The organism is Acinetobacter sp. 809848 (genome assembly GCF_000581275.1).
In the GTDB taxonomy this organism is placed as follows: domain Bacteria; phylum Pseudomonadota; class Gammaproteobacteria; order Pseudomonadales; family Moraxellaceae; genus Acinetobacter; species Acinetobacter pittii.
Map to the genome: position 1 here is coordinate 1 of NZ_JEXG01000027.1, position 52977 is coordinate 52977.

The following is a 52977-nucleotide window of genomic DNA, read 5'->3' on the forward strand; positions in this document are numbered from 1 at the left end:
TCACCGACTGCACCGACTGCACCGACTGCACCGACTGCACCGACTGCACCGACTGCACCGACTGCACCGACTGCACCGACTGCACCGACTGCACCGCAAAAAGTCCAAAATACTCAGCCTACTTCAGCAAATAGTCATGAATTAAAAACACCTATTGAAAATGTAAAACTTCAGACGGCATCTAATGATGAATGGCAGAAACAATTACTTTTAATTCCACCTCCGATCAAAAGTACTTCACAGGCTTCCCCTGAGCCAAATTCTTCACAAGATAAGTCTAAATTTACTACTATTGATGGCATAGAATATGTAAATAGTGAATATCTTGAAGACCAAGAGTTTAATTTAGAAGGAAAAAAACGTTTTTATATCGTGCCAGATGGTTTAGGCAGAACTGAGTCAATAGAACGTAAAAAAGGTCTAAGTCGATCAACGTTGGATCAGCTTTTTAATCGACATACTCAAGATACAGAGTCGGCAGTGGTATTAGCGCCGACGTATATACGTTTATCTTCTCAAGATTTAGAAGCAACTTTTGAACAAGATAAGTGTTTTATTAAAAATTATAATAAATCAATTAAAAAGCTCAGTATAAGTAAAGAAGTAAATTTGTGGCCAAGAAAACCTCTTAAAGAAAAGTTTGAGTATGAGTTGATAAAGCTTGATCCTTCAATTCAACATTTAAAACTTATGTCATTCGCTGCTAGTAATGAAAGACCTTTATATTATTGGCCTTTAGTTATTTTTTTAGATGATAAAGGGTGTATTTTAGAGGGGGTGAGCGGTTTCAAGAGTAAATCGTATCCTTCTACTCTATTACAACACGCATCAATCCAAGGTGTTTTAAAATTACCACCCTTAGCACATTACATGATGTTGACGCCATTATCCTCTGCCGTAGATGTGGCAGAAAATGAGTTAACGAATCAGGGACAAATTCAAATTTCAGTATTACGTTAAAAATAAGTAGGATATCTAATGAATAAAAAAGTTTTATGGCCTTTTGCACTTACCACATTGGCACTGATGCTAAACGGTTGTGGTGGTGGTAGTTCCACAATAAATGAGAATCCTACAAATGGATCAGGAGGAGCTACTGCTAATGGAAGTTGTTCCGTAACAAACAGTGATTGTCTACAATTCTCTTTAGATTACCCAATAGCGGGTATTAATTTTACCTGTAGTAGTGCAGCGAATCTAAGTTTTGTTACTAAGGCTTCTGGAAATAGTGTTATCGGATCTTGTAAAGCAGGCGATACTGCTAGTTTTTATTTGCAAGATACCAAAGCTACAAGAAAAATTGAACTAGGCTCTGTTAAGTTAGACACTGTTTCAAAAATTCAGATGACTGTTCCGCCACGTTTGAAAGTCATGGATATGGCGATTGGATTAACTGGGCAAACACCAACCTCACTTAACCAGAATGATCCTACAGTGCGGGTTGCAATGGCATTGGTAAAACTTTTTCAAAGCGTTGGCTTAGAGAGGGGAGATCATGTTGCTGGTGATTTGCAGCCAACCCAATTTACCGATGAGAAGAAAAATACTTTAAATATTTTAGTTCAAAATATTACAGCTACAGAATGGAAAAATGGTGCTTATGCCAATATTTTGAAACCATGGTTAGATGTAAGTCCAGTATCAGATACGCAAGCTTTTGAATTGGTAACGCAGTTGGCACACTTAAGTTTAGTAGGGTTATATCAATCAGATTATATTACTTTGGCTGAGCCTAATTTAATATCTGAAAATTTTTATGGATGTAATTTAACTAATTTAGCAGATTGCCCAAAAAATAGCGCTAATACCCAACATATGTTTGGTAATTTATTCTTACTATCTGATCGTCGGGGATATACATTTGGTTATGGTTTACAATGGAAAGGAACGAGTACAATTACAAGCCAGTTAGCAATTAGTGCAGTATTAAATGTCTTGACGAAATCTAAGCCAACTCAAATGGTTGCAGACTCGCAAACTACTTGGCTTGATCCAATACAGACAGAAATTAAATCAACACAACCATTCCGTTTAAAAACTTCTAGCAATACAAATGAAGATTTAGTGATTTATCAAGGCAAATTATTGAATGATTCACTTATTGCAGGACGTGATAGTTCATATTTCGGGTTAACAAATACTAAAACTCCTAATCCTCAGCAGTATGCTTTATGGAAACAGAGTGTTGATAACCAAAATTATAATGGTTCTATGGATATTTATAAGGTAAGCCCTGCGAGCTATCTGTCTAATCAGATCTTTAAAACAGCTAATAATGTCAAATCTGGTCAAACTTATATTTTCCCATTATATGCAACTCTAAACTTTAAATTTGATACAGCAGGAATTGCCCCTATTGATTTGGGTATTGTAGTTGATGAAAATGGAGACATTAGAACAGATATTAAACCTAATGCTACTGCAACAGACATGTCTGGTCAGTGTGGAGTGGTTTCGAATACGAGTTTAATTGATAACAATGGCGTTCAGCAGTACAGAATTGGCACAACTGGAGGAACAGAGTCGGCCACCAATGATAAGTCAATTACAGTAAGAATGATTTTTGGGGTGCCTCAATTAGGGAAGTTAAATGGCATTGTGGTAGGCCTAAATTCAAATGTAGTTCAAAGTACTTCTCAAACTGGTAGCCAAACTTTACTTGTAAGTGGCGCAAAAATTAACGTTGCTAATCTATTACAAGGGCAGACCAGTGGTGCGAATCTTACTACCTATGATAACAAAACAGTTTCATGGTTAAATCCGTACGCTTTCTATCAGCAGGTATATAATAATATTAAAGATATTTCACCTGCTCCGACTGAGGCCGAAAAAGCTTTAGGTCAGCGTATGGCTGGAACTGTAACACTTAGAACCGCTGATTGTTATCAGATTAAGACTAAATCTTAAAAATAAACGACAAATAAAAAAAGACCGCGAGAGCGGTCTTTTTTTATGATTCAAGTGATTAACCTGTATGGTCTAAACGAGTCCCCAAAGTTTCAAGATGGGTTGGGAATACTTGTTTCTTACGATCTTCAAAATAATGTCTTAATGTATGTTCGACGCTAGGGAAGGCAAGCTCACCCCATGGAATTTCATGTTCTTCAAACAACCGACTCTCGATACTTTCTTCACCTGCACCAAAAATGCCATCTTTCAGCTGTGCTTTGAAAAGAACATAAATTTGACCAATACGAGGAATATTGTACATACAATACAGTTGTTCTATTTCTATCTCGGCTTCTGCTTCTTCTCGAGTTTCGCGTGCTGCACCTTGCTCCATGGTTTCGAACAATTCCATATAGCCAGCAGGCAAAGTCCATAAACCATAACGAGGTTCAATCGCACGACGACAGAGTAATACTTTGTCTTCCCATAACGCTAAGGCACCGCAGATTACTTTGGGGTTTTCATAGTGAATATTTCCACAATGAGTACAAACACGGCGTACTTTATGATCACCTAAAGGAATTTTTTGTTCGGTTTTATGCCCACACGCTACACAGAAACTCATAATTATCATCGAGTATAGAGATGCCTCAGCATAACTGAATTTTTAGACTTACGCATCAACTCTATTCCCTAACTTTGATTTTCAGATATGATGCAAAGAGAGACAGAATAATAGGTGAATGGTATGGAAGAGCACTTGCTAACACAAAAGTTACAGCAAAGATTACGCTTTTCCACCCGCATACAAGAAGCACAAGCTGCAGTACTCATTGCCATTACGAATGAGAATGATCCAAAGGTACTGCTTACACGCCGTTCAATACATATGAACAACCATGCGGGGGAAGTTTCTTTTCCGGGTGGAAAGCGTGACCCCAGTGATACGAGTAATATTGTTGTAGCGTTGAGAGAGGCTCAAGAAGAGACAGCTTTAAATCCGTTTGATGTACAGTTGTTAGGTGATTTGCCGATGCAGCGTGCAAGAAGCGGTTTGTCTGTAAAACCGATCGTTGGGCTTATTCCTCCTGAGGTCACTTTAATACCTCAGCCTACCGAAATTGATCGAATTTTCTTTGTCCCATTACAGCAACTTATCGAGACGCGTCCAACACCTTATGAAGTTCGATATGCTCATCAGTCTTTATATTTTCCAAGCTTACAGATTGATAATGAAATTATTTGGGGCTTAACTGCTCGTATGTTAGTTGCTCTGTTTAAATATGGATTGGGTTATCAAAAAGATTGGCCATTTTTACTCAACTCACCAACCTTTGGAATGCCAAAGTTTTCTCATAAAAAATAAAGATCAGGATTGATAAATTATGATGTATAGCTATCAAGGACAGCACCCAAAAGCATTACATGAGCCATGGGATGGCTGGGTTGCTCCAACTGCAACGCTTATTGGGCAGGTAGAACTAGGCCGTCAGGTCAGTATTTGGTTTGGTGCAGTAGTTCGTGCTGATAACTGTGTCGTTCGGATTGGTGATTTCTCTAATATTCAAGAAAATTCTGTCTTACATACCGATGCTGGACTTGAGCTAAACATTGGTGAATATGTCACCATTGGGCATAAAGTCATGCTGCATGGTTGTACGATTGGTGATAATAGTTTGATTGGTATGAACGCCGTAATTTTAAATCGGGCTGTGATTGGTAAAAATTGTATTATCGGTGCTAATGCTTTAATTCCTGAAGGGAAGGTGATTCCAGATAATTCAGTGGTGATGGGTTCACCTGGCAAAATTGTCAAAACTTTAGATGAAGATGGCGCTGCAAAAATACGTTTGAGTGCATTGCATTATGCTGAGCACTTTAAGAACTATGCAGATTTAAAAGAATTCCACTTTTAACTCTTTTTTAGCAAAATATTTTTATGCCAAGCACAAGCTTGGCATTTTTATTTAGAAAGAGAACAACTCGCCTATCAGAGCCGAGTGGGGTATCATAACCCTCGTTTTTAATCTGATTTAATACTAAGGTTGTGCATGAAATTGCTGGCGTTGGAAACTGCAAATGAGCAGTGTTCTATTTCATTAGTCGATGAAACCCAAGAACTATTTTTTCAACTCGATACGCGGGCGAAAGCACAAACCCAGACCATTTTGCCCATGATCGAGCAAGGGCTACAACAAACAGGTCTTGAAGTTGCTGGTTTGGATGCGATTGCCTTTAGCCGTGGACCTGGTTCTTTTAGTGGTGTTCGAATTAATGCTGCTGTTGCCCAAGCTTTAGCTTGGTCACAAGATTTACCTGTAGTTCCAGTTTCTACATTGCAAGCTTTAGCACAAGCGGCATACCGACTTGAAGGTTTGGAACAAGTGACTGCCGTGCTCGATGCGCGTATGAATGAAGTTTACATTGCAAGTTATGTTTTAGATGAACAAGGAATTATGCAGTGTATTGATGAAGAAAAATTAATGGGCTATGAGCCAGCAGCAGCTTATGCAAAACATTGCTTAATTGGTTCGGGCGCCAAGCTACTTCAAGCTGATGCAGAGCATCAAACAATCACTGCAACTGCACAGGATATTGCTTCTATTGCACGTGTCTATGCTACACAAAAGCAATGGGTGGATGCCGAGCATGCTTTGCCAGTTTATTTACGTGATGATGCGTGGAAAAAGATAGCGGATCAGGGTAAAGCAAAGTAAAGGCAGTACTCATGCATATATATTTTGAAGAAGATTTTCAAGAACAAGCACAGCACTACCAAGCTGTGCTTTGTTCTAGAGGTGTGACTGTCGATTTACAGCCAATTGAAAAGCTGAATGCGCGATTTTTACGCTTCAATCCTGAAATTGCCCTTTGTGTAGATGAAAACGGATTATGGTTATCTGCTAATGGCATGAAAATGCAGCCCGACTGGAAAGCAGAAATTCCACGTTTAAAACGTGCAAGTCTTAAATCGGAAATGATTGCCCGTGCTTGTCAGTTAGGTGAAAAGCCGGTATTGGTTGATGCTACAGCGGGTTTAGGCCATGACAGCTTACTTATGGCTTATTTAGGTGCCCAAATCCAGCTTGTTGAGCGCCATCCGATTTTATTTACTTTACTTGAAGATTCAAAAGCTCAGGCGGAACGTGATCCATTCTTAAGTCAATTTATGGATCGTATTCAACTGATCTTTGCTGACTCTGGAAGCTATTTACAGCAATTACATCAAGAAGCAAAAACGGTTGATGTAGTCTATCTTGACCCGATGTTTCCACAGCGCGACCAGAACCAACAAGCAATTAAAAAACAAGCTCAAGTCAAAAAACAAATGCAGCTTTTACATCTTCTTTTACCTGAAGATGGTGAGATGGATTTGGGGGATAATTTGCTGGTTTTAGCACAGAGAGTTGCTAAACGTGTAGTCGTTAAGCGGCCACGCCATGCTATTTTCTTGGCAAATCAAGAGCCAGCTCATCAATGGCAAGGAGATGCTTGTCGTTTTGATGCGTATTTTCAGTAGGCTTATGTAAGGTTAGGTTTTATTGCTTGAATAATGCACAAATATATGTGATATAGTTCAAAAGCATGATTGCTAAAATTCTTAGCAGGCATACACTTAAGATGCCTGTCAAAAACGAAATTTTTGAAAACCTTTTATGATTGATCTTAAACCCTCCATTAACTTTTGGCATGATTTTAAAAGCAACCAAATTGCCGGAATGTGGCTGTTTTTGGGGTCAAGACGTTCTTTACAGATTGTACATCCATCTATTCTTCAGCTTATTGTTTGGGGAATTTTAGGAGGATGTACCAACTCTCTTTATAGCTGGCTTGTAGCTGGTCAAATCGGTGATTTTAATTCACAAGGTTTAATTGGTTATGCACTTTGGCCATTCATTGCCTTAATTGTTGGTATTTTCTTATCACAGCGAACTAACCAACCTCGCTTAATGCTAGTTCCTGCTTTACTGTGGTTGGTTCTAGATACAAATATCTTATTAATTCAATGTTTAATCCAGTATTTGGGGTCTAACGGTTATCTCAACTTTATTCCCGATGCTATTTATAACGGAATTTTACCGAGTTTATTTGTAGCTTTATTCGTGTGGCAAAGTTTAGCCGTAATTTGGGTTTTCTCACGTGAGCTTAAGTGGCCATGGTGGGAACGTGCACTGGTTATGGTTGCGACCATTGCAACGATGGTGGTTTGGCAACTTTCTGTAAAAGATCAACCGATTTGGAAGGTCGAAGATTCGGCTCCAACGTTTGCTGAAGATGCTTTTTATGCGCAAAGTAAACTGTTAAATGATTCTTTAGAGCAAGTTCAATATGGTGAGCTCGCCAAAAGCCATTGGTATTTTCTAGGTGTTGCTGGCGATAGTTATCAAGATGTTTTTAAATCGGAAGTGGTCCGTATTAAAGAACAGTTTGATACACGTTTCGGAACGATAGGTCGCTCAATGATGCTGGTCAATAATCCAGATACCCGTACAGAGATTCCAATTGCCTCTAAAACCAGTATCGAGTTAGCCCTACGCCGTATGGGGCAGCAAATGAACCGTGATAGTGATGTCTTATTTCTATATATGACTTCACACGGTGAACAAAATCACTTTGAAATTGAAAATGCGCCATTAGATTTAGGGCAAGTAGACCCGAAATGGTTACGTGAAACACTGGATAAATCCGGTATTCGCTGGCGTGTAATTGTGATCTCAGCCTGTTATTCAGGAAGCTTTATTCCTGCTTTACAGTCTCCTGATACTTTAATTATTACCGCATCGGCTGCTGATAAAACTTCTTTTGGGTGTAATAACGAAGCTGACTATACCTATTTTGGTCGAGCTTTCTTTGATTTGGCTATGCGAGAGCAATCGTCGATGAAAGATTCGTTTAACACAGCTAAGCAAACGGTAACCAAATGGGAAGTGGCTCAAGGTGTTGAACCTTCAGAACCTCAGTGGATGATCGGTAAAAATATGGAACTTATGCTACCTCAATTGGAAAAGTATCTATTTCCTCAGCAAAATACGGGTAGTGTAGATATTGCTCAAACAAAAACAGAGGCTAAAAACGATGCAACTCCTGCAAAAAAACCGCTGCTTTGAGGGCGAGCAGCGTATATACCAATTTGAATCTTCTTATTTAAAAGGACCAGCGAAGTTTGGTGTTTATTTACCACCAGCAGCTTTAGAGGGTAAAGCTTGCTCAACTTTGTTTTACTTAGCTGGGTTAACGTGTACTGAAGAAACTTTTGCCATTAAAGCCCATGCTCAGCATATGGCAGCACAACTGAGCCTCATACTGATTACCCCAGACACTTCTCCACGTGGTGAACAGGTTACGGCAGGGGATCATTGGGATATAGGTCAAGGTGCGGGCTTTTATATTAATGCTACAGAAGCACCTTGGTCTGAGCATTATCAAATGGAAAGTTATTTAATTGATGAGCTACATCCACTCATTTTAAAAAGCTTTCCTGTAAACGATCAACAAGTTGGTATCTTTGGGCACTCAATGGGTGGCCACGGCGCATTGACTTTGGCTTTTAAATATCCTGAGAAATTTAAGTCGGTATCTGCTTTTGCTCCGATCTGTGCACCAACAGAGTGTGCATGGGGAAACAAAGCGTTTAGCCATTATTTAGGTGCAGATCGCAATAGCTGGTTAGCTCATGATGCTACAGCTTTAGTCTCAAAGAATGGTGCAATATTTAGCGAAATTTTGGTGGATCAGGGATTGGATGACCAATTTTATGAACAACTTCACCCTGAAAAATTTAAGCAAGCATGTTTAAAAGCAGGACAGCCTTTAACTTTAAGACAACATGCTGGCTATGACCATGGTTATTATTTCATTCAAACCTTTATGGATGAGCACTTACAGTTTCATGCAATCCAGTTAGAAAAAGTATTTGGCTAATTAGTTTAGTGTTGCCATTCAACTTGAAATTCTTGTTGAGCCATACGGTTTAGATGATCAAGAACAACTTTTTCTAAGTGGTTGTGGTCATCTAACTGACTATCAATAGCAACGTTTAACTGCTCTGTTGCTGGTGCAAGCGTAATTGTTGCTGTAGGCATTAAGATTTTAAAATCCTGTTCAGTTTCTTGTACTTCAAATTTGTGTTTCCAATGATTAACTAGACGTTTTGCAATGCGTTTTCCATCGTTTGTTAATAGATGAGTTGTGCTTTTCATTATCAATCCTCACATTGGTTTAATGTACCTTAACAAATTCGTTTCGCCGTTAGCATTCTATTGTTGCAACGTTACGTTGCAAGTTTGAAATGTTGTCATTTAAGCAAGGAAGGGCGGGCCAATTAGGTTCTTTTTTGTTATAATTTTTAGTCTCTCCTTAAACTTCTAGCCAGGTCATCCACCTATGTCCAAGCCTTATTTGATTGCTCCTTCTATTTTATCTGCCGATTTTGCTCGTTTAGGCGAAGATGTAGACAAAGTGTTAGCCGCAGGTGCAGATGTAGTGCATTTTGACGTTATGGATAACCACTATGTTCCAAATTTAACTTTTGGTGCAGGTGTATGTAAGGCTTTAAAAAACTATGGGATTACAGCTCCTGTTGATGTGCATCTAATGGTATCTCCAGTTGATCGTATTATTGGTGATTTCCTAGAAGCAGGTGCAGATATTATTACGTTCCACCCAGAAGCATCTCACCACATTGACCGTTCATTACAGCTTATTAAATCTGGTGGTGCTAAAGCAGGTTTAGTTTTTAACCCAGCAACGCCATTGCATTATCTAGATTATGTACTTGATAAAGTTGATCAAATTTTATTAATGAGTGTAAACCCTGGTTTTGGTGGACAAAAGTTCATTCCAATGACTTTAGACAAATTACGTGAAGCGCGCAAAATTATCGATGCAAGTGGCCGTGATATCCGTTTAGAAGTTGATGGTGGTGTTGGCCCTGCAAATATCCGTGAAATTGCAGAAGCTGGTGCAGATATGTTTGTTGCCGGTTCAGCAATTTTTGGTCAACCCGATTATAAAGTTGTGATTGACCAAATGCGTGCAGAGCTTGCGAAAGTAGGCAGTGTTGATGCTTAAAAAGATAGAGTTAATCTAAAATAAACTTGTGGATAACTTTGTTTATAACTGTATGGATAACTGTGTTGATAACCGTATGGATAAAATGTTGGTAAAATAAACAAAATTAGATCAACCGTTTATTCTATAGACAAAAACTATGAAAAAAGAACGTTTTGGCGTTCTTTTTTTATGCGTGTTGAATAATTTATTAGCTGGTTTTTTATTAAGCTTTGCTAAAAAATAACCTGTGCAAAAAACGATGTAGCTCTGTGTAAAACTTTTTGTGCATAGATACGTATAAAACTGTAAAAGTGTCATGAAAAATAAAGCTAAATTTGGTTTAATAAGTTTTTAGTAAGAGACCTTGATCATTAATGACAGTAAAAATTTTAGCAGTAGATATGGATGGGACTTTTCTTAATTCCAAAAAGCAGTACAACAAAGCACGTTTTTTAAAACAATACGAACAACTAAAACAAAATAATATTCATTTTGTGGTAGCCAGTGGTAATCAACTTGCAAAACTTGTTACCTATTTTCCAGAAATTAATCATGAGATTGCTTTTATTGCAGAAAATGGCGCACATGTTGTAGATGCAGGGCAAGAAATAGCTTTTGCTCATTTAAGTCAGCAACAATACGTTGAGATTTTAAAAGCGATTGACTCTTCATATATCTCAACCATGGTGATCTGTGGGAAACAGAGTGCTTATGTGCATAGCAGCATGAACGCAGAAGACTATGCCAAAGTTGCCCGATATTTTGAAAAACTGACAGTTGTAGATGACTTTTATGCACTAGATGACTTGGTGTGCAAAATTACTTTTACCGCTCAGGAAAACGAAAGCTTTGCGATTTTTGAACATTTTCAGAAGCAAAGTTTTGTAGCAGATAAAGTTTTGGTACCTGTTTCAAGTGGTTTTAATTTTATCGATTTGATTCTTCCCGACCAGCATAAAGCACATGGTTTGAAGCTGTTACTACAAAAATGGCAGGTTGCACCTAATCAAGTGGTTGCGATTGGTGATAACAACAATGATATGCAGATGATTAAAGCTGTGGGTTATGGGTTTGCAGTTGAAAATGCAGTAGAAGCATTAAAAGCGGTGGCACCTTATACCACTGTAAGTAATGAACAAGAAGGTGCATTAGAGGTGATTGATTTAGTCCTTCAGCATCAACCTCCATTTGCTTAATTACTTTAAAACAAACAGTTAAGATTGAAAATTGTATCTGTTTGAAAACTTGGTTATGCTAATGGGGTTAAGATCACTCATCGGCTCTAGGTGATAAATCACAATGGCTCTACAACACTTACGCAAGTATGCTTGGTTTGTGTTCCTAATGGCTTTCGTCATTGGGTGGAGTGGTGTGTCTATTGCACAGACGCCTATGCAACATGATCTTCATACTATGCCGTGTCATAGTGAAAAATCTTCGCATAACAATATGCATGCTCAAGCAAATGATCAGACCATATGTCATCAAAAGATGACTCAGTCTCTTCATTTGCATGGTGAGCATTGTCAGGACTGTAACCCAGTCCATTGCCAAATGGTGAATTTGGCTCTGCAACAAGTTGTACCTGACGTTGAATCTCCACTTATTCCTATTTCATATCAATTTAGCAGTATTTATCAGGCTCAACATTTAGCCGGATACTGGCAAGAGATTTTACGTCCTCCTAAAGCTTGATCCTTATTTACTTATTTTTTTAATTAAAAAGGATCACAGCAATGTCTCATAAAACAATTAGCAGCTTAGTTGCTGTATTTGGACTATTGGTTTCACCATGGTCACTCGCAGCAATTAAGGAATATCACCTTAATATTAATGAACAACAGGTCAATGTTACGGGCAAACCCCTTAAACGAATTACCGTAAATGGCAAGTTTACAGCCCCACTCCTTGAGTTTGAGGAGGGGGATGAAGCAGTTATTCATGTTCATAATCAGCTAAAGAACCAAGATACCTCTTTACACTGGCATGGCTTATTACTGCCAGGGTTAATGGATGGCGTACCGGGTTTCAATGGTTTTAAAGGAATTGCGCCAAATGGAGATTTTGTTTACCGCTTTAAGGTGAAACAAAACGGCACCTATTGGTATCACGCGCATAGTAAAGGCCAAGAGCAAGATGGTTTATATGGCCCACTTGTGATTTACCCAAAAGGGAAAATACCCGTAGCTGCTCATGAGAAAACTGATCGTGATTACGTGGTAATGCTTTCAGATTTTCATAATTCTTCTAGCGATAGCATTATGAAGAATTTGAAGAAATCTGCTGAGTATTATCAAAACCGCCGTGAAACGGTATCTGATGTCTTGAAGCAAGTTAAAACGCAAGGTTTAAAAGCAACTTGGCAAGATCGTTCGATGTGGAATCAGATGCGGATGTTAAAAACCGATATGTCTGATGTGACGGGCTATACGTTCTTGGTCAACGGCAAGACACCTCAGCAAAACTGGACAGGTAACTTTAAGACTGGCGATAAGGTTCGATTACGATTTATTAATGCATCGGCCATGTCATTTTTTGATGTCAGAATTCCAAATTTGAAAATGACTGTTGTGAGTGCAGACGGACAGCCAGTTAAGCCTGTTGCAATTGACGAGTTTCGTATTGGTACAGCTGAAACCTACGATGTCATTGTAGAGCCTACGCAATCAAATTATCAGATTGAAGCAGAGTCTATTGACCGTAGTGGTTTTGCTATCGGTACTTTGCATAATGAAAGTGCACAGGCTCTAGGCCCAGTTCAAATGCCAGAACCACGTCCACGTGCTTTGTTAACCATGGAAGATATGGGCATGAGTCATGGCAATGGGGCAAGTGATGAACATGCTGGCCATCAAATGAACATGCAACATGACATGTCGGCTATGCCTGAAATGAAAAAAGAAGCGAACTATGCTAATCATGATTCTACAATGATGAATATGGATCATGACATGAAAAATAATTCATCTAGAGAACATGATCATTCCATGATGCAAATGAAGCATGACATGTCAGCGATGCCTGAAATGAAGCATGATATGCAGGCAATGTCAGCTAGCGAGCATGACCACGCTATGATGAATATGAATCATGAGATGCCTGCGCAATCTGAGAATAAGCCTAAAAAGGATGAACCCGTTTATGGTTGGGCAAATGCTTCAACACCAGCGGACATGAGGGCACTGCAATATAGCGATTTGCAATCTTTAACACCTCAACCAGACACGCGTGCACCAGAACGTGAATTAGTTATTCGTTTAGGTGGCAACATGGAGCGTTATATCTGGACCATTAATGGCAAAAAATTTAGCGAAGCTGAGCCATTACAAGTTAAGTATGGCGAACGTATTCGCTTGAAGTTTGTGAATGACAGCATGATGGCCCACCCAATGCATTTACATGGGATGTTTATGCAATTAGAAAATGGCCAACAAGCTGAAAACTTACCAAATAAACATACTCTCATTGTTCCACCAGGAAAAACCGTTACTGCGTTATTGACAGCTGATGCCTTAGGCGAATGGGCGATTCATTGCCATCTGCTTTATCACATGAGTGCTGGAATGATGAATAAGTTGATTGTGGCTCAAGTGAATGATGGACAACAACCTGCTCAAGCTCAATCACCTGTTCAATCTGAAAATGAGAAAGGAGCTAGTCATGCGCATCACTAAGTTATTTTCTCAAATGTTATATTGCGGTGCTTTCTCGAGCATATCAGTATTTACTTTTGCTCAAGAGCCTTTAACTCATGATCATTTACGTGAACATGGCGGACAGGTTTATCAAGCAACAAAAATTGATACTAGCTGGACTCAAAATGAAGAAGGAGAAGGTAGTTTTTCTTCTGAATTAGAAACTTGGGTGGGAACGGATGAAAATAAATTGTTCATTAAAGCCCATGTGGATAAAGCAGAGTCAGAAGATGCTAATTACGGCAGTTCAGTACTTTATAGTCGAAATGTAGCTGACTATTGGGATGTACAGGCTGGGGTAAACTACGAGCGTTTGCAGCGGGAAGATGAAAAGCAAGATCGTTGGGCAGGTGTCGTGGGTTTACATGGCATGGCACCTTACTTTTTTGAAACCGATGCATATCTTTATGTAGGTGAAGACCAGCTATGGAAGTTAAGTTTAGAAACGGAAAGGGACTTGCTCTTCACCCAAAAGTTAATTGGTAAACCTTATTTAAAAGCAGATGTTGTTTTGCAAGATGAATCTCGCTATGCAAGCAAAACAGGTTTATCAAGTTTACAAGCTGGTTTCCAAACCCGTTATGAAATCAACAAAAAGGTGATGCCATTTGTTGATGTTGGTTACGGCTATGAAAAAGGTTTAAAACAAACTGCTTGGCAAACTGGAACCGACTCTGAACATGGTTGGTATTATGGAGCTGGCTTAACACTAAAATTCTAATTGCCGAACAAAAAGTAAGCTTAAACATATGCCATTGGTTTATACTAATGGCATTGTTTTTTGTGTCAGTTATGGTGCAAAGATGGCTTTAGAAAAACAAGAGAATCAAATACATTTAAGTAAAAATAGCTCTAACTGCGAATGCTCAAGCAGGTCGTCTCAGGAGAGTTTCACGCCTAGTGAACCTGTGGCTAAAAAGAGTCAATGGGTAAGTTATTACCATATTCCTCGCATGGATTGTGCAGCCGAAGAGCAAATGGTACGGATGGCTTTGGCTTCTTACAATGACGATATTCAAGAACTTTATTTTGACTTACCAGCGCGTCATTTGGCGATTTATCATAGTGTTCAGGCTGAAATGATTACTCAAAGTTTACAGCGTCTAGGATTAGGAGCAGAGTTACAACAAACGCAGCCACATTATGAACCAGTTGAAAAACCTAAAAAGGTTCGAGCTAGTTCTTCAACTAATGCAGCACAAAAGCAAGTTTTACAATGGTTGTTACTGATTAATGGTGTCATGTTTGTCATTGAGTTTATGGCCGGCATCATCGCTTCCTCTACAGGATTAATTGCCGATTCGCTCGATATGTTTGCCGATGCTGCAATTTATGGCATTGCTTTATTTGTGGTGGGTAAAAATCTAAATGCGCAATTAAGGGCTGCACATCTTTCGGGGTGGTTGCAGTTTGGCTTAGCCATGATTGTGTTAGTTGATGTACTGCGCCGTTTTATTTATGGCAGTGAACCCGTTTCAATTCTCATGATTTTAATTGGCGGATTAGCGCTTGCGGCCAATATTAGTTGCCTTTATTTAATGAGAGACCATAAGGAGAGCGGGGCACACATGAAGGCGAGTTATATCTTTTCTGCAAATGATGTCATCGTCAACTTGGGTGTCATTGTCGCGGGAATATTGGTTGCCATTACAGGTTCGCGTTATCCTGATTTAATGATTGGATTGATTATTGTTTTGTTTGTTTTAAATGGTGCACGAAAAATTTTACAGTTAAAAAATGAATAATATTTTCTGATAGAGGCAAGCCTGTGTCAGGGTTTGCCTTCATTTTTTATTTTAAAGTAAACTGAGTCCTCACATAAAGGAGGAACGACCTCCCCCATAATGGGACATCATGTCGGGACGACCTGACGCTATAAAAATTAGTGAATGTTATGGCTTGGGCTATTTTAATTTTAGCAGGTGTATTTGAAATCATTTGGGCATATTCTATGAAAATGTCCGAAGGTTTTACACGTTTAACCCCTAGTGTTATTACCGTAGTTTTTATGATTTTGAGTGTAGTTCTGCTTTCAATATCAATGAAAACTTTACCTCTTGGCACTGCCTATACGGTTTGGACAGGCATTGGCGCAATTGGGTCATTTCTTGTAGGTATATTTTTTCTTCATGAACCTATTGGAGCTATGCGAATGATTGCCGCTGTATTAATTGTGTCAGGTTTGGTTTTAATGAAAATTTCATCGCCGTCTTAAGAGAATAAAACTATGTTGCTGTCTTATAAGTATATCAATTCGCCTGTTGGGCAATTAAAGCTAGTTGCGAATGAAAATGCTTTAGTGGCAGTACTCTGGGACAATGAAAATCCAAAACGTGTTCGACTGGCTGAGCTGGTCGAACAACTTGAACATCCAGTTTTATTAAAGACCGAACGACAATTACAAGAATATTTTGAAGGTAAACGCCGAGAGTTTACATTGCCACTAGATTTCGAAGGAACCGCATTTCAAAAGTTGGTCTGGTCTGCTTTACTGACCATCCCTTATGGGGAAACAAGAAGTTATAAAGATATTGCACTCCAAATTGGCAATGAAAAAGCGGTGAGAGCAGTGGGCGCGGCAAACGGTAAAAACCCAATTTCCATTATTGCACCTTGTCACCGAGTCATTGGTGCTGGTGGAGCTTTAGTTGGTTTTGCTGGTGGGCTTGATAAGAAAGATATTTTATTAAAACTAGAGCAACAATGAGCCGTTTTTGCGCTCGATTTTTTTAGTCTTTTCTACTAAGCTGTCCACTATGATATTTCATAAGGTCGGTGCTTCACTGCATTGCTTTTTTGAAATATTGATCTTATTCATAACAAACTTTGGATGTTCTAAAAATGGCTGTCGGTGACGTAACAATGCCACAAATGTATGTGGTAAAAGGTGTAAAAATTGGCTCAACAGAAGCATATGTACGTTACCAAAACCGACGAGATTTAGTCATTTTTGAGTTTGCAGAAGGCTCAAATGTTGCTGGTGTATTTACTCAAAATGCATTTTGTGCAGCACCTGTTCATGTCTCTAAAGCTCATCTTGCCGAAGGTAATCCGCGCTATTTAGTGATTAACACAGGTAATGCCAATGCGGGTACTGGACCTACAGGTTTGAAAAACGCTCAAGATACTTGCGCGAAGTTAGCGGAGCTTGCAGGAGTTAATAGCTCTGAAGTACTTCCATTTTCTACAGGTGTGATTGGTGAGCAGCTTCCAATGGAGCGTTTACTTGCTGGTCTTCAGCCTGCATTAAATAGCGTACAAGATGCTGCTTGGAATGATGCTGCAACTGGCATTATGACAACAGATACTGTGCCTAAAGGCGCATCTGAACAATTTGAACTTGATGGCATTACTTATACCATGACAGGTATTAGTAAAGGCGCCGGAATGATTCGCCCGAACATGGCAACCATGTTAAGTTTCGTGGCAACAGATGCACCTATTAGCCGTGATTTAGTACAAAAGCTACTAAAAACCACGGTTGAGCATTCATTTAACCGTATTACGATTGATGGCGATACTTCGACTAATGACTCTTGTATTTTCGTAGCAACAGGTCAGGCGGGTGGCGCTGAAATTACATCGGACAGTGATGTACGCTACGCTAAAGTGTTAGAAGTTCTTGCTCGTGTAATGAATCGTTTAGCACAGTTAATTGTCCGTGATGGTGAAGGTGCGACGAAATTTATTACTGTTGCTGTAGAAGGCGGCGCAAATACTCAAGAATGTTGTGACATTGCATATAGCATTGCGCATTCACCACTTGTCAAAACTGCACTTTTTGCATCGGACCCGAACTGGGGACGTATTTTAGCTGCGATTGGCTATGCAGGCGTTAAAGACTTAGACGTGTCTAAAATTCAAGTGTGGTTAGACGATGTACAAATCTGTAAAGACGGTGGCGCAGCTGAGGACTATACCGAAGAAGCGGGTGCGCGCGTTATGGCACAAACCGAAATTACCATTCGTGTTGATTTAGGACGTGGTCAGGCCAAAGACACGGTATATACGTGTGACTTATCTTACGACTATGTCAAAATTAATGCTGATTACCGTTCTTAAATATCAGTTATAATCAAGCCTCGACAAAGAGGCTTTTTTATTAGCCCCATCTTTTGATATTAAATGATTCAATCCGTAAATCATTTAAGCAGTAACGTTATATGCGAGCAGGTATGCCAGCATGAAGGATAGAGAAGACGTTTTATGAGTGATGCGACTTTAATTGCCAACGATGCAAAAAACATTGTACAAGCGCATTTAGACCGTTTAGGTGAGCCAAAAGACAATCGCTTAAGTGAAGAAGCAAAACAACAAAAGTTTGCGCAGATCGAAGCAGAGCTCAAAAAACGTGATGCTGTCCTTGTTGCTCATTACTATTGCGACCCTGAAGTACAAGAACTTGCCGAAAAAACAGGTGGATGCGTTTCTGACTCTTTAGAAATGGCCCGTTTCGGACGAGATCATGCTGCCTCAACACTGGTTGTTGCTGGGGTCAAATTTATGGGAGAAACAGCAAAAATTCTGTCTCCTGAAAAAACAATTTTAATGCCGACACTTGAAGCAACCTGCTCACTAGATTTGGGCTGTCCTGTCGATGAGTTCACGGCATTTTGTGATCAGCACCCTGACCATACCGTAGTTGTTTATGCCAACACATCGGCTGCTGTTAAAGCACGTGCCGATTGGGTTGTGACTTCGAGCTGTGCTGTTGAAATTGTTGAACATCTAGACAGCTTAGGCGAAAAAATTATTTGGGCGCCAGATCAGCACTTAGGTCGCTATATCCAAAAGAAAACTGGTGCAGATATGTTGCTTTGGGATGGGGCATGTATTGTGCATGAAGAATTCCGTGCACGTGGCATTGCCAACATGAAAGCACTGTACCCAGACGCTGCTGTATTAGTACATCCAGAATCGCCAGAATCGGTTGTAGAAATTGCAGATGCGGTAGGTAGTACTTCTCAACTCATTAAAGCTGCGCAGACTTTACCAAACGAAAGACTCATTGTGGCAACTGACCGCGGTATTTTCTACAAAATGCAGCAAGCAGTACCCAATAAGATTTTAGTTGAAGCGCCAACAGCGGGTGAGGGGGCAACTTGTCGTTCATGTGCCCACTGTCCGTGGATGGCAATGAATGAACTCGACGGAATTTTAGAAGTTTTACAAAAAGGTGATCAGGAAATACACGTTGATCCAGCACTTGCTGAACGTGCCAAAATGCCTTTAGATCGAATGTTAGCCTTTAGTGCATCGTTAAAACGTTAAAAAACCTCAAAATGCTTGTTAAATATACATTTGATAAGGATTTTTAACTTTTTTTGAGAATAGGTGTTGACGTCTGAGGGCGTCACGCCTAGAATGCACACCGTACCGCACGATGTGCGATACAGCAAAAGCTGAGATAGATCGGAGCATAGCACAGCCTGGTAGTGCACCTGGTTTGGGACCAGGGGGTCGTAGGTTCGAATCCTACTGCTCCGACCACTTAAAATAATATTTTAAGATCGGCGAAGTATCGCATGATAAGCATCATCGGTTAAGCGCCTGTAGCTCAGTTGGATAGAGCATCCGCCTTCTAAGCGGATGGTCACAGGTTCGAATCCTGTCAGGCGCGCCATTTGGTAGCTTGGTACATAGAACTTATTTGATGGTGGATGTAGCTCAGTTGGTAGAGCCCTGGATTGTGATTCCAGTTGTCGCGGGTTCGAATCCCGTCATTCACCCCAATTTCGGAGCATAGCACAGCCTGGTAGTGCACCTGGTTTGGGACCAGGGGGTCGTAGGTTCGAATCCTACTGCTCCGACCATATTTAAAAGCGTTCAAGCTTTGAAAATATCTCAAATATTGAAAAGAATTTCTTCTAGTCTTACAGGTAGAAGGAATTTTTTTGTTTTTATATATTTTAATTTTAATTCATATACAATCCAATATTTGAACTTATTTATATAAGCTCTGTTATTGATATTTCTGCCTTAACTCATCTTTTTCTTGTTCTGATAAAAATGCGATTTTAAGACCATTTTCTTGAGCTGTATAAATTTGCTCAGGGCTTAAACCTGCTAGTGGGGCAGCAGTTAAATATTCATGCTGTATTTCAATGCCTTCTACCGCAGGGTCATCTGTATTAATGGTAGCAAGTACGTCATGTTCTAAAAAAGTCTTTAATGGGTGCTCTGCTAAAGAAGGCACTGTGTTGGTTTGAATGTTCGAAGTCAGGCAAGATTCAATCCCAATCTGGTGTTTAGCCAAATAATCTAGAAGTTTTAAATCTTGAACTGCTTTAACACCATGTCCAATCCGTTCTGCACCTAATTCTACAATGGCTTGCCAAATACTTTCTGGGCCAGCAGCTTCGCCTGCATGTACGGTAATGTGCCAACCTGCATCACGTGCTTTTTTAAAGTGATCAATAAATAAATTGCCCGGAAAACCAAGCTCATCTCCAGCGAGATCCAACGCTTTAATATCATTTTTATGGGCAAGCAGGGCATTTAATTCTTTTTCGCAGGCTTCTTGACCAAAAGTACGACTCATAATGCCAATTAAATTCGCTTTTACCCCGTACACCTGACTACCCTCTTTTACGCCAGCAATCACAGCTTCAACAACACCTTCGAGCGGGAGTTGATGTGGCATTCCCATATAACCCGGGGAAAAACGCAGCTCTACATAGTCTAGGCCTTGCTGTGCTGCATCTTGCATGTTTTCAAAAGCAATACGTTTGCAGGCATCTAGGCTCGCTAATACTTTTACACCCCAATCGAGCTTAGATAAAAAACTTAATAAGTCTGGTTGGTTATCCATCACTTGTACGTGGGGTCGTAAAGATTCAATGTCGTAAGCAGGTAAATCTAAATTGTATTGTTGCCCCAAGTCTAAAATGGTTTGAATGCGGATGTTGCCATCAAGGTGGCGGTGTATATCTGTAAGTGGAAGCGTTTTAGTAATCATAAATTTCTTCTTATCTGTTCGTATCAATTCATCATGCATGTTTAGTTGCGCTGATAAAAGTTTGGATTTGCTATGTTTTTGTGAAAAGCGTTGAGTTGAGTTTTTTGAACTTACTATATTTGTATAAGTTTTAATTTTGATGACATTGTTCTGGCCTAAGAAGACAACGCAGTCTGTGTAAAATACAAGCACCAAGATTTTTATTGTTTTTAATTTCGCTGAGCCTGTTTTTGTTGACTCTTCAAGAGTGGATTGGCTGAAGAATGGTCATTGGTATTTTGCTTTTTAGTTGTAAAGATGAATAAAGGCTTGCTAAAGACCAAACTGATAAAGCGATTAATTTATCTGTAGAAATCTATTTCTGGCAAGTAAATGAAAAAGAAGAAATAGGAAGCGCTCAAATGAAGTCGGTACTTTGTCATCAAGCAAAATTACAAGTGGTAGACCAACCGAACTTAACGCCTGCAAAAGGGCAGGTTTTATTGGAAGTGGTGCGATGTGGGATCTGTGGTTCAGATTTACATATGCAGCACCACTGCGACCACATGCATGATTTGGCTGCACGTGTCGGGTTTAATGGTTTAGCCAAGTCTACAGATCCGTTTGTATTGGGACATGAGTTTTGTGGCAAGGTTTTAGACTACGGCCCAAAAACACGTCATAAATTTAAAGCCGATACACTTGTCTGTGCAATGCCGCTTTTAAATGTAGATCAGCATGGTTATTTATCTACAGGGCTTTCTCCAAATGCTTCGGGTGGCTATGCCGAGCAAGTATTGGCTCAATCGAGCTTGATGTTTGAAGTACCCAACGGTCTAGATGCCGATAGTGCTGCCATGACTGAACCTATGGCGGTTGCATTGCATGCTGTTCGCCGTAGCCGTGTAAAAACAAGTGAACCTGCGATTGTGATTGGTTGTGGTCCTGTTGGGTTAGGTGTCATATTAATGCTTAAAGCGGCTGGTGTTAAAACTGTAGTTGCCAGTGACTTTTCTCCAAACCGTCGTAAGCTTGCCGAGCAATGTGGTGCGGATATTGTGGTAGACCCTAAAGAGACATCACCATTTGCCAACTGGAAAGAGTTTGGTTTGCTTGGCAATGTTTCTGATGCCATTAACATGGGCATGGGACTGTTTGATAAGTTGCAAGCGACACGCTTACCTTGGTGGCATGGATGGCGCATGATTGATAAATTGGGTGCTCTGCCAAAACGTCCTGTTATTTTTGAATGTGTGGGCGTACCGGGTGTTTTACAGCAGATTATTGAAGGGGCGCCTTTATTTTCCCGAATTGTTGGGGTGGGCGTCTGCATGCAAAGTGACAAAATCGAACCCGCACTTGCAATTAATAAAGAGTTAGAAATTCAGTTTGTGTTGGGCTATACACCGCTTGAGTTTCGAGATGCGCTACACATGATTGCAGAAGGTAAAGTGAACTGTTCACCACTGATTACGGGTGTTGTTGGCTTAGAAGGAGTTACCAATGCATTTGAAGCGTTACGTGACCCTGAACAACATGCCAAAATTTTGATTGACCCGAAGCGTAGTGGTTCAGATATTCAATTAATGAGTCATTAATTTCAAAGTCATTTATACTTAACTAAAAGATTGTGATTAATCAAATCACAATCTTTTTTATTTTATAGATCGTAATATTGAGCATAAATAAAACCTGCTGAGCTAATTTGAATTGCTCTTTAGTTGTTCTAGTTCTTGGTAAATCCACTCAACAAATTTTTGAATAGTCGGTGAGATGTCTTGGCTCGAATGAATAAGGTAATACTTTCGGCTACCTTTTAATTTTTTATTGGAAACAATCACCAGTTCCTTTTTTTGTAGTTCAGACTCAATCAACATTTGCGGAATTAGAGCCATTCCCATGTCATGACTGGCAGCAACCGCAAGCATTGAAAATAACTCATGGCGTTGTCCATCAAAAGGCTTCGGGTGTTGCATCTGATGAGTGAGAAACCATTCTTGCCAAATGCTAGGTCGAGTGGTTTGTTGTAGTAGAGGGATTTTTAATAAATCTTCTGGGCTTAAATCATAGGTATTTTCATTAATCATCACCGCATCTGGAAAATACTTTTCGATTAGTCTTGGTGAGCACACAGGTACAATTTCTTCATCCATTAAATAATGTGCTTGTATGCCGGGCCAGTGGTCAATTTGCTGTTGCGTACCTGCAAAAATCGCAGCATCAAAAATGTTGTCATTAAATAAAAAAGGTTTAGTACTGGTTTCTAAATGAACCGTAATTTCAGGGTGTTTTTGATTTAAAAGATGGAGTTTGGGTAATAACCATCGCGTTGCAAAGGTAGGAACCACACCTAACTTTAATGTTCCACCTAAACCCTTATGAGAAATCACATCGGCTGTACATTTCTCTAAACCTAATAAGTAGGGCTTAATACTTTTAAAATACTGCTGACCAGCAATGGTGAGTTCGACACCATGCCGAGTACGTATAAAGAGTTCAACGCCTAAGAAATCTTCTAATTGTTGAATTTGGCGAGAAACTGCACTTTGGGTAATACATAACTCTTGCGCAGCATAGGTATAACTTAGATGTTTTGCTGCACTTTCAAAGCAAATTAGACCCTGAATGGAAGGGATGCTTCTTCGCATAAATAAATCCTTTTATTTGTCGTCATATTTCAAAACAGCATATGATCTAAACGCAGATATCAAAGTTTAGTATAAAAATAAGCCATTTTTAATGAAATACAATGAATTAAATATCTAAATTTAATACGTCTTATTTTAAATATGCGTAAGTCGCATATCTGCATGAACATTTATCGTTTGATTACTGCATTTTTCACGCATAACATCGAGTTAAATAAAGAAGTTCAAATTAAGCAGAGGATGCGATGAATCACATGGTGACAACAAAAAAAGCAAAAGTTCAATTTAACTGGCAAGACCCATTTTTAATTGAGCAACAGCTTAGCCCAGATGAGCGCATGATTCGTGATGCGGCTCATGCCTATTGTCAAGAACGTTTGCAACCCCGTGTACTTGAACAATTCCGTCATGAAACAACAGATCCATCTATTTTCCGTGAAATGGGAGAGCTTGGCTTACTTGGCCCAACCATTCCTGAGCAATATGGCGGCGCGGGTTTGAACTATGTGAGTTATGGTTTGGTTGCGCGTGAAATTGAATATGTCGACTCGGGCTACCGCTCTATGGCGAGCGTGCAAAGCTCATTGGTCATGGTTCCGATTCATGAATTTGGTACTGAAGAGCAAAAGCAAAAGTATTTACCTAAACTTGCCACAGGTGAATACATTGGCTGTTTTGGTTTGACTGAACCTGATCATGGCTCAGACCCGGGCAGTATGATTACTCGTGCTAAAAAAGTTGACGGTGGTTATCGTTTAAGTGGCGCAAAAATGTGGATTACCAATAGTCCAATTGCCGATGTATTTGTCGTTTGGGCAAAAGAAGTTTCTGCTGAAGGTAATGTGGGTGACATTCGCGGCTTTATTTTAGAAAAGGGTTGGGAAGGCCTATCTGCGCCTGCCATTCATGGCAAGGTCGGTTTACGTGCCTCGATTACGGGTGAAATCGTGATGGATAACGTTTTTGTACCTGAAGAAAATGCGTTCCCTGAAGTTCGAGGTTTAAAAGGCCCATTTACCTGTCTAAATAGCGCCCGCTATGGTATTGCATGGGGTGCGATGGGTGCTGCCGAGTTCTGTTGGCATACAGCCCATCAATACACCATGGACCGTAAACAATTTGGTCGTCCATTGGCTGCAAATCAGTTGATTCAAAAGAAACTGGCAGATATGCAAACTGAAATTGCTTTGGGTTTACAGGCTGCTTTACGTTTTGGCCGTATGAAAGATGAAGGTATTGCATCCGTTGAAGGTACATCTTTAATTAAGCGTAATAACTGTGGAAAGGCACTTGATATTGCCCGCATGGCACGTGACATGATGGGTGGAAACGGCATTAGTGACGAGTTTGGTGTGGCACGTCATTTGGTCAATCTTGAAGTCGTAAATACCTATGAAGGTACACATGATGTTCATGCCTTAATTTTAGGTCGTGCACAAACAGGCATTGCCGCATTTAGTAACTAACTCAATCATTTTTTAAAGATAGAGGTGTTCTTTCGAGAGCACCTTTAGGGATTTTTACGCAAAAATTTATGGAAAATGACAAGATTCATCGTAAGGATACTCATGTGAAGATGTCCTCTGTGTACTTAAAACTAAATATAAGATGGTGAAAATATAGAAGATTAAGTCATACAGAAAACATAAGTAGGCTACCGATGACTCATTTGGGAAAATGAGGAAATAAATATGAACAATGACGTTCAAGTAATATCGAAAGAATTAAGAACCACATTTCCAAGTAACCTTGGAACATATGAAAAGATTGGACCAAATACATGGAAATGGGCGTTGTTATTTGCCTATTTTGCGATGGTGGTCGATGGCATTGATATTATGCTGCTGTCTTATAGCTTGACCAGTTTAAAGGCGGAGTTTGGTTTAAGTACCTTTCAAGCGGGTGCCTTAGGCAGTGCTTCTTTAGCAGGTATGGGTATTGGCGGTATTTTGGGTGGTTGGGCATGTGACAAGTTTGGCCGTGTACGAACGATTGCCAACTCGGTAACCTTCTTTTCGGTAGCGACTTGTTTGTTAGGCTTTACGCAAAGCTTCGAGCAATTTATGGCTCTACGTTTTATTGGTGCTTTAGGAATCGGAGCACTCTATATGGCTTGTAATACCTTAATGGCTGAATATGTGCCGACAACTTACCGTACAACGGTCTTGGGCACATTACAGACGGGTCAGACCGTAGGTTATATTGCTGCGACGTTATTAGCTGGTGCAATTATTCCAGATCATGGCTGGCGTGTTTTGTTCTTCCTGACCGTAGTGCCTGCTTTTGTTAATATTTTCCTGCAACGCTTTGTGCCAGAGCCAAAATCTTGGCAGCTCACCAAAATTGAAAGCTTACAAGGCAACAGACAACCTAAAGAAAGAGTGGTGGCTGAAAAGCCGAAAAGTAGCAGTATCTACAAACAAATCTTTAATAACTTTAAGCACCGTAAAATGTTTTTGTTGTGGATGACCACAGCATTTTTCTTACAGTTTGGTTATTACGGCATTAACAACTGGATGCCAAGTTATTTAGAAACAGAAGTACATATGAACTTTAAAAACTTAACCAGTTATATGGTGGGTTCATATACTGCAATGATTCTAGGCAAAATTTTAGCGGGTTATCTTGCTGACAAATTTAACCGCCGTGCTGTTTTTGTGTTTGGAACAATAGCCAGCGCCGTGTTCTTGCCAATCATTATTTTCTTCAATACGCCTGACAATATTTTGTATTTATTAATCACTTTTGGCTTCTTATATGGCATTCCATATGGTGTAAATGCGACTTATATGGCTGAAAGTTTTTCAACTGATGTACGCGGAACAGCCATTGGCGGTGCTTATAACATTGGTCGTGTTGGGGCAGCGATTGCACCAGCCACGATTGGTTTCTTAGCATCGGGTGGAACTTTTACCATGGCCTTTATTGTGATGGGCGCTGCGTATTTTGTTGCGGGTGTATTGCCAGGCTTATTTATTAAAGATCGTCAGTACGATCCACAAAGACAATCATAAACAATGAAAAGAAGGTGCGTTGAGTGCCTTCTAAAAGATAAGGGTATCGTTATGGGTGCATTACAAGGAATTCGGGTTTTAGATTTAAGTCGTGTACTTGCGGGGCCATGGTGCGGGCAAATCTTGGCAGACCTTGGCGCAGAAGTGATTAAAATTGAACGTCCTCGAGTAGGTGATGACACCCGCATGTGGGGACCACCATGGATGCCCGATCAAGATGGAAACATGACCCGTGAATCTGGTTATTTCCAGTGTACCAATCGTAATAAATATTCAGTTGCGGTGGACATTACCACACCCGAAGGTCAGACTTTAATTTATGAAATTGCCAAGACTGCTGATGTCGTGATTGAAAATTATAAGACAGGGTCTTTGGCTAAATATGGTTTGGACTATGCTTCCTTAAGTGCGTTGAACCCAAATATTATTTATTGCTCGATTACGGGTTTTGGACAAGATGGCCCACGTGCACAAGAGCCTGGCTATGATTTTATTATTCAGGGTATGTCTGGCTTAATGAGTATTACTGGCGAGCCTGATGATGTGGCAGGCGGTGGTGCACAAAAGGTTGGTGTGGCTGTGGTAGATATTCAAACGGGTTTGTATTCCACGATTGCGATTCAAGCGGCCTTGATTGCACGCTCACACACTGGACGCGGTCAATATATTGATATGTCACTCCTTGATGTGCAGGTCGCGGCACTGGCAAATCAGGGAATGAACTATTTAGCTTCTGGTAAAGCCCCACAGCGCATGGGTAATCAACACCCAAGTATTGTGCCGTATCAAACTTTTAAGGCCAAAGATAAAGAATTTATTATTGCTTGTGGTAACGATAAACAGTTTAAAGATTTGTGTATTGCAATTGGTTATCAAGAGCTACTCGAAAATGAAAATTTTGTGCGCAACCAAGACCGTGTCAAATATCGAAATGAACTGATTCCTTTATTATCGGAGCACTTTTTGCAAAAAACTGCTAAAGAATGGGTTGAGATGATTCATGCTTTAAAAGTACCCGTAGGTGTTATCAACTCTATTGAAGATGCCTTGGCTGAACCACAAATTGTACATCGCAATTTGTTGGTCAATATTCCTCATCGTTTAAATGAAAACTTCCAAACGATTGGCTCACCAATCAAGTTGTCTGATACTCCAGTTGAATATCATCATGCACCGCCAGAGTTGGGTGAACATACGGCTCAAATCTTATCGAGATTTAAAACAGCAGAAGAGCTAGCTGCGTTAAAAGAGAAAGGCATTATTGATGGAAAAATTGCTTAAGCTATTATCATTTTTAATGTGATTCAATTTAAATAAAAACTGTGATTTGCAATAAATCACAGTTTTTATTAGAAACTAAGCGTTTTAATATTTAAAAATAAGCGGCAGCTCTGGTCTGAAATCATGAATTATTCCTTGATGTTCATGATCAAAACTAATTTCCATTAAATGCTCCGATCCATCAGTCACTTCAAAATCATCAAGCGTATTGAACAGTAACGAAGTAGGGTGCTGTTCGAGGTTTGGAATAGAAACCTTAATTGAGGTGATTTCTGATAAATCTTTGCTATGCACAAGTGGTTGTTGTTTTTCTTTCGCAGCAAGGTCTGGTCGTGAAGCAAATGAGAGAAAGAACCACATTGGCTCAGATACAACAGAGTCTTTGGCAACATTTACTTCTAAGCTGGCTGGTAAATAGCTTGGCTTGTAAACCCAATTAGGAAATTTTGCGCCGTTATCATCTTTATCTTTAGGTCTAAAGCAAATACCAAAAGGGGACGGGATATTATCTTGAGCACTCAGTCGTTCAAAAAGCAGAGTTGGTTTGGTGAGATCGCTTGAGGCTTCTTCTGGATTATTTAAAAAGATTAACTCGATAAAAATGTTTTTAAAGAAAAATCGTCTGTTTTCGGTACCTTGACCTGGGTGCTTATTGGATGAACCTTCTGTTAGACCGAATTTTTTTAAAGTTTCAGCTTCGGGAGCGCCTGATTGTACACAAATAAAAATATGGTCCACTTCCATTTTAAGTTCTCATGCTAATGTTGATGAATATTAAATAATTGATTAATAGAATTTTTCATGTTTATCGCAAGTATTTCATCGAAACCATCGACTAAAAAGCGGCTAATTAAGCCTTCAATCACTGTATAGATCAGCTCAGATAAAGCTTCACCATTGGGTATATTGCAGTTTTGTGCAATCAATACTTTAATCCATTGTTTATGGGCTTTAGAAATAGAAATAATGTCTTGATCATCTTGGTTAGATTCAGCGACAGCTCTTACAAATAAACAGCCCTTAAAAAAATCTTGTCTAAACCAGTTAGTGTGCCAATCCAGAATTTTATTGATGGCCTCTAACCCTGTTGCATCTCCCACATAGCCCAAAAGGCTTTGCTTAAACCGTTCATCACGTGCAACGAGCACAGACTTAACCAGTTGATTTTTATTTTTATAGTACGTGTACATCGTGGTTTTTGAGCAGCCAGATTCATCGCGAATCAGATCGACACCAACCCCGACAAAACTATTTTCGTTAAATAACTTCTCGGCTGTATCTAATATTTTTAAGGCAGATTTTGACATAAAACTTTTCCAAAAAATAAAATAGTACAGATCTGTACTATTTGAAATTTTATCTATATGCTTTTTAAAAAGCAATGTCTGTTTAAGGAATAAAACCATGTTCTCGATTTTTTATGGCAAAGAAAAACTGGCTCCATCGCCCACTAAAATTGATGTTTTAAGAAGCCTTGTTGGGGGGACAGTCAGTATTTTTATACTTCTGTGGTTGAGTAAACTCACACACAATATCTTTATCATGGCGCCGTTTGGTGCGACCTGTGTATTGCTCTATACCGTGTCGCAGTCACCTTTGGCACAGCCGAGAAATATTATATTTGGGCATCTTATCTCGGCTTTTGTGGGTTTGTTTTTTCTAAAATTTGTCGGTGTTTCTATTTTTACAATTGCGTTATCAGTGGGCTGCGCTATTGCACTCATGCAGATTTTTAAATGCGTTCATCCACCTGCTGGAGCTAATCCTTTGGTTATTTTGCTCACCGCAAGCAGCATACATTACGAGTGGAGTTTCTTAATTTTCCCTGTTTTGGTTGGTGCAGTGTCTTTAGTTTTAGTGGCGATGCTCATTAATAATATTAAAGCAAGTACGAAGTGGCCAATGTATGGCTTGGGAATTTTAAACAGTAAAAAGTAGGGATGGCATGAAGTGTTTTGAGCTTAAAATAATGAAAGTATTCACTACGCCAAGATAGTGAATACTTTTGAATGAAATTATGATTTCTTGGAAATACGTTCTTCGATGGCAAATTTGAGTAAAGAAGCACTGCGGTAAAAACCGTGTGCGAACTTACCAAATGGCATGGTAATAAAGAAAGTCATGACAGTGGCTAAATGGAAAATCAGTAAAAGTGCCATGTAAGGGGTATTGCGAAATGCCATAAGTGCTAGCCCTGAAGCACTAACGATAAGTAGAAGGAAAATAAAGCCTCGATCTACAGGTTTTTGCTCACGGTCACCATGCAACGGATGACGTTTAAGATTTAAATAGAGTAAGCCAGCAGGCCCGACAACTAAGCCAATTCCACCTAAAGTGCCTAAAATCACAGGCAAGCTTAGGTAAGGATAAGGTGCATGTAGGTCAAGAAAATAGTGATATAAAGTCGCTACACCTGTAGCTGCAAAGCAGAGCATAAAGCCATAAAAAGTTAGGTGATGGAACACACGGCGGATTTGTGTGTAACGGTCATCTTGCTCATTACAGCCTTTACCATGACCGCCATCTAAATATTTAAGTGTTAATACATTTTGAGTGGCTTGAACCAGATCGGGTTTCTCAACTTTGCCATAAATGACTTTAGAGGTTTGTCGCCAGAATTTGCTAATTCCAATACCGAGTAAAACAATCGCAACTGTAAAGGTCGCTCCAAACAATAGTGCTAAAAAGTTATGCGGGAAAATCGCATAGAAATTACCTTGGTAGCCTGCAAATAAGTCAGTGCCTTTGTACCACACCACAGCTAACATGCAAAAAAAGAAAATAAGTGTTAAAGCCGAGACAAAAGGAATACCTACAGACTTATAAAGTCGACCTAAAGGCTGAGGGGTCGCAAATTCTTGATAAGTTTCTAAACGTACTTGTGCCATCGCTTTAGGAATGTTTACCCCAAACTCATGAGGTGGGGCATACTGGCAAGCATGTAAACACGCACCACAGTTATGGCACAGGTTTGCTAGGTAATGAATATCGGCTTGGTTAAACTCAAGGCGTTTGGTCATGGCCGCAAATACAGCGCAAAATGACTCACAGTAGCGACAAGCATTACAAATCTGTAGGGCTCTTTGAACTTCTTGCTCATGGTCAGAGAGCTGAACAACTGGAATTAGGGCTTTGCTATTAGCATTCATGTTCAACTCCTTGTGAAAGTGCATAGTGGGCGGCATTTTTTCCGGCAATTCGCCCAAATGTCGTGCCAATCGACATACCAACGCCCGCGGTATAACCCTGACCAAGTACGTTACCTGCCATCATTTCACCTGCGACAAACAGGTTGCGGCTTGGCTTATTGTTAAAACGCACAGCAGCATCGTCTTCGACTTTTAAACCTAAATAGGTAAAGGTAATGCCGGGTTTAAGGGCATAGGCATAGAAGGGTGGTTGATCGAGAGGAACAGCCCAGTGGGTTTTGTTGGGAACAATATTTTCGGTGGTGCAGTCATCTAAAACCGTGTGGTTAAAGGTGCCTTGTACACAGGCTTGGTTAAATTCTTCTACGGTATGGCATAAGGTTTTTGCATCTAGTCCGATTTTTTCGGCCAGTTCTTGAATGCTATTTGCTTTTACACCTGCAAACACAGGTGGCATAAAGCGACCAATGGCTTTTGAATCAATAATCGAATAGGCAATTTGCTGAGGTTGTTTAGCTACAAGGCGGCCCCAAATCGCATAACGTTTTGGCCAGAAGTCTTCACCTTCATCGTAAAAACGTTCAGCTTTGTTATTGACCACAATTCCCAAGGAAACGCAGTCAATGCGAGTACAAATACCACCATCATATAACGGTGCTCTTGCATCTACGGCTACGCAATGTGATTGTGATGGATCACCAATAATATCGGCGCCTTGGTCTATCATAAATTTAAGCAAGTTGCCTTGATTAAAGCGGGTTCCACGGATAATGAAATTATCGGCAGGCCATTCGCCGTTTTCATTTTGTCCCCATGCTTCTCTTAACCACTCCAAATTTGACTCAAAACCGCCTGCGGCCAATACACAGCTTTTTGCTTTAAATACACGGCCATCTTCCGCAATTGCAGCTTCAAAATGCCCTTGATTTAACTTTAGATCTTTAATTTTTGTGTTGTATAAAATTTCAATACCAAGTTCTTGGGCACTCCGGTAGTACGCATTAATGAGGGCTTTACCACCACCCATAAAAAATGCATTGGTACGTGCAACATGCAAAGCACCCGATAGTGGTGGCTGAAAATTCACACCATGTTTACGCATCCAGTCGCGGCAGGTGGCCGTGCTACGAATCACTAGACGAGCTAAGTGCTCATTGGTTTTTCCAGCAGTCACTTTAAGTAAGTCTTGCCAATATTCTTCCTCGGGATAGGCATCGACTAATACATCTTGAGGGGCATCATGCATGCAGCGAAGGTTACGAGTGTGTTGTGAGTTACCACCACGCCACTCTTTAGGTGCTGCTTCTATTACCAGTACAGAAGCGCCACTTTCTTTTGCTGTGAGTGCGGCACACAGTGCGGCATTCCCACCACCAATTACAATCACATCATGCATGGATTTCTCCCTTTCTCAGCTAGGGCTAATGTAGCTTTAAAAGGAAAGGTGAAGTGAGAGGCTAAGCTTGAATGGGTGTTTATTAAAAATAAACACTAAGTGCTTAAGTATTTATGAGTTCCGCACCGGGCCAGCGCTTTTCATTAATCAGGTTGGTCACACAGGCGCGAATCACTACTTTCGTGGCTAAAGTAGCAGGTGAGATTTCTTCTTCAGAGAGACTAATTAAATAGTTAATGCGTTCAATGGCAGGTTCTACAACGCGCAGTAAACATAGGTCTTGCCTTGAGTTTAATGATGCACCCGCAGGTTGAATGGTTGCCATTTCCAGTTGGCTAATGCTTTCCATTAATAAGTGCAGTCCATCAATTTCATAAGCCACTTTAAGCTGATGAATTTTCTGTTCGAGCAATAAACGCAGTCCATGTCGTTGACTTGGTAAAATCAGAGGGAGTTCTTTAAGCTGTGAATGAGTAATGGTCTGAGTGTCGATACAGCTTTCAAGCCCGTACTGACTCAGCACATCTTTAGGCGAGATTAAAAACATCTGTTCTTTAACTAAAGGCTGTATGGCCCACTGTGGGTCGACATCATCACTAAAGATGATGGCAACATCGAGCTGCCTTGCATTAACCAAGGCTTTGAGGTCACCCGATAAACCTTCGATTAAACGGACTTTAATATCGGGATAACGATTTCTCATGAGTTTTAAAAAGTGCGTGCCAATAACAGCTGCAACACTCGGTGAAAAACCGACGGTGACGTGACCACTTAAACGTGAGGAATGCGCAGAGTCTACGGCATGGTCTAGGTGTCTAAGCGCCAGTTGCACTTGTTGAAAAAAAGCTAAACCCGCAGGGGTGGGAACCGTACCCAAAGCGGTACGTTGTAAAAGGCGAATAGAAAGCTCGCTTTCTAATTTTGAGATTTGCTGGCTTAATGCAGAAGTTCCAATATCGAGATTTTTTGCAGCTTTACCCAAGCTTCCTGACTCGATCACTGCAATAAAATACTTTAATTGTTTGAGTTCCACGGTAAATACTACATTAACCTTTATGGATTAATTCTACACTGGTTTTTTGTTCTATTGCTTTGAGTAAACCACTAAAAGAGAAAAGGCAACATCACCTCAAGACGTTGCCTTTTAGAGCTTTTATTGTTTAACCTGCTCAAGACCCTGTTCTTCAATAATTTGTGTTGCTAGTGGCGATTTCACAAATTTAATTAACTCTTTTGCGACTTTTGCATGTTCCGAGTTTTTACCAATGCCTGCCGCAAATACAGTCACTTTTTGATACGGTGCAGGGATTGGGCCGACTAATTCAACTTGACCATATTTGCCTGTAAAAGGTTTGATTTCGCTAATTTGCTGGAAACCAATATCAAACTGGCCTTCGGCGATACGTTTTGCAACGCGGTCACCTACCACTTTTTCTGCCTTACTCGAAATTACTTTGTACTCGACAGGCGGGAAGCTTGGGAAAACATCTTTTTCAAGATGCGTACCGCTCGCACTTGCTGAATAGCCGATGTGCTTGGCATTTAATAAAACTTTTTCAAATTTTTCTGCAGAACTAATATCTGGCTTTGGTGCACCTTTAGGCACAGCCATGCCGATGCTTGAATTGACTAAAGGACTTTGTGAATTGGGTTCTACATAACCCTTTTCTGCGAGCTTGTTGAGTTCAGGAGCAGCCAAGACCACCACGTCAAAACGTTCACCACGATCGAGTCGATTTGGAATTGCAGTTGGTGATGCACCCATTGATGAACCAGATGAGAGATGCACGGTATGGCCTGTTTGTTTTTCAAATAATGGAATGAGTTTTTCCATAGATGAATAAAAACCACCAGAGCTAATCACTTCGATAGTATCTGCGTTAGCAAGAGTTGAGCCTAAGCCAGCACCAGCTAGGCAAATGGTCATGAAGATAGGGGACTTTTTCATAGTATCTCGCTTTAATGACAGGAGAATACAGTACGGAGATTTAAGATCCACCGTACTGTTCATTAAAATTTCAGGTTAAGTCGTTGTTGTTTTAAGCGCTAATTTTTGCAGGTTCAGCAATCGCGTCAGTATTTTTCTGTTTAGAACCGCGGCATAGATACAAGCTTGAAATAAGGCTACAAACTGCAGCAAGCATGAGCCAGAAAGCAGGGGTACTTGGGTTGCCTGTGTTTTCGACAAGGAAGGTACAAGCCATTGGGGTCATACCACCAAAAATAGCGGCTGCAAGGCTAAACGCTAAAGAGAAACCAACTGTACGTACACGTTTCGGCATCACTTCTGCAAGGGTTGCGACCATGGTTCCGTTGTACATACCAAAGAAGAACGAGAAGTAAGCAAGCGTAATTAGAAGGTTCGAGAAGCTAATGTTACTCACTAACCAACTTAAAACCGGATAACTTGTAAAGAGAGCAAGTGTGGTAATGCCGACTAGTACTGGACGGCGGCCAATTTTGTCTGAAAGCAAACCACCCATTGGTAACCAGAAGAAATTAGACAAACCAACAAACACGGTTGCTAAAAGGCTATCTGTTACTGACATTTCTAAAGTACGTTTTGCATATACTGTGGTGTAAACCGTAATGAAATAGAACGTGGTTGTGGTCATGGCACTCATCATCATGCCTGCAAGGACGATGCGCCAGTTGCTTGCCAGTGTGCTGAAAATTTCTTTTGTTGAAGGATGAGTCTTTTGCGATTTAAAGTCTTCAGTTTCCTCTAAAGTACGACGGAACAAGAAGATTAAAGGAATAATCAAACAACCGATTAAGAACGGAATACGCCAACCCCATTCACCCACTTGAGCAGTAGTTAAGATGGTGTTGAGCCAGTAGCCAAGTAATGCAGCAAACACAACAGCAACTTGTTGGCTGCCAGACTGCCAGCTTGTGATAAATCCACGATTTTTATCCGTTGCAATCTCTGCGAGATAAATCGACACACCGCCAGATTCAACACCTGCCGAAAAGCCTTGTAATAGACGTCCAATGACCACCAAAATCGGCGCAATAATACCTATGGTTTCATAACCCGGTACAAAGGTAATTAAGATGGTTCCGATGGCCATAAGGCTTAAAGTAACAATGAGACCTTTGCGTCGACCAACTCTGTCGACATAAGCGCCCAAGAAAATAGCGCCGAGAGGACGCATAAGAAAACCCGCAGCAAATACGGTAAATGTCATCATTAAAGAGACATATTCATTTTCAGAGTGGAAAAATTTTGCCGCGATATAAGTGGCATAGAAACCAAAAAGAAAAAAGTCGTACTGCTCTAAAAAGTTGCCACTTGTTACATTTAATATTTTTTTAAAAGTAGCCCTACGGTTATTCACGACATCCATTGGAGACCTCCTTGGCCTGACAAAATGGAAACATTCACGATTTTCGAGGCTGGACCTAAATTGATTCAATCAATAAATCTAAAGAGCAAATGGGTTAGAGATGAGATTTAGCGAGGTCCTTTGCAGAAAATGTGATGCCTTGTTTCCAGTTCAAACTACACATCTATATTTCGATAAGCGGAAAACCACTTATCATTCGGACGAAAATGTAATCTCAAAAAGCAGGAGGGAGTGAGAGGGCAAAATTAATTAGGTATTTAATAAAATTAATGACTCTTTATAAAATAATTTCAGAACATGGCCAAATCTGGTTTTGAATCAAATCTTTCACGCAAGCCTTAATGGCTGACTTTGCGGCAAGTGCAGCAGGTGATAATTCTTCTTCGGCAAGGCTTACCAAGTAATTGATTCGTTCAACTTCAGGGTCTACTAACTTGAGTAATTGAAGCTTATGTTTGTACTCTTGCAGACAAGCGCTACCTGGGCGGACGCTGGCAAGGTCGAGGTGAATTAGACTGTCCATGAGTAAGTGTAGGCCATCAATTTCATAGACGACATTAAGCTGACCAATCTTGTGCTCAAGCAACTTTCTTAGACTATGGCGCTGACGTGGCAGTACTAAAGGAAGGTCTCCAATTTGTTGAGACTGAATGACACCACTTTTGATGCAATCGGCAAGACCATATTTTTCTAGCACTTCCTTGCGTGCCATTAAATACATTTGCTCGCGTACCAAAGGTTGAATCGACCACTGTTTATCAATTTCATTGGTAAAAATAATTGCGATATCGAGCTGACGCGAGTTAATGGATTGAATTAGATTGCCTGATAGCGTTTCCACAATCTCTAAACGAATGTCTGGGTAACGTTCAGACATTAGTTTCATTAAAGGGATACCAATCAAAGCCGTAATGGTCGGTGGAAAGCCAAGGCTGACATGTCCAGATAGTCGTGCAGAATGGGCAGCATCTACCGCGAAGTTCACTTGACGTAAAATAAGTTGAGAATGTTTTAAAAAGGCGAGACCTGCGGGAGTAGGAGTGACACCAAAGGCATTACGCTGTAATAGGCGAATGCTTAGCTCTTGTTCTAATTTACTAATTTGCTGGCTAATTGCTGAAGCGCCCACATCAAGTTTTTGGGCAGCTTTACCAATACTACCTGCTTCAACCACAGTTAAAAAATATTTTATTTGTTTGATTTCCATAATAAATGTGTTCGCTCATCATCCTTGATTTAATTTGTACAGATATGAAGGATTGGGAAATCTATCATGCACTTTAATATTAACAGCAATCCATAAAAAAGATCTTTAATTTGATATTCTAAAAACAATAAAACGATCTTTTTCAACTTTAATATTAAAATTTATTCTCTAACTTTTATTTATTATTACGATAAATTTACCGCTAGATTTTCAGTCTTTCACATTCCCTTTTCTTAGAATTTTAACCTATTTAATTTTACTAATGCCCCCTTTAATTTATTGGTATCACGATGTTTTCTTGATCTGTGCTTTAATCTTTTCAAATGAAAAAAGGAGCACATTAAATGCATGATGCATTAAAAAATATGATGGATTTTCAAATGATGAAGAAGAGTAACTGATTAAATAACTATTGGAAAAATATATGAGTATGTAGCTCATTTGATCAGAAGGGAAGATTGGGTAAACAGGTTTATTTATTTAAATATTAACGTTACCCATAGCATGGATATGCAAAAGACAACACAATGGATTATTTTTTACTATCTTGTTGTTATTCATCAGTATTATTTAACCGAAGCATTTTTAGATATTTCTGCAAAGGTTTTAATTCTCATTATAGATCTGGTGATTGTCCTAACTTTCCCTCTACTTAGCTATTTCTTTCAGTCGATTGATTCGTAATTTTTATAGTAACGCTGCATTACTGAAATTCGCTGTAAAAAAGCGCATTTCAAAACATAAGACCAAAACTAAAAACCAATAAGCATGATCGTGCCAAGGAGGTCGATTATGGAGATTGGTAAAAATCAAAATATGAATAGAGCAAAACGTTATAAGGATGTATGTAACATGAAAAATTTAACTTTACTCGCATTAACATGCGTCAGTGTGACAATAGCTGGGTGTGGTTCAGGAAATGCTTCTAAAGAGGCGGGGCAGCCAAAACGCCCAGAATGTATAGCACCAGCCAAGCCGGGTGGTGGGTTTGATATGACCTGTAAATTGATTCAATCTGGCTTTAAACAAACAGACCAGCTCAAAGATCCAATACGTGTAACCTATATGCCGGGTGGGGTAGGTGCCGTAGCCTATAACAAAATCGTAAACAGTGATCCTGCGAATAATAATGCCGTGGTTGCATTTTCCACTGGTTCACTCTTGAACTTAGCACAAGGAAAATTCGGACACTTCACTGAAAAAGATGTGAAATGGTTGTCTGGGGTCGCCGTCGATTATGGTTTGGTTTCGGTACATAAAGACTCACCATTGAAAAATCTCGATGACTTGATGAAAGCACTCCGAGAAAACCCAAAAGCACTTAGCTTTGGTGGTGCAGGAAGTGTAGGTGGTCAAGACTGGATGCAAACAGCAATGTTGGCAAAAACAGCAGGTATTAGTCCTGCCGATTTAAGATTTGTTGCACTTGAAGGCGGTGGGGAAGTGCTGACTTCATTACTGGGGCAGCATATTCAAGTTGGGGTAGGTAATATCAGTGAAGTCAGTTCATACCTAGAGTCTGGTGATATTCGAGTTTTAGCAGTTTTTGCTAACAAGCGATTAGATGGGAAGTTCTCAAAATTACCTACTGCAAAAGAGCAAGGCTATGACATTGAGTGGCCAGTCATCCGTGGTTTCTATATGGGACCAAAGGTCAGTGATGAAGCCTATGGTTGGTGGAAAAATGCCTTCGATAAAATGATGGCTAACCAGAAATTTGATGCAGTCCGTGAAAATCAGGATCTACTCCCATTTCAGCTGACAGGTGAAGAACTCACAGCTTATGTTTATAAACAGACCGCGGAAATGCGGCAGTTATCGCAAGAATATAAATTATCACAATAACAAATCGACTGGGTTGAGAAGCTATTTTTCAGCTCAGTTTTTTTCTGAGGATAGATGATGAAATCTGAACGGATTCTTACCGCCATTATTACGGTTTGCGGGTTATTTTTGTTGATTTATGCGAGCAATTTTGAAGCCCCAATTTCCTACGACCCAGTGGGCCCTAAAGCTTTTCCTATTTTATTAATGGGCTTAATTACAGCGAGTGCAGCGTATCTCACTATTCGACCAGCCATTATGTTTGAACCCGTTGAGTTGGGATGGACAAAACATTTAATCGTTAAGTTAGCGTTGTGCGCGGTGGCTTTAACGCTATATGCATTAGTTTTTGAATGGCTCGGCTTTATTGTTGCAACCCTGTTGATGACCATTGCAGTGGGCAAACTTTTCCATGGCAAAACCATACCGGTTTTGGTGACAGGTTTAGTACTTAGCATGAGTACCTACTATATGTTTGACCGTTTCTTGGATGTGCCATTACCACTTGGATTTTTTGGTTAAGGATGACCCGATATGGATGTATTAAGTTTTTTAATGATGGGGTTTGAGGTTGCCTTGCAGCCGCAGAATCTTTTAATTGCTTTGATTGGCGCATTTATTGGAACGATTGTTGGCTTATTACCGGGTTTAGGTCCAATTAATGGGGTGGCAATTTTATTGCCGTTTGCTTATGCCTTGGGTTTACCTGTAGATAGTGCCTTGATTTTATTGGCAGCGGTTTATTTGGGCTGTGAATATGGCGGACGTATTTCAGCGATTCTGTTAAACGTACCCGGAGATGCTGGAGCCATTATGACCACCTTAGATGGTTATCCATTGGCACAGCAAGGAAAAGCAGGAATCGCATTGTCTTTATCATCGGTCAGTTCCTTTGTTGGAAGTACGGTTGCCTTTATTGGGATTGTATTGTTTGCTCCTATATTGGCGAAATGGGCAATTGCATTTGGTCCTGCTGAATATTTTGCTTTGATGGTCTTTGCAATTGTTTGTTTAACTGGTCTGGTCAGTACGCAGCCTTTTAAAACCTTAATTATGGCACTCATGGGCCTAGCACTTTCAACTGTGGGAATGGATGCAATTACAGGTGTATATCGCTTTACCTTTAACAGTGTGGGTTTAAGTGACGGAATTGCTTTCACTACTTTGGTTATTGGCTTATTTAGTGTAAGCGAAATCCTATTAATGCTCGAACGCACGACAATTGGTCAAGTTGCCTTAAAACAAGGAAAGCGTTCTCTTTTTAATCTTAAAGAGTTCTTTTTCTCGTTGGTTGCTATTATTCGCAGTTCAGTGATTGGTTTCTTCTTAGGTATTCTTCCAGGAGCAGGTGCAACCGTTGCAAGTGCGATGGCATATACCACTGAGCGAAAAATGGCAAAGGATAGTAGCAAGTTTGGTAAAGGTGACTTACGTGGGCTTGCTGCACCAGAAAGTGCGAATAACGCAGCGGCTTGTGGTTCATTTGTACCCATGCTGACATTAGGCGTGCCAGGTTCGGGAACGACTGCGGTCATGATGGGCGCGTTGCTTATGTATAACATTGCACCAGGTCCACAGTTATTTGTTCAGCAACCTGTACTGGTATGGTCACTGATTGCATCGCTTATGGTGGGTAATATCATTCTGTTGGTATTAAACTTGCCATTGGTAGGCTTCTTTGCCCGCATGTTGAGTATTCCTAATTATATTTTGATCCCGATCATCGCAAGCGTGAGTTTTGTGGGTGTGTATGCTATTCATAGCAATATCTTTGACTTGCTGCTCTGTATGGGCTTGGGTGTGTGTGGATATATTCTTAGAAAATTTGATTTTCCTTTAGCTCCATTAATCTTAGGTTTTGTACTTGGCGAATTAATGGAATCGAATCTGCGCCGTGCACTTTCAATTTCTCAAGGGGAACTTGATGTCTTATGGAGCAGTAACATTAGTATAGGACTTTGGATCATGTCAGGATTATTATTGATCTTGCCAATCGTTCGTAAATACTTGTTTATCAAAAAGCAACAAGCTTAAAAGGACAGCAATAATAGCCAGCATTGGTTGGCTATTATTGCTCTGAATTATGGAAAAAATAAGCTCAAATCTCAAAGGATTAGCAATTGCTCTGGTCGGAGCTTTAATTGCCAAATATTTGCATATTCCCTTGCCTTGGTTGCTTGGACCTTTATTGACGGCCTTATTGTTCGGTAGTGTTGGTCATCCACTTGCCTGTGATCCCCAGTGGCGACGCATAGGGCAGGTCATTATTGGTATGGCTTTAGGCCTATACTTTTCACCAGCTTTGGTACAGGCAGTGGCAGCATATTGGGGTTTTATTCTCATAGGTTTGGCATGGTCACTTGTGTTGGGTACTTTGCTGGCTGGATTGCAATATCGAGTTAATGCCTTGGATTGGGCAACTGCATGGTTTTCTTCTGCGATTGGTAGCGCCAGTGAAATGGTGAATATTGCAGAACGATATCAAGCTCAAGTCGATAAAGTCGTTGCTGCCCATAGTTTGAGAATTGTGATTTTGGTTGTGCTGGTTCCAATTTTTATGGAGCTTTATTTTCATGTTCAATGGACTGGTTTAAAGATACCAGTATCGGATCAATTTAGCTTTTTTCAAGTCGTCTTACTGTTTTGTCTGGCTCTGTTTGTTGGTCAGGTTTTTCAATTTTTTAATCTTTTGAATGCTTGGATTTTGGGGCCACTCGCCATTATTGGGTTATTGTCATTTTGTGGAATACTTCAGATGAAATTGCCTGAATGGTTTACTGCCTTTGGTCAAGTCTGTATTGGCTGGTCATTAGGCAGCAAATTTCCATTTAGCTTTTTAAGGAAAAATAAAAAATTTATTGGAATCACACTGATATTCAATTTACTGGCTTTAGCGTTATCGATCAGCGTTGCTTTATTACTGGTTAATTTAAGTCATACAGAAAAACAAATCTTGATTTTAGGCCTTTCACCTGGAGGCATCGCAGAAATGTCACTGATGGCTAAAGCTCTCGGACTCGCAGTACCCATCGTCGTTTCCTTTCAACTCTCAAGATTAATTTTCGTCATTCTCACTACACGCTTTTTTTATCAATACAGTCTGCAATTGTTTTTTAAATCTAAAAAGTAAGAGCTTTTTTAATATAAGAACTTTGTTGTGCTTACCGTTATACAAACCATAACTTTTCAATATGGCATCTACGGTCAAATCATTGGCGTTTGGAGCTAAGCAGAAGCATTCAAATCTACATAAAGTTAGGAATCAAAATAAAAAATATCCAGGATGGATCCATGAATTTTGTTGTGAATAAAAAAATATTGATCTTAGGAATAACTTCAATTTGCACAAGCACCTTACATGCGGCTGCATTTGATAAAACAGGGCAGTCTGTAGCGGCATTTTTACAACCGGGTAACTATTTTGAAGCAAGTTTAGGAATCACAGATGCCGATTTAAGTGGTGTAGAGTCGGGCACAAACCCGTCACATCATTCAATTTCAGATATAGCCAACACCGATTATCGACCTACCGCAGCTTTAAAATTACAGTTAGCACCGCAGTATTCATTTGGCTTGCTTTACGATCAACCATTTGGTGCCGACACAGAATATTCAGGCCTAAATGGCTTTGTCGCAACGCCAAAAGACACGGTTATGTTACCCAGCATTACAACAGCAGGACTTGCCAATGCTACTTCTGGTCAGGCTCCTACAGGAAATGCAAAATCAGAATTTGATATACAAAATTTAAGCTTTATTTTGGGATATCAACCCACAAAGAACTGGAATCTTTATGCGGGGCCAGTCTATCAAACCTTTAAAAGTCAGGTTGAATTAAGAGGTAATGTATTTAGTCTTTACAACGGCTATGACTTTCACACCAAAACTGTAGGTGACTTGGGATGGTTAGCAGGGCTTGCCTACCAGATTCCGGAAAAAGCTGTGAAAGTCTCATTAACCTACCGTTCAGCCATTACTCACAAACTAAACGCGACTGAAAATGCCCCACTCATTGAGATGTTAAGCACTCAACAAGGTCGTGATTTAGTTAATCAGCATCTAGACTACATGATTTCTATTGGTCAGATGACTCCACAAAAGAAAGCTTACTTAAACCAGATTATTGCCAATTTGCCAGAACAAGAAGATACAGGTACAACAAAATTTAAATCTCCTGATTCAGTGAATTTAGAGTTCCAGACCGGACTTCGTCAGGGAACGTTACTGTTTGGTGGTTTACGCTGGGTAAATTGGAGTGATCTTGCTTTGCAACCTTATCGCTTTGGTGAGATCTCAAAAGTTGTTGGCGTACTATCAACGCCAAGCCGTCCAGAAGGTTTTAATTTGGTTCGTTATTATGACGACCAATGGTCTTTAAATTTGGGGGTTGGACAACGCTTTTCACCTAAATGGTTAGGCTCTGTGTCGGTTGGATGGGACTCGGGAGCAGGTGATAAAGTCTCAACGGGTGGCCCAAGCAAGGGATATTACAACTTGGGCGTGGGTGCTCAATATAGCCCGACATCGCAATACTTTATTTCTGGTGGTATTAAATATTTTTGGTTAGGCGATGCAAAAGCTCAGCTTGGCGCACAGGCGGGTAGTGACTATTATGTAGGTGAGTTTAAGGATAACCACTCAGTCAGCTATGGCTTAAAAATTGGATATAAATTTTAAAATTAAATCAGTCATTTATAAGGTTTTAATTACATGAATAAAATGATCAAAAACGGTATATTTTTAGGTTTGTCGACTTTCATTGCAGGTTATGGAACTCTCCTTCATGCTGAAGCAAGTCCAACAACTTTGCCGGCGGTTTCGCAAAAAGCGTTAACCATTATTGATAGGCAAACAGAATGGTTAAGCAAGGTCTATAAAGACATTCATGAACACCCTGAACTTGGGTTTATGGAAACGCGTACTTCAGCAATTGTTGCCAAAGAGCTTAAGTCACTAGGTTTTGACGTTAAAACGGGAATAGCCAAAACAGGCGTGGTCGGCATTTTAAAAAATGGTGAAGGGCCAACAGTCATGTACCGTGCCGATATGGATGCCAACACTGTTGAAGAAGCGACTGGTTTACCATACGCGAGTAAAGTGCGTGTAAAACTTGATGATGGAACTGAAACACCTGTAGCACATATGTGCGGTCATGATGCACATGTGACATGGATGCTCAGCATGGCAAAAACATTAGTCGCTTTAAAAAAGGAATGGAGCGGAACTATTATTTTAGTCGCGCAACCTGCAGAAGAGCCGATCACAGGTGCAAAAGCTATGGTGACCGATGGCTTATGGACAAAATATAACTTGCCAAAACCTGATTATTTCTTTGCAGTGCATACCACACCTGCACCTGTGGGCGTGGTCATCAATGCACCGGGGCCACGTATGGCGGGAACCGATCAGCTTGATGTTTTATTTAAAGGTGTGGGTGGGCATGGTTCACTACCAATGCTCACCAAAAACCCAATTAGCATGGCGGCCAATGCAGTAAATCAATATCAAACTATTATGGGTAATGCAGTTGATCCGCAACAAGCGGCAGTATTATCGATAGGTTCAATTCAGGCTGGAAATTCGAATAACGTGATTCCTTCTACAGCATTGGTCAAAATGAACTTGCGCTGGTTTGATCCTAAAGTGCGTGAAACTATGTTAAATAACATTAAGTCTATGAGTGAAGGCGCGTCTCAAATGCAGGGGATGGGTAAAGACCAAATGCCGACCTTTACTTTTAAAGGTTCAAGCACACCTGTAATTAACAATAAAGAATTTTCGGCACGTTTAAATGGGCCTTTAAAAGCATTATTAGGCGATAAGCATGTTCTAACTGAGTATCCTGCGGTTATGGGGTCAGAAGATGTTCACCATTTATTAGGCGACCAAAAAGACATTCCGTTTAACTTTATGTTTATTGGTGTGGCAGACCCAGTTGTGTTTGCAAATGCAGTCAAACAAGGCAAACCTGTGCCTTATATTCCACATAGTCCAAACTACATTGTTGACTTAAAAGCTTTGCCAGTGGGTGCTAAAGTCACTACAGTTTCGATGCTAGAACTGCTTACTAAAAAGTAAGTTACTCATAAAAAAAGATGCATTCACATGCATCTTTTTTATCTAAGTTTTTAAAAGTTAAGAGCAAGCCAGATATTTTTCTCGATAATGGATAGGTGATAAATCGGTCCAGCGGCGAAACGCGCGGGTAAAACTACTGACATCGTTAAAGCCAAGAATATAAGCAATCTCAGTAATATTATGGCTTGAGTTTTTAATATACGATAAGGCGAGTTCATGCCTAGTCTGATCGAGTAACTCACTATAAGAGGTGTTTTCGGCAGAAAGTTTGCGTTGCAGGCTTCGTATGCTTAAGCCCAGACTTTTCGCAACGTCTTGTTGTTGGAAATCACCTGTAGATAATTTTTCGATTAATTTTACTTTCACACGTGCCAATATATTTTCTTTATCGAACCGTGCCAGATAACGATTAATAATTTCATCATATTCTTGGGTGAGAGTAGGATTTGCACCTTCTAGTTGTTGTTCTATGGTTGCTGTATCAAACACAATCATGTCTTTGGCTGCATTAAAAACAATCGGAGCTTTTAAAATACTCTGGAATGTTTCTAAATCTTCAGGTTCTGAACGTCTAAGTTCAATGCGTAATGGCGAAAAAACAGAGCCTTGTAAAGCACGACTTGAGCGAATAAAAACGGAAATAAATGCATCTATTGACTCGGGCTGAACTTCGTCGGGAACATGAATAACGAAATAATGGCTATTTCCTTGCCCATAAAACTCTAGCTCTGGAATATCCGTAACCACACGAAAATAACGAATAATTCTTAGAAACATCTCTTTTAGAGTAGTGCTGGTAATCAGTGAATGCCCTAACACATGAAAAGTATTTTGATTGACTTGGCTGGCAACTTTAAGGCCAAAACATGAATCTTGAGTTTTCTGAACTGCTAATTTCCATAAATTTGCTGTTTGTTTTAATGAATATCGTGCATCAGGATTACTCAGAGCCTGAATATCTAAACCTGCTTGTTCTAATAAAGGTTGACTATCAACACCGGCTTTTTCGAGCGCTTTTTGAATCGCTTTCACCCAGCTAGCCAGTGCTGTTGCTGTCTGTGGCATGTTATGTCCTATAACTTCTGATTCATATTCCTGTAAACAGTATAAAAGATTCAAAACTAAAAAATCTTTTGTTTGTTTTGAATCTTTTTATTTTGGCATCCATAGCCAATAGATTGGCGTTTCGAGCTAAGCACATTTAGGGTGATCTAAATAAAGTAGGGGCATGAAAAACTGAGGAATAACGGATGACCTATATTTATAAAAATCCTGCCGGAATGACCGATAGCGAAAAAACGGAACATATTAAAAAAGTAGTAACAGCAGAAGGTGTGGCTTTACGCAAACGCCATCCTATTTTGAACCATCAAAATGCCATTGGGGCGATGATTCTATTTATATCTTTGGTCGGCATGATAGCGACTGCCGTGCTCTATATAAATCATCAACTTTCAGCTTGGTTTGCAATTCCAATTATTGCTTTTTTTGCATCGCTCACCCATGAGTTAGAGCATGACCTGATTCACTGGATGTATTTTAGAAAGAAACCATGGGCACATCATTTAATGATGAGCTTAGTCTGGTTAGCTCGACCAAGTACCATTAACCCGTGGAAACGTCGTGAGCTGCATTTTAACCATCATAAAAACTCGGGCACCGAAGTTGATTTAGAAGAAAGAGCTTTAACCAATGGAGAGCAATGGAGCATACGCCGACTCATCGCGATTGGTGATAACGGCTTGGCGGTCTTGTTCCGTATTATCTCTGCAAGCAATTGGACGGTTAAAAAAGTCATTTTTAAACGTGCATTTATGGCTTATTTCCCGTTAGGAATTATTCACTGGTCGCTGTGGTATATCTTTTTAGGTTTTCATGTAGTTGATGTTGTTGCAGGTTGGGCGAATGCACCGATTGCTTGGTCAGCTACCACTTTAAATATTATGCATGTGGTTAATATTTTGACTGTTGTTTGGGTCGCACCGAATGTGCTGCGTACCTTCTGCTTGCACTTTGTGACTAGTAATATGCATTACTACGGTGATGTCGAATTGGGTAATGTCATTCAACAAACTCAAGTATTAACGCCGTGGTGGATGATGCCGTTCCAATTGTTTTGCTTTAACTTTGGTTCAACACATGCCATCCACCATTTTGTGGTGAAAGAACCATTCTACATTCGCCAAATGACTGCACCAGTTGCCCATAAAGTCATGCGTGATATGGGTGTCCGATTTAACGATGTCGGAACATTTAAAAGAGCAAATCGTTGGAATGTAAATGATTTATCTGAATCGAATACTTAAAAAATAGATTCTTAGCTCGCTTGAATGGACTGAATTCTGCACGAAGGACTCAGTCCACACTCTACAGTTTCTTAAAATTCATTGGTTCTACTGAAACTTAGTAAAAAGCAGAATCACGCCTAAGACACATAAGATTGAGCCAATCACCTTATTAATCTGTACTTGCTTGGCTAACATTTTCTGTCTCAGTAGCATGGATGAAAATAGTACAGCAACCAGTGAAAACCATACAAAATGGGCAAAAGACATAAAAAAGCCATAAGCCAAAAGAATCGATTTAGGCGTGGTTAAACTCACAATTTGCGTATAGGTGCTAATCACAAATAGCGTAGTTTTAGGGTTGAGGGCGTTGGTAAAAAAGCCGTATTTTATGGCTTGCAAAGTACCGATAGAATTTAAGGCAGCAGTGTCTAAAACTGGTTTTTGAGTAAAAGTTTTATAGCCAATATAGATCAAGTAAATCGCACCAATATACTTAACAATATTCAAAATTTGCGGCGTATAAGTCATCACAAATGCAACAGCCACAAGGGTATAGGTCACATGCACCAACACGCCAAGCGATATTCCCAGTGAAGTGAACACACCTATTTTTCTGCCGTACAAGTAACTATTTTTCGTAACGATCGCGAAGTCAGCGCCGGGGCTAACCACTGCCAAAATCGTAATGAGAATAACCGCAATAAACTCTGCCATTATCTTGCACCCTCACTGAAAACGAGGGGATTAATCTGTACTTTTTGGAATGTATTTGAGAGGAGAACTGTTTTGCTTAAAGCAGTTATTTTTTCCACGTAATAAGCTGTATCTATACGCCTGTGAAAATAGATATAGATATTCAATATGTTTTTCATCATCTAAAATGGGGTTTAATAAAGATGATTTTTATTTTGAACAGAAACCTAAAAATAAAAATCGATAAAAATGACTACACATCTATGAGTTTTTGGAATGATTGAAAGAATATCGCTGAATTCATTAAAATTTTTCTATTTTGTGGCGAAGTATGGCAGCGTCACTTTAGCTGCAAAGAAATTATTTGTGACGCAAAGTGCGGTCAGTAAACAAATTTATAATTTAGAAGAAGCTTTAAATACGACTTTGTTCGATCGAAAAAATAAAACACTTGTGATGACCGAGCAGGGTGAAACTTTATTGAGTTGTTGCTATCAGGTGTTTGGTCAACTCGATGAATGTTTAATAGAACTCAGCCAGCCTAAAACTCACAACAAGCAATTGGTCTTGTCGTGTGAACCGACGCTTTCCATGAAATGGCTCATTCCACGGTTATCAAAATTTAAAAAGCTTGGTCATGATTTTGAGGTTGTGCTACTCACAGCAGGCGGCGTGGTCGATTTTGAAAAAGATAATATTGATATCGCGATTCGCAGAAATGACTTTGATTGGGGAGAGCATATCTATAGCGAAAAAATTGCCGATGAATATATCGCTCTAGTTCAAGCAATCAAGCCATCGGAAACAAACGATTTACTCATTTCGACCTCTAGACCAAATTTTTTCAAAAGCATGATTCGCATTGCTGAGCTAAAGCAAAGTTTAAAAGGCTACGCTAAAGTTGAACTCGAACATTTTTATCTGTGTTTAGAAGGCTGTTTGGCGGGACTTGGCGCAACGGTTATCTCAATTTATATGATTGAAAAGGAGCTTGAGTGGAACTTACTGAAAAAAATTTCACCTGTTGTGCAAGATAATTCAGCCTATTTTTTACTTTCTCATAGCGCTTTTGAGGAAGATTCACGTAAAACCATATTTTTAGAATGGCTAAAAGCAGAGATGAATGAGAGTCAGCACACATTACTTTAGGTTGATTCTTTTTAACTTAATTTTTTATTGTTAAGTATTTGAAAATAATAGTAAATATTTAAAATGATTAAGGTGCTGTGTGAGAGCTGCATATTGAATTTCTGCTGTCTAAAATTTCCAAAGATGAAAAATATTTAACTTCATACTTATTTATTAAACCCTAAACATGAATTTCACTCAGTTTGTAATGAGACTAAATCATTTTTATTCATGTTGTGATTGCGGTATAAATCTATTCATGCTCTGAAGCGCTCCAGTAATTCACTTTGATAAGACCATAAGGCACAAATCTGACAAGTCTGGAAAGTTTAAAAAGAGCAAAAAGTTTTTATTTAGGTTTTATCTCAGAAATTAGGGTACTGATCACAATGAGTAAAGAATTTACATTTACGATTAAGAGTATTTGTTTCGATGAGAACTATCGTCCAGCAGACAATACACGTATTACAACCAACTTTGCTAACTTAGCAAGAGGGATGAGCCGCGAAGAGAATTTGCGCAATACATTGCAGATGATCGACAATCGTTTCAATGCCTTAGCTCATTGGGACAACCCTAAAGGCGACCGCTATGGCGTTGAACTTGAAATCATTTCAGTTGAAATGAATATTGATGCCGAAAACCGTGCAAGCGGGCTTCCTTTAATCGAAATATTGAAAACCAATATTGTTGATAAAAAGACCAATGAACGTATTGAAGGTATTGTAGGCAACAACTTCTCGTCTTATGTACGTGACTATGACTTTAGTGTGCTGTTGTTAGATCACAACAAAAATAAGTCTACGTTTAGCACGCCTGAAAAGTTTGGTGAATTGCACGGTAACTTGTTTAAGAGCTTTATTAACTCTGAAACTTACAAAGCCAACTTTAAAAAGGCGCCTGTGATTTGCTTAAGCGTTTCGACGACTAAAGAGTACCACCGTACTGAAAATGAACATCCTGTTTTAGGTGTTGAATACAAGCAAGAAGACTATTCATTAACTGATGAATATTTCCAAAAAATGGGCTTAAAAGTTCGCTACTTCATGCCGCCAAATAGCGTTGCGCCGTTAGCGTTCTATTTTACAGGCGATTTGTTGAGTGATTACACCAACCTTGAGTTGATTAGTACCATCAGTACGATGGAAACATTCCAAAAGATTTACCGTCCAGAAATTTACAACGCAAATTCAGTGGCTGGAAAATCTTATCAACCAAGCTTGAAACACGAAGATTATTCACTTACTCGAATTGTGTATGACCGTGAAGAACGTAGCCGTCTGGCTATTGAGCAGGGGAAGTTTGTTGAAGAGCAATTTATCAAACCATACCAAGCGATTCTTGAGCAGTGGTCTGCTAATTACGCTCCTAATTAATCAACATACGGGTCATTGATCATGAAAAAATTATTACCGACTTCAACTGCTGGCAGCTTACCTAAACCGTCTTGGCTTGCAGAACCTGAAAAGCTTTGGTCGCCTTGGAAACTTGAAAACGAAGGCTTAGCCGAAGGTAAAAAAGACGCGTTACGTTTGGCTTTGCATGAACAACAACTTGCTGGCATCGACATTGTGAGCGATGGCGAACAAACTCGCCAACACTTTGTGACCACGTTTATTGAACACTTAAATGGCGTAGATTTTGAGAAGCGCGAAACAGTTCGTATTCGTGACCGTTACGATGCAAGCGTGCCATCTGTTGTAGGTGCGGTGTCTCGTCAAAAGCCTGTGTTTGTTGAAGATGCGAAGTTTTTACGTCAGCAAACCAATCAACCAATTAAGTGGGCATTACCTGGCCCAATGACCATGATTGATACGCTTTACGATGGTCACTACAAGAGCCGTGAAAAACTTGCTTGGGAATTTGCCAAAATCTTGAACCAAGAAGCACGTGAGCTAGAAGCTGCTGGTGTAGACATTATTCAGTTTGACGAACCTGCATTTAACGTATTCTTTGACGAAGTAAATGACTGGGGCATCGCGACTTTAGAGCGTGCAATTGAAGGTCTAAAATGTGAAACTGCGGTCCACATTTGCTACGGTTACGGCATTAAAGCCAACACTGACTGGAAAAAGACACTCGGTTCAGAATGGCGCCAGTACGAAGAAGCTTTCCCGAAACTTCAAACGTCTAACATTGATATCATCTCGTTAGAATGTCACAACTCACATGTGCCTATCGATTTACTCGAACTCATTCGCGGTAAAAAAGTCATGGTCGGCGCAATTGATGTTGCATCTAACCAGATTGAAACACCAGAAGAAGTGGCTAACACACTACGTAAAGCGCTTCAGTTTGTAGATGCTGACAAGCTTTACCCTTGCACAAACTGCGGTATGGCACCTCTTTCTCGTGAAGTGGCACGTGGCAAGTTAAATGCTTTAAGTGCAGGTGCAGAAATCGTTCGTAGAGAACTGACGGGTTATGATCTTACTGCTTAATATTTACCAATAAGTGGTATAAAGGGTTACTTTTTTGATGGCAGTTGATAATCAAACAAGTAACCCTCATTTTACTTACTACATGTCGCTCTAATCAGATCGCATGTCGATAGTACCTTCCTGATGGAGTTGGGCGGTATAGCAAACACACAGGACAAGGTACGGTTCAATTTAGGAATAATGTCATGGTTCAAGCAACAGACTTTAGAAATGCAATGTCTTTACTCACAAGTGCGGTTAGTGTTGTGACTACGGCAGGCATGTCTGGCCGTTTTGGATTTACTGCCTCTGCTGTTTGTAGTGTGACCGACACACCTCCGACATTATTGGTGTGTATGAACCAATCTGCGAGTTCGCATGCACATTTCCTAGATAACAAAATCTTAACTGTGAATGTGTTAGGCGCGCATCACGAACATATTTCAAAAGCATTTTCATCTAAACTCACACCAGAAGAGCGCTTTAAACATGGCGCATGGATTGAGTTAGAAACGGGTTCACCTGTGCTAGATGATGCTTTGGTAAGTTTCGATTGTGAGATTGAGCAAATTCAACAAGTCGGTACACACACGATTTTTATATGTCCGATCGTAGCGATTAAACAAAGCCAACATGACCAAAGTTTGGTTTATTTTAATCGTGCTTATCACCAAGTGGGGCAGACCGAGATTGTCTAATCCCACTTGTTTAGTTGTTTCTGAGATAGCGAAATGAGGGGCTAGGAACAATCCTATTTACAGGTTGTTTCACCGGGTTCAGGCTCTCGGATTTCTAGCTTATTGTTATTTTCTACTATACAAATACGCGTATCGAAAGTTTTGTATATATCCAAAGTAATGTCATAAGCTACATTCTTTTCAAACGCCTTTAGAGGAATTTTTACACAATCTTTCTCTTCTATTGGCAGAGGGGCGTTTAAATATTCTTTCTCATAAGAACTTTTAAATCCGTTTTGGTAGTCCACTTTCCCCATAAAAATCAAAAATTTATTATCAAAAGAATAATTTGTTTTTTTAGGGTTATTGGTAAAGGCACATACATAATCTTGATGTAGTGTAACCTCTAATGGAAGAGGGCCTTGGCTACAACCATTCAATAAACACCCAATGGTTAATATTAAAATGGACTTTGAAAATAGTCTTCTCATTTATGTTCTCGTAAAGTTCTAAAAAATATTCCAAATCAAAAAGTAAATTCATGTGGTTTAGCTTACCGTATCTGACTCTTTTTAAAAAATAAATAAATACAATTAAATATAATATCTAAAATAATAATTAAGTTAATCTAATGAAAAACAATAAGAAATTTAAATACTTGTCATAAAAGCTACATTGACACCTCTAAACTCTCAGATTATGCTTTGCGTGCTGGCCACATTGCCAGCCGGCTTTGACAGGCTGTTTTTTCGAGTACATTGAAAAGACTTGTTTTTTTTGATGTATACCCACTCGTCTCCCTTTTTGTAGCGGTAGGACGGAAGGGGGACGCCTTCGTGCGTGCTGGGTTCTCGAAAACCAGTCTGTCAACCCTCTTTCGTTCTGCCACCATAATTCCAAATGAATGTTTTGGCAGAACTCCCAAAATCAGGAGTTGGCTATGCACATCCATCATTTCTTGGCACTCATTGCCAAAAGCTATAACGACACAGCTTAAAAATTTACAGCAGCTTGAACGCCATAAGGTTTTCAGGCTTTAAGTCATTTTTACTTAAAACTTAGCAAAACAAAACTTGAGATGTGCCAAGCACCGTCTTACGGCTTTGCTGTGCCTTTTTTTCTCCCAGAAAGGGCACAGGCTTTTTATCTCATTTAGAAACAACAAGAATTTATAACGGTAAAACTATGCCAACTTTAGAAATATCTTCCAAAAAATTACAGGTTGTTCAAACTGCCATCCAACTCTTTAC

General features: G+C 39.8%; 50 protein-coding genes, 4 tRNA genes and 1 pseudogene. 40 read left to right on the plus strand and 15 right to left on the minus strand.

The window, feature by feature from the left end:
- Positions 1–960, plus strand: a 960-nt coding sequence (filE, locus tag J536_RS17880; protein WP_032063528.1) for a putative pilus assembly protein FilE, incomplete at its 5' end; no start/stop codon positions are given.
- Between the two features lie 18 nt (positions 961–978).
- Positions 979–2907 (plus strand): hypothetical protein, encoded by a 1929-nt coding sequence (locus J536_RS17885; RefSeq protein ID WP_032063529.1) that lies wholly within the window; start codon positions 979–981, stop codon positions 2905–2907.
- Positions 2908–2965: 58 nt separating this feature from the next.
- On the opposite strand, the gene J536_RS17890 is transcribed toward J536_RS17885, so the two are convergent.
- Complete coding sequence (locus J536_RS17890) at positions 2966–3514, minus strand: NUDIX hydrolase (protein WP_002115876.1); 549 nt, start codon at positions 3512–3514, stop codon at positions 2966–2968.
- 114 nt (positions 3515–3628) lie between these two features.
- Here J536_RS17890 and J536_RS17895 point away from each other — a divergent pair, with 114 nt between their 5' ends.
- The 6 genes from J536_RS17895 to fghA all read left to right on the plus strand — a co-directional run bounded on the left by J536_RS17895 (position 3629) and on the right by fghA (position 8811).
- A complete protein-coding gene (locus J536_RS17895) occupies positions 3629–4255 on the plus strand; it encodes a CoA pyrophosphatase (protein WP_014208431.1) in 627 nt (208 codons plus the stop codon).
- Positions 4256–4277: 22 nt separating this feature from the next.
- Positions 4278–4805 carry a gamma carbonic anhydrase family protein gene (locus J536_RS17900; RefSeq protein WP_080612917.1) on the plus strand — a complete coding sequence of 176 codons (528 nt, stop codon included), beginning with the start codon at positions 4278–4280 and terminating at the stop codon, positions 4803–4805.
- Positions 4806–4940: 135 nt separating this feature from the next.
- Positions 4941–5606 (plus strand): tRNA (adenosine(37)-N6)-threonylcarbamoyltransferase complex dimerization subunit type 1 TsaB, encoded by a 666-nt coding sequence (tsaB, locus tag J536_RS17905; RefSeq protein ID WP_017481240.1) that lies wholly within the window; start codon positions 4941–4943, stop codon positions 5604–5606.
- An 11-nt stretch (positions 5607–5617) separates the two neighbouring features.
- Positions 5618–6409 carry a class I SAM-dependent methyltransferase gene (locus tag J536_RS17910; RefSeq protein WP_002115856.1) on the plus strand — a complete coding sequence of 264 codons (792 nt, stop codon included), beginning with the start codon at positions 5618–5620 and terminating at the stop codon, positions 6407–6409.
- A gap of 136 nt (positions 6410–6545) precedes the next feature.
- Positions 6546–7997, plus strand: a complete 1452-nt coding sequence (locus tag J536_RS17915) for a C13 family peptidase (protein WP_005071224.1) — start codon at positions 6546–6548, stop codon at positions 7995–7997.
- Positions 7966–8811, plus strand: coding sequence for an S-formylglutathione hydrolase (gene fghA, locus J536_RS17920; protein WP_017481241.1), 846 nt, complete (start codon positions 7966–7968; stop codon positions 8809–8811). The genes J536_RS17915 and fghA overlap by 32 nt, the downstream gene beginning before the upstream one ends.
- A 5-nt stretch (positions 8812–8816) precedes the next feature.
- Here fghA and J536_RS17925 read toward each other — a convergent pair whose 3' ends face one another.
- Positions 8817–9089: a DUF2218 domain-containing protein gene (locus tag J536_RS17925; protein WP_017481242.1), complete on the minus strand. Its 273-nt coding sequence runs from the start codon at positions 9087–9089 to the stop codon at positions 8817–8819.
- 184 nt (positions 9090–9273) lie between these two features.
- Here J536_RS17925 and rpe point away from each other — a divergent pair, with 184 nt between their 5' ends.
- From rpe to J536_RS17995, 14 genes are all read left to right on the plus strand, one after another.
- The gene (rpe, locus tag J536_RS17930) at positions 9274–9960 is read left to right on the plus strand and encodes a ribulose-phosphate 3-epimerase (protein WP_032063530.1); all 687 of its coding nucleotides are present in this window, start codon (positions 9274–9276) and stop codon (positions 9958–9960) included.
- A gap of 356 nt (positions 9961–10316) precedes the next feature.
- Positions 10317–11138 carry a Cof-type HAD-IIB family hydrolase gene (locus tag J536_RS17935; RefSeq protein ID WP_017481244.1) on the plus strand — a complete coding sequence of 274 codons (822 nt, stop codon included), beginning with the start codon at positions 10317–10319 and terminating at the stop codon, positions 11136–11138.
- Positions 11139–11241: 103 nt separating this feature from the next.
- Positions 11242–11637 (plus strand): hypothetical protein, encoded by a 396-nt coding sequence (locus J536_RS17940; protein ID WP_017481245.1) that lies wholly within the window; start codon positions 11242–11244, stop codon positions 11635–11637.
- Between the two features lie 41 nt (positions 11638–11678).
- Entirely contained in the window at positions 11679–13616 is a 1938-nt protein-coding gene (locus J536_RS17945) for a copper resistance system multicopper oxidase (protein WP_032063531.1), read from the plus strand.
- Positions 13603–14358 (plus strand): copper resistance protein B, encoded by a 756-nt coding sequence (locus tag J536_RS17950; RefSeq protein WP_017481248.1) that lies wholly within the window; start codon positions 13603–13605, stop codon positions 14356–14358. Before J536_RS17945 ends, J536_RS17950 begins: the two co-directional genes overlap by 14 nt.
- 28 nt (positions 14359–14386) lie before the next feature.
- Positions 14387–15382: a cation transporter gene (locus tag J536_RS17955; RefSeq protein ID WP_017481249.1), complete on the plus strand. Its 996-nt coding sequence runs from the start codon at positions 14387–14389 to the stop codon at positions 15380–15382.
- Positions 15383–15531: 149 nt separating this feature from the next.
- Complete coding sequence (locus J536_RS17960; RefSeq protein ID WP_002115842.1) at positions 15532–15852, plus strand: DMT family transporter; 321 nt, start codon at positions 15532–15534, stop codon at positions 15850–15852.
- Positions 15853–15864: 12 nt separating this feature from the next.
- Positions 15865–16344 (plus strand): methylated-DNA--[protein]-cysteine S-methyltransferase, encoded by a 480-nt coding sequence (locus J536_RS17965; RefSeq protein WP_032063532.1) that lies wholly within the window; start codon positions 15865–15867, stop codon positions 16342–16344.
- A gap of 134 nt (positions 16345–16478) precedes the next feature.
- The gene (gene argJ / locus J536_RS17970) at positions 16479–17699 is read left to right on the plus strand and encodes a bifunctional glutamate N-acetyltransferase/amino-acid acetyltransferase ArgJ (protein WP_017481251.1); all 1221 of its coding nucleotides are present in this window, start codon (positions 16479–16481) and stop codon (positions 17697–17699) included.
- 144 nt (positions 17700–17843) lie between these two features.
- Positions 17844–18908, plus strand: coding sequence for a quinolinate synthase NadA (gene nadA, locus J536_RS17975; protein WP_002115913.1), 1065 nt, complete (start codon positions 17844–17846; stop codon positions 18906–18908).
- Between the two features lie 142 nt (positions 18909–19050).
- Positions 19051–19127, plus strand: a tRNA-Pro gene (locus J536_RS17980).
- Between the two features lie 56 nt (positions 19128–19183).
- A tRNA-Arg gene (locus J536_RS17985) sits at positions 19184–19260 on the plus strand.
- Positions 19261–19293: 33 nt separating this feature from the next.
- A tRNA-His gene (locus J536_RS17990) sits at positions 19294–19369 on the plus strand.
- A 4-nt stretch (positions 19370–19373) separates the two neighbouring features.
- Positions 19374–19450 (plus strand) — tRNA-Pro (locus J536_RS17995).
- 149 nt (positions 19451–19599) lie between these two features.
- Here J536_RS17995 and add read toward each other — a convergent pair.
- The gene (gene add, locus J536_RS18000) at positions 19600–20595 is read right to left on the minus strand and encodes an adenosine deaminase (protein ID WP_032063533.1); all 996 of its coding nucleotides are present in this window, start codon (positions 20593–20595) and stop codon (positions 19600–19602) included.
- 401 nt (positions 20596–20996) lie between these two features.
- Here add and J536_RS18005 point away from each other — a divergent pair, with 401 nt between their 5' ends.
- On the plus strand, positions 20997–22172 hold the full coding sequence (locus J536_RS18005) for a zinc-binding dehydrogenase (protein ID WP_017481254.1): 1176 nt from the start codon (positions 20997–20999) through the stop codon (positions 22170–22172).
- Between the two features lie 102 nt (positions 22173–22274).
- On the opposite strand, the gene J536_RS18010 is transcribed toward J536_RS18005, so the two are convergent.
- A complete protein-coding gene (locus J536_RS18010) occupies positions 22275–23222 on the minus strand; it encodes a LysR substrate-binding domain-containing protein (RefSeq protein ID WP_004888660.1) in 948 nt (315 codons plus the stop codon).
- 245 nt (positions 23223–23467) lie between these two features.
- Between J536_RS18010 and J536_RS18015 the strand changes: the two genes are divergently transcribed.
- From J536_RS18015 to J536_RS18025, 3 genes are all read left to right on the plus strand, one after another.
- Positions 23468–24688 carry an acyl-CoA dehydrogenase gene (locus J536_RS18015; RefSeq protein ID WP_017481256.1) on the plus strand — a complete coding sequence of 407 codons (1221 nt, stop codon included), beginning with the start codon at positions 23468–23470 and terminating at the stop codon, positions 24686–24688.
- Between the two features lie 225 nt (positions 24689–24913).
- The gene (locus J536_RS18020; protein WP_032056950.1) at positions 24914–26236 is read left to right on the plus strand and encodes an MFS transporter; all 1323 of its coding nucleotides are present in this window, start codon (positions 24914–24916) and stop codon (positions 26234–26236) included.
- Positions 26237–26287: 51 nt separating this feature from the next.
- Positions 26288–27517: a CaiB/BaiF CoA transferase family protein gene (locus J536_RS18025; RefSeq protein WP_017481258.1), complete on the plus strand. Its 1230-nt coding sequence runs from the start codon at positions 26288–26290 to the stop codon at positions 27515–27517.
- Between the two features lie 84 nt (positions 27518–27601).
- Here J536_RS18025 and J536_RS18030 read toward each other — a convergent pair whose 3' ends face one another.
- Positions 27602–28261 (minus strand): VOC family protein, encoded by a 660-nt coding sequence (locus tag J536_RS18030; RefSeq protein ID WP_032056949.1) that lies wholly within the window; start codon positions 28259–28261, stop codon positions 27602–27604.
- A 14-nt stretch (positions 28262–28275) separates the two neighbouring features.
- On the minus strand, positions 28276–28824 hold the full coding sequence (locus tag J536_RS18035) for a TetR/AcrR family transcriptional regulator (RefSeq protein WP_005302902.1): 549 nt from the start codon (positions 28822–28824) through the stop codon (positions 28276–28278).
- A gap of 97 nt (positions 28825–28921) precedes the next feature.
- On the opposite strand from J536_RS18035, the gene J536_RS18040 reads away from it, so the two are divergent.
- A complete protein-coding gene (locus tag J536_RS18040; RefSeq protein WP_017481261.1) occupies positions 28922–29455 on the plus strand; it encodes an HPP family protein in 534 nt (177 codons plus the stop codon).
- Between the two features lie 77 nt (positions 29456–29532).
- Here J536_RS18040 and tcuB read toward each other — a convergent pair whose 3' ends face one another.
- The 6 genes from tcuB to J536_RS18070 form a co-directional block, all read right to left on the minus strand.
- Entirely contained in the window at positions 29533–30666 is a 1134-nt protein-coding gene (gene tcuB / locus J536_RS18045) for a tricarballylate utilization 4Fe-4S protein TcuB (protein WP_017481262.1), read from the minus strand.
- Positions 30656–32062, minus strand: coding sequence for an FAD-dependent tricarballylate dehydrogenase TcuA (gene tcuA, locus J536_RS18050; RefSeq protein WP_000543960.1), 1407 nt, complete (start codon positions 32060–32062; stop codon positions 30656–30658). Before tcuA ends, tcuB begins: the two co-directional genes overlap by 11 nt.
- A 103-nt stretch (positions 32063–32165) precedes the next feature.
- Positions 32166–33095, minus strand: a complete 930-nt coding sequence (locus tag J536_RS18055; RefSeq protein WP_017481263.1) for a LysR family transcriptional regulator — start codon at positions 33093–33095, stop codon at positions 32166–32168.
- 120 nt (positions 33096–33215) lie between these two features.
- Positions 33216–34010, minus strand: a complete 795-nt coding sequence (locus J536_RS18060; RefSeq protein ID WP_017481264.1) for a substrate-binding domain-containing protein — start codon at positions 34008–34010, stop codon at positions 33216–33218.
- 91 nt (positions 34011–34101) lie between these two features.
- Positions 34102–35412, minus strand: coding sequence for an MFS transporter (locus J536_RS18065; RefSeq protein WP_017387501.1), 1311 nt, complete (start codon positions 35410–35412; stop codon positions 34102–34104).
- Positions 35413–35689: 277 nt separating this feature from the next.
- Complete coding sequence (locus J536_RS18070) at positions 35690–36619, minus strand: LysR family transcriptional regulator (protein ID WP_017481268.1); 930 nt, start codon at positions 36617–36619, stop codon at positions 35690–35692.
- Positions 36620–37129: 510 nt separating this feature from the next.
- On the opposite strand from J536_RS18070, the gene J536_RS25740 reads away from it, so the two are divergent.
- The 7 genes from J536_RS25740 (at position 37130) to J536_RS18100 (ending at position 44521) form a co-directional block, all read left to right on the plus strand.
- Positions 37130–37303, plus strand: coding sequence for a hypothetical protein (locus tag J536_RS25740; protein ID WP_155394939.1), 174 nt, complete (start codon positions 37130–37132; stop codon positions 37301–37303).
- Between the two features lie 108 nt (positions 37304–37411).
- Positions 37412–38464, plus strand: coding sequence for a Bug family tripartite tricarboxylate transporter substrate binding protein (locus tag J536_RS18075; protein WP_032063534.1), 1053 nt, complete (start codon positions 37412–37414; stop codon positions 38462–38464).
- A 54-nt stretch (positions 38465–38518) separates the two neighbouring features.
- The gene (locus J536_RS18080; protein ID WP_080612898.1) at positions 38519–38965 is read left to right on the plus strand and encodes a tripartite tricarboxylate transporter TctB family protein; all 447 of its coding nucleotides are present in this window, start codon (positions 38519–38521) and stop codon (positions 38963–38965) included.
- 12 nt (positions 38966–38977) lie between these two features.
- Positions 38978–40477: a tripartite tricarboxylate transporter permease gene (locus J536_RS18085; RefSeq protein ID WP_000382837.1), complete on the plus strand. Its 1500-nt coding sequence runs from the start codon at positions 38978–38980 to the stop codon at positions 40475–40477.
- A gap of 49 nt (positions 40478–40526) precedes the next feature.
- Complete coding sequence (locus tag J536_RS18090; protein WP_017481273.1) at positions 40527–41573, plus strand: AbrB family transcriptional regulator; 1047 nt, start codon at positions 40527–40529, stop codon at positions 41571–41573.
- Positions 41574–41734: 161 nt separating this feature from the next.
- Positions 41735–43120, plus strand: a complete 1386-nt coding sequence (locus J536_RS18095; protein ID WP_032063535.1) for an outer membrane protein transport protein — start codon at positions 41735–41737, stop codon at positions 43118–43120.
- A 33-nt stretch (positions 43121–43153) separates the two neighbouring features.
- Positions 43154–44521, plus strand: a complete 1368-nt coding sequence (locus tag J536_RS18100; RefSeq protein WP_032063536.1) for an amidohydrolase — start codon at positions 43154–43156, stop codon at positions 44519–44521.
- Between the two features lie 57 nt (positions 44522–44578).
- On the opposite strand, the gene J536_RS18105 is transcribed toward J536_RS18100, so the two are convergent.
- On the minus strand, positions 44579–45586 hold the full coding sequence (locus J536_RS18105) for an AraC family transcriptional regulator (RefSeq protein ID WP_032063537.1): 1008 nt from the start codon (positions 45584–45586) through the stop codon (positions 44579–44581).
- Positions 45587–45801: 215 nt separating this feature from the next.
- Between J536_RS18105 and J536_RS18110 the strand changes: the two genes are divergently transcribed.
- Positions 45802–46827: a fatty acid desaturase gene (locus J536_RS18110; protein ID WP_081404165.1), complete on the plus strand. Its 1026-nt coding sequence runs from the start codon at positions 45802–45804 to the stop codon at positions 46825–46827.
- 87 nt (positions 46828–46914) lie between these two features.
- On the opposite strand, the gene J536_RS18115 is transcribed toward J536_RS18110, so the two are convergent.
- A complete protein-coding gene (locus J536_RS18115; protein WP_032063539.1) occupies positions 46915–47523 on the minus strand; it encodes a LysE family translocator in 609 nt (202 codons plus the stop codon).
- 255 nt (positions 47524–47778) lie between these two features.
- On the opposite strand from J536_RS18115, the gene J536_RS18120 reads away from it, so the two are divergent.
- The 4 genes from J536_RS18120 (at position 47779) to J536_RS18135 (ending at position 51748) form a co-directional block, all read left to right on the plus strand.
- Positions 47779–48651: a LysR family transcriptional regulator gene (locus J536_RS18120; protein WP_032063540.1), complete on the plus strand. Its 873-nt coding sequence runs from the start codon at positions 47779–47781 to the stop codon at positions 48649–48651.
- Between the two features lie 368 nt (positions 48652–49019).
- Entirely contained in the window at positions 49020–50006 is a 987-nt protein-coding gene (locus J536_RS18125; RefSeq protein ID WP_016142103.1) for a DUF1852 domain-containing protein, read from the plus strand.
- 21 nt (positions 50007–50027) lie between these two features.
- On the plus strand, positions 50028–51071 hold the full coding sequence (locus J536_RS18130; protein WP_017400049.1) for a methionine synthase: 1044 nt from the start codon (positions 50028–50030) through the stop codon (positions 51069–51071).
- A gap of 185 nt (positions 51072–51256) precedes the next feature.
- Positions 51257–51748: a flavin reductase gene (locus J536_RS18135; RefSeq protein WP_000249487.1), complete on the plus strand. Its 492-nt coding sequence runs from the start codon at positions 51257–51259 to the stop codon at positions 51746–51748.
- Between the two features lie 53 nt (positions 51749–51801).
- Here J536_RS18135 and J536_RS26495 read toward each other — a convergent pair whose 3' ends face one another.
- The gene (locus J536_RS26495; protein WP_032063541.1) at positions 51802–52218 is read right to left on the minus strand and encodes an NF045616 family extracytoplasmic (lipo)protein; all 417 of its coding nucleotides are present in this window, start codon (positions 52216–52218) and stop codon (positions 51802–51804) included.
- 694 nt (positions 52219–52912) lie between these two features.
- On the opposite strand from J536_RS26495, the pseudogene J536_RS26030 reads away from it, so the two are divergent.
- Positions 52913–52977: pseudogene (locus J536_RS26030) on the plus strand (TetR family transcriptional regulator); the annotation flags it as partial.

Bases quoted from the DNA above. Each gene is read 5' to 3' on its own strand.
- J536_RS17885 (WP_032063529.1), top strand. From the start codon at position 979: ATGAATAAAAAAGTTTTATGGCCTTTTGCACTTACCACATTGGCACTG.
- J536_RS17890 (WP_002115876.1), bottom strand. From the start codon at position 3,514: ATGAGTTTCTGTGTAGCGTGTGGGCATAAAACCGAACAAAAAATTCCT.
- J536_RS17900 (WP_080612917.1), top strand. From the start codon at position 4,278: ATGTATAGCTATCAAGGACAGCACCCAAAAGCATTACATGAGCCATGG.
- tsaB (WP_017481240.1), top strand. From the start codon at position 4,941: ATGAAATTGCTGGCGTTGGAAACTGCAAATGAGCAGTGTTCTATTTCA.
- J536_RS17910 (WP_002115856.1), top strand. From the start codon at position 5,618: ATGCATATATATTTTGAAGAAGATTTTCAAGAACAAGCACAGCACTAC.
- J536_RS17915 (WP_005071224.1), top strand. From the start codon at position 6,546: ATGATTGATCTTAAACCCTCCATTAACTTTTGGCATGATTTTAAAAGC.
- fghA (WP_017481241.1), top strand. From the start codon at position 7,966: ATGCAACTCCTGCAAAAAAACCGCTGCTTTGAGGGCGAGCAGCGTATA.
- J536_RS17925 (WP_017481242.1), bottom strand. From the start codon at position 9,089: ATGAAAAGCACAACTCATCTATTAACAAACGATGGAAAACGCATTGCA.
- rpe (WP_032063530.1), top strand. From the start codon at position 9,274: ATGTCCAAGCCTTATTTGATTGCTCCTTCTATTTTATCTGCCGATTTT.
- J536_RS17935 (WP_017481244.1), top strand. From the start codon at position 10,317: ATGACAGTAAAAATTTTAGCAGTAGATATGGATGGGACTTTTCTTAAT.
- J536_RS17940 (WP_017481245.1), top strand. From the start codon at position 11,242: ATGGCTCTACAACACTTACGCAAGTATGCTTGGTTTGTGTTCCTAATG.
- J536_RS17945 (WP_032063531.1), top strand. From the start codon at position 11,679: ATGTCTCATAAAACAATTAGCAGCTTAGTTGCTGTATTTGGACTATTG.
- J536_RS17950 (WP_017481248.1), top strand. From the start codon at position 13,603: ATGCGCATCACTAAGTTATTTTCTCAAATGTTATATTGCGGTGCTTTC.
- J536_RS17955 (WP_017481249.1), top strand. From the start codon at position 14,387: ATGCCATTGGTTTATACTAATGGCATTGTTTTTTGTGTCAGTTATGGT.
- J536_RS17960 (WP_002115842.1), top strand. From the start codon at position 15,532: ATGGCTTGGGCTATTTTAATTTTAGCAGGTGTATTTGAAATCATTTGG.
- J536_RS17965 (WP_032063532.1), top strand. From the start codon at position 15,865: ATGTTGCTGTCTTATAAGTATATCAATTCGCCTGTTGGGCAATTAAAG.
- argJ (WP_017481251.1), top strand. From the start codon at position 16,479: ATGGCTGTCGGTGACGTAACAATGCCACAAATGTATGTGGTAAAAGGT.
- nadA (WP_002115913.1), top strand. From the start codon at position 17,844: ATGAGTGATGCGACTTTAATTGCCAACGATGCAAAAAACATTGTACAA.
- add (WP_032063533.1), bottom strand. From the start codon at position 20,595: ATGATTACTAAAACGCTTCCACTTACAGATATACACCGCCACCTTGAT.
- J536_RS18005 (WP_017481254.1), top strand. From the start codon at position 20,997: ATGAAGTCGGTACTTTGTCATCAAGCAAAATTACAAGTGGTAGACCAA.
- J536_RS18010 (WP_004888660.1), bottom strand. From the start codon at position 23,222: ATGCGAAGAAGCATCCCTTCCATTCAGGGTCTAATTTGCTTTGAAAGT.
- J536_RS18015 (WP_017481256.1), top strand. From the start codon at position 23,468: ATGAATCACATGGTGACAACAAAAAAAGCAAAAGTTCAATTTAACTGG.
- J536_RS18020 (WP_032056950.1), top strand. From the start codon at position 24,914: ATGAACAATGACGTTCAAGTAATATCGAAAGAATTAAGAACCACATTT.
- J536_RS18025 (WP_017481258.1), top strand. From the start codon at position 26,288: ATGGGTGCATTACAAGGAATTCGGGTTTTAGATTTAAGTCGTGTACTT.
- J536_RS18030 (WP_032056949.1), bottom strand. From the start codon at position 28,261: ATGGAAGTGGACCATATTTTTATTTGTGTACAATCAGGCGCTCCCGAA.
- J536_RS18035 (WP_005302902.1), bottom strand. From the start codon at position 28,824: ATGTCAAAATCTGCCTTAAAAATATTAGATACAGCCGAGAAGTTATTT.
- J536_RS18040 (WP_017481261.1), top strand. From the start codon at position 28,922: ATGTTCTCGATTTTTTATGGCAAAGAAAAACTGGCTCCATCGCCCACT.
- tcuB (WP_017481262.1), bottom strand. From the start codon at position 30,666: ATGAATGCTAATAGCAAAGCCCTAATTCCAGTTGTTCAGCTCTCTGAC.
- tcuA (WP_000543960.1), bottom strand. From the start codon at position 32,062: ATGCATGATGTGATTGTAATTGGTGGTGGGAATGCCGCACTGTGTGCC.
- J536_RS18060 (WP_017481264.1), bottom strand. From the start codon at position 34,010: ATGAAAAAGTCCCCTATCTTCATGACCATTTGCCTAGCTGGTGCTGGC.
- J536_RS18065 (WP_017387501.1), bottom strand. From the start codon at position 35,412: ATGGATGTCGTGAATAACCGTAGGGCTACTTTTAAAAAAATATTAAAT.
- J536_RS18070 (WP_017481268.1), bottom strand. From the start codon at position 36,619: ATGGAAATCAAACAAATAAAATATTTTTTAACTGTGGTTGAAGCAGGT.
- J536_RS25740 (WP_155394939.1), top strand. From the start codon at position 37,130: ATGCAAAAGACAACACAATGGATTATTTTTTACTATCTTGTTGTTATT.
- J536_RS18075 (WP_032063534.1), top strand. From the start codon at position 37,412: ATGGAGATTGGTAAAAATCAAAATATGAATAGAGCAAAACGTTATAAG.
- J536_RS18080 (WP_080612898.1), top strand. From the start codon at position 38,519: ATGATGAAATCTGAACGGATTCTTACCGCCATTATTACGGTTTGCGGG.
- J536_RS18085 (WP_000382837.1), top strand. From the start codon at position 38,978: ATGGATGTATTAAGTTTTTTAATGATGGGGTTTGAGGTTGCCTTGCAG.
- J536_RS18090 (WP_017481273.1), top strand. From the start codon at position 40,527: ATGGAAAAAATAAGCTCAAATCTCAAAGGATTAGCAATTGCTCTGGTC.
- J536_RS18095 (WP_032063535.1), top strand. From the start codon at position 41,735: ATGAATTTTGTTGTGAATAAAAAAATATTGATCTTAGGAATAACTTCA.
- J536_RS18100 (WP_032063536.1), top strand. From the start codon at position 43,154: ATGAATAAAATGATCAAAAACGGTATATTTTTAGGTTTGTCGACTTTC.
- J536_RS18105 (WP_032063537.1), bottom strand. From the start codon at position 45,586: ATGCCACAGACAGCAACAGCACTGGCTAGCTGGGTGAAAGCGATTCAA.
- J536_RS18110 (WP_081404165.1), top strand. From the start codon at position 45,802: ATGACCGATAGCGAAAAAACGGAACATATTAAAAAAGTAGTAACAGCA.
- J536_RS18115 (WP_032063539.1), bottom strand. From the start codon at position 47,523: ATGGCAGAGTTTATTGCGGTTATTCTCATTACGATTTTGGCAGTGGTT.
- J536_RS18120 (WP_032063540.1), top strand. From the start codon at position 47,779: ATGATTGAAAGAATATCGCTGAATTCATTAAAATTTTTCTATTTTGTG.
- J536_RS18125 (WP_016142103.1), top strand. From the start codon at position 49,020: ATGAGTAAAGAATTTACATTTACGATTAAGAGTATTTGTTTCGATGAG.
- J536_RS18130 (WP_017400049.1), top strand. From the start codon at position 50,028: ATGAAAAAATTATTACCGACTTCAACTGCTGGCAGCTTACCTAAACCG.
- J536_RS18135 (WP_000249487.1), top strand. From the start codon at position 51,257: ATGGTTCAAGCAACAGACTTTAGAAATGCAATGTCTTTACTCACAAGT.
- J536_RS26495 (WP_032063541.1), bottom strand. From the start codon at position 52,218: ATGAGAAGACTATTTTCAAAGTCCATTTTAATATTAACCATTGGGTGT.